We start from the raw sequence: 55,548 nt of genomic DNA, 5'->3' as shown, positions 1-55,548 counted from the left end.
TACGGCCTGGTGGCCCGCGCGGTGCTGCGCCAGTGTGGCGGGGGCGACCCCGCGCGCCTGAAGGCGCTGGACATTCGCTTCGCCGCACCGGTGTACCCGGGCGAGACCCTGGTGACCGAGATCTGGCGCGTGCCCGGTCAAGCAGGGCAATTCCAGTTGCGCGCCCGCGTGGCAGAGCGCGACAAGGTGGTGCTGAGCCACGGGTTTGCCGAATTGTCCTGAACTATCAAAAAGTGAGCTAGCAGCGCTTGCTGTGAAAGCGCTGCGGCCCATTTTCATCCATAACAATCCCAGGAGAACGCCATGAGCGCATCCCCCGTGTTGACCTCGGTGCTGGACGGCATCGGCACCATCACCCTGAACCGCCCCGAGGCGCGCAACGCGCTCAGCATGGACATGCGCCCAGCCCTGGCCGCCGCCATTGCGCAGATGCGTGACGACGCGCAGGTGCATGCCGTCATCCTGACCGGCGCGGGCGGCGCCTTTTGCTCGGGCGGCGACATCTCGGCCATGCTCGACACCAGCCGCACCGGCCTCACTTTCCGCACCGGCATGCGCGAGCTGCACCAGTGGTTCCCTGAGCTCGTGAACCTGGAAAAGCCCGTCATCGCCGCCGTGGACGGCCCGGCGTTTGGCGCCGGCCTGAGCCTGGCGCTGGCGGCAGACTTTGTGCTGGCCACGCGCCGCGCCGAGTTCTGTGCGGTGTTCGGACGCATCGGCCTGGTGCCCGATCTGGGCGCCCTGCACCTGCTGCCGCGCATCGTGGGCCAGCAAAAGGCCAAGGAGCTGGTCTTCACCGCGCGCACGGTGGATGCCCAAGAGGCCCAGCAGCTCGGCATGGTCTTCGACATCGTCGAAGACGGGGCCGAGCTGCTTGATGCCGCGCGGGCGCTGGCGCGGCGCTTTGGCGAGGCGTCCACGGCCGCCATCGGCATGGCCAAGACCATCATGAACCAGTCCTTCGAAAGCGACGCGCGCACCATCGCCGAGCTGGAGTCCTACGCCCAGGCCATGTGCCGCGGCTCGGCCTACCACCAGGACGCGGTGCAGCGCTTCAAAAACAAAGAGCCGCTGCGCTTCGACTGGGAAAAACTATGAGACATCCCCCTGAGGCGCTGCGCGCCTTCCCCCTTCTCTCGCATCGCTGCGCGCTACGGGAAGGGGGACGCCGCCCGTGCGGCGGGGCGGCCCTTGCACGGCGGCCCCCGCCTGGGTTGCGCCAGTTTCAGCGGATGCTGGCGGCGCGCAACGCCGTGGAGTATTGACATGAGCTTATTGGCAGAGCGGCTACAGGCCCTGATCCGCCCCGGCGACACCCTGTGGTGGGGCCAGGCCACGGCCGAGCCGCTGACGCTCACGCGGGCGCTGGTGGCGCACCGCCATGCGCTGGCGCAGGGCGGGCGGCTGCGGGTGTTCGTGGGCATTGGCGCATCAGACACGCTGCAGCCCGAGCAGGCCGACGCTATCGATTTTTTTGGCTACGCCGCGGGCGGGCCGCACCGCCGCCTGGCCGAAGCCGGCGTGCTCGACATCCTGCCCAGCCATTACTCGCACCTGCCCGGCCTGATCCGCGCCGGCGTGCTGCCCGTTGACGTGGTGCTGCTGGAGGTCTCGCCGCCCGACGAGGAGGGCCGCTACAGCCTGGGCCTGGCGCAGGAATACCTGCCCGCCGCGCTGGAGCAGGCACGCGTGGTGATCGGCGAGGTCAACCCCGCCATCCCCTGGACGCATGGCAGCGTGCACCTGCAGGCGGGCGACTTCGCGCTGCTCATCGACGCCGAGCACCCGCCGCTGGAACAAAGCCGCGCCGCTCCCGGCCCGGTAGAGCAGGCCATTGCGCGCCATGTCGCCGGGTTGATCGAGGACGGCGCCACGCTGCAGCTGGGCATTGGCAACCTGCCCGAGGCGGTGCTGGCCGCGCTGCACAAGCACCGCGACCTGGGCCTGCACAGCGGCGCGGTGGGCGACGGCATTGCCGCCCTGGCCGAGGCCGGCGTGCTGACCAACGCGCGCAAAAGCGTGGACACCGGCGTGGGCATTGGCGGCATCCTGATGGGCAGCGAAAAGCTGCGCCGCTGGGCGCACCGCAACCCCCAATTGGCATTGCGCGGCACCGACTACACGCACGACCCCGAGGTGCTGGCCGCCAGCCACAAGCTGGCCGCCATCAACGCGGCCATCGAGGTGGACCTGACCGGCCAGATCAACGCCGAAGTGGCCGCCGGCGTGTACGTGGGTGCCGTGGGCGGCGCGGTGGACTTTTTGCGCGGCGCGGCGCGCAGCCACGGCGGCCTGCCCATCGTGGCGCTGCCCGCCACGGCCAAGGGCAAGACCCGCATCGTGGCCCGGCTGTCGGGCCCGGTGAGCACGCCGCGCAGCGACGCCGGCCTGATCGTCACCGAGCATGGCGTGGCCGACCTGCGCGGCCAGACGCTGTCGCGCCGGGTGCGTCGCCTCATCGACATTGCCGCCCCCGAACACCGCGAGGACCTGGAGCGCCAGGCCCACGAAACACTGCGCCATTGCGGTGCAGCGTTTAATCAAAATTGATAGCTAATGGCGCTTATCTGATAAGCACCAGTGACCATTTTTATTCATATTTCAAGGAGACCCACCATGCGCAGAGCCGCCATCGTCACCCCTGTTCGTACCCCCGTCGGCACCTTCGGCGGCAGCCTGCGGCCCGTACCTGTTGAAGAGCTGGCAGCCACCACGGTGCGCGCCGTGGTCGAGCGCAGCGGCATCGACCCCGCGCGCATCGACGACGTGGTCATGGCCCAGTCCTATGCCAACAGCGAAGTGCCTTGCGTGGGCCGCTGGGCCGCGCTGCAGGCAGGGCTGCCGGTGTCGGTGCCGGGCATGCAGCTGGACCGGCGCTGCGGCGGCGGCCTGCAGGCCATCGTCACGGCCGCGATGATGGTGCAAAGCGGCGCCGCCGACGTGGTGATTGCCGGCGGCGTGGAAAGCATGAGCAACATCGAGTACTACAGCACCGACATGCGCTGGGGCGCGCGCTCGGGCAATGTGCGCTTTTTTGACCGACTGGAGCGCGGCCGCGAGCGCTCGCAGCCGGTGGAACGTTTCGGCAAGATCTCGGGAATGATCGAGACCGCCGAAAACCTGGCGCGCGACTACGGCATCACCCGCGAAGAGGCCGACGCCTACGCCGTGCGCAGCCACCAGCGCACGGCGGCCGCCTGGGCCGCCGGGCGCTTCAATGATGAAATCGTCCCCGTGCAGGTACCCCAGCGCAAGGGCGACCCGGTTGTTTTCAGCAAGGACGAAGGCTTTCGCGCTGATGTCACGGCCGAGAGCCTGGCCAAGCTGCGCGTGCTGATGCCCAACGGCACCGTGACAGCCGGCAACGCGAGCCAGCAAAACGATGCCAGCGCCGCCTGCCTGATCGTGGCCGAGGACAAGCTGGCCGAGCTGGGCCTGACCCCCATGGCCACGCTGGTGGGCTGGGCCGCGGCGGGCTGCGAGCCCTCGCACATGGGCATCGGCCCGGTGCCGGCCACGCAAAAGCTGCTGGCGCGCCTGGGCCTGAAGATCGACGACATGGACCTGGTGGAGCTCAACGAAGCTTTCGCCTGCCAAGTGCTGTCCGTGCTCAAGGGCTGGGAATGGCAGGACCAGGACGCCATCGCGCACAAGCTCAACGTCAACGGCTCGGGCATCTCGCTGGGCCACCCCATTGGCGCCACCGGCGTGCGCATTCTGGCCACGCTGCTGCATGAATTGCAGCGCCGCAAGGGGCGCTACGGGCTGGAAACCATGTGCATTGGCGGTGGCCAGGGCATTGCGGCGGTGTTTGAACGGGTGTAGGCCCGCCCGCTGCACGGCCTGCGGGAAAACCCTCTCAAAGCAGGCCTGAACCCCGGCTTCGGCAAAAGCAGATTCACACCGCGCCTGCCGGGACGCACCATCGCGGCCGTTGCTCACGCTCCGCCCATGGGCGCGTGGCCGTCCCGCCGGGGCTTTTTGCGCGCCCATTTTTGCGCGCTCAATGCAGCCCCGCTCACCCCAGACTGACAGGAGACATTCCCATGACCGCATCCCCCCGCCGCCGCGCCCTGGCCGCCCTGGCGTTGGCGCCCTTTGCCCTTGCCATGCCTGCCGCCGCGCAGGAGGGCCAGCCCGTGCGCCTCATCGTGGGCTATGCCGCGGGCGGCCCGGTGGACCAGGGTGCGCGTCTGTTTGGTCAGGCGCTGTCCAAGGAGCTGGGCGTGCCGGTCATGGTGGAAAACAAGACCGGCGCCAACGCCACCATCGCCGGCAGCGAGGTGGTGCGCGCCAAGCCCGATGGCCTCACGCTGTGGTTTGCCGCCAGCCCCACCATCACCATCAGCCCCAACGTGATGACCAAGATGCCGTTCGACCCGGCCAAGGACCTGGCGCCGGTGGCGCCCATCCTGAGCTACTACAACGTGCTGGTCGTCAACAACAACGAGCCCTACAAGAACGTGCGTGAACTCGTGGCCCATGCCAAGGCCAACCCCGGCAAGCTGGCCTACGGCTCGGCCGGCGTGGGCGGCTCCAACCACCTGGGCGCGCTGCTGTTCGCCAAGCGCAGCGGCATCGATCTGAACCACATCCCCTACAAGGGCAACGCCCCGGCGATGACCGACGTGATTGGCGGGCAGCTGAACATGATGCTGGACATCATCAGCACAGCCAGCGCCTACATCCACAGCGGCAAGGTGCGTGCTCTTGCCGTCACTTCGCCGCAGCGCAATGCCTCGCTGCCCGACGTGCCCACCTTCGCCGAGTCGGGCATCGAGGGCCTCAAGGGCTTTGACGTGGGCGGCTGGTACGGCATCTATGGTCCCAAGGGCATGGCGCCCGAACTGGTGGCCAAGCTCAACAAGGCCGTCAATGCGGCCCTGGCCCAGCCGGATCTGAACAAGCGCTACAAGGAACTGGGCTACGACGAATGGACGGGAAGCCCCCAGAAACTGGCCGATCGCGCCACCAAGGAGCGCGCCATGTGGGCCACGGTGACCCAGGGCATCGTGGTGGATTGAGTCCGGCTCCATGACCGAACGCATCCACCACCTGCTCGACCGCTGGCTGGCCGAGGCACCGCAGCGGCCATTCATTCACCTGCCCGATGGCCGCAGCCTGCGCTTTGCCGACCTGGGCGCACTCACCGACACGGCCGAGGCCGAGCTGCGTGCGCTGGACGTGCGCCCTGGCGATCGCGTGCTGGTCGTGGCCGAGAACTGCCCCGAGCACGCCGCGCTGATCCTGGCCTGCAGCCGCGTGGGCGCCTGGTCGTGCGGCGTGAATGCGCGCATGGCGCCCGCCGAGATCGACAGCTTCGTCACCAAGGCCGATGCGCGCGTGGTGTTTTTCACGGCCGCGGCGTCCCGCAGCGCCGCCGCGCATGCACAGCGCTTCGCAGCGGTGGACTCGGCCCTGCCCGGCATGCAGCACAGCCCCGTGCGGCCGGATGCGCAGCCCGAGGCGGGCGCGCTGCGCGACGCGGTGGCGGCGCTCATCTTCACCTCCGGCACCACGGGCCTGCCCAAGGGCGTGATGCTCACGCACGACGCGCTGATCCACTTTGCGCGCGTGTCCGGCGCCTCGCGCGCGCTGGGCCCGCAGGACCGCAGCTACGCCTTCGTGCCCATGACCCACATCTTCGGGCTGGGCACGGTGCTGATCAGCTCGCTGCTGGCCGGTGCCCAGCTCGTCATGCGTCCGCAATTCGACCCTGACGACCTGCTCGATGCGCTGGCTCGCCATGGCGTGTCGCAGCTGCAGGGCCCGCCCGCGCTGTTCTCGCGCCTGCTGGCCCATCTGCAGGAGCGCGGCATCCAGCGGCCCGATGCTCCGGCGCTGCGTTATCTCTACACCGGCGCTGGCCCCCTGGATCTGGCGTTGAAACAACGCGTGGAGGCGGCCTTCGGCCAAACGCTGCACCACGGCTACGGCCTGTCGGAATATGCGGGCTCGGTGCACCTGACGCGCCTGGGCGAGCAGCGCCCGGACACCAGCGCCGGCTACGCGGTGGCCGAGGCCGAGGTGCAGGTCACCGACCCCGCCACGGGCCAGCCGCTGCCGCTGGGTGAGCGCGGCGAGCTGTGGATCCGCGGCCGGGGCCTGATGCCCGGCTACTTTCGCGACCCGGCGGCGACAAACGCCGTGATGCGCGCAGGCGGCTGGTACGCCAGCGGCGACCTGGGCGAGATGCATGCCGACGGCGCGCTGTTCGTCGTGGGTCGCCTGAAGGAAATGATCATCCGCTCGGGCTTCAACGTGTATCCGGCCGAGGTGGAGACGGCGCTCAACACCCATCCGAGCGTCCAGCGCTCAGCCGTGGTGGGCCGCACCGTGGACGACGGCAACGAGGAAATCGTGGCCTTTGTCGAACTGCGCCCCGGCGCCGCACTGGATGCGGATGCCGTGCAGGCGCACCTGCGCGACCTGCTGGCGCCTTACAAGCGCCCTTCCCACATCGTTGCCCTGACCGAGTTGCCGACCAACACCAACGGCAAGGTCCTCAAACGCACTTTGAGAGATCAGGCCCTGACCCTGACAACCTGAACTACAGGAGACACACCATGCATTCCTCGACCTCGCGCCGCAGCTTCATTGCAGGCAGCCTGCTCGCCGCCGCCCATCCGCTGGCGGCGTTCGCTTCCGAGTCGTGGCCCAGCCGGCCCGTGCGCTTCATCGTGCCGTTTCCGCCTGGCGGCCCGGTGGATACCACGGCCCGCGTCTTCAGCCACAAGCTGTCCGAGATCTGGAAGACACCCACCGTGATCGACAACCGCGCCGGTGCTGGCGGGGTGGTGGGCGCAACAGCCGCCGCCAAGGAAGCGCCCGATGGCTACGGGCTGTTCGTGGGCGCCATCCACCATTCGGTCAACCCCTCGCTGATGGGCAAGCTGCCCTACGACATCGAAAAGGACTTCGCGCCGATCAGCTTCGCAGCCATGTTTCCGGTGTTCATCGTGGCGCATCCGTCGGTGCCGGCCAACACCATCCAGGAACTGATCGCCCTGGCCAAGAAGGGCACGCCGCTGGCCTATGGATCTTCGGGCAACGGCGGCGGCACGCACCTGGCGGGCGAGCTGTTCAACATGGAGGCTGGCACCAAGCTGCAGCACATTCCGTACAAGGGCAGCGCCCCTGCCATGAACGACCTGCTTGGCGGGCAGGTGCAGCTGATGTTCAGCGACGCGCCCACGGCGCTGCAGCACATCAAGTCCGGCCGCATCAAGGTGCTGGGCGTGGCCAGCCGCCAGCGCTCGGCCATGCTGCCCAACGTGCCCACCGGGGTGGAATCGGGCCTGCCCGGCTACGAGGCGTATTCCTGGGCTGCGCTGTTTGCGCCCGCCAAGACGCCGCAGGCCGTGCTGGACAAGATCAACGCCGACTTCAACACCGCCATGAAAGACCCCGACGTGCGCCGCCGCCTGCTGGAGGCCGGTGCCGAGGCCGACCCCGGCACGCAAGAGCAGATGCGCCAGCGCCTGCGCGGTGAACTGGACAAGTGGGCCAAGGTCATCAAGACGGCGGGGATCACGCCGGGCTGAGACCGCGGCGAAGACGCCCTTTCAGATTGTCGAATTGAAGTGAGGCCGTGACGAGTGCATGCTGTGACTCTTACTGCGAAGCCTTTCAAAAAACCATGCACCTGAGCGCACAAACCCATTACCAGGCCGAGCTAGATGCCGGCCGCTTTTGCCTGCAGCACTGCCCGCAGTGCCAGAACCATGTATTCACGCCGCGTGAGCTGTGCCCGCACTGCGGCGCCAGCCCGCTGCGCTGGGTGCGCGCCAGCGGCCTGGGCACGGTCTATTCCACCAGCACGATTGCGCGCAAGCAGGACGCCGGCGGGAACTACAACGTGGCCTTGATCGACCTCGACGAAGGTGTGCGCATGATGAGCCGCGTGGAGGGCGTGGCGCCCGAGGCGGTACACATCGGCCAGCGCGTGCAGGCCCATGTGGCGCAAAAAGACGGGCGCGGCCTGGTGCTGTTCCAGCCTGCAGCGCAAGGGGGTGCCGCATGAGCCGCGTTCCCCAATCCCATCTGGACGCCGCTGCTGTGAACCGCCCCCTGCGCGGCCGCGTGGCCATCGCCGGCGCTGCCACCTATGGCTGCGGCGAGGCACCCGGCATGGACGACATGACGCTGCTGGTGCGCGCCGCGCACGCGGCCGTGGCCGACGCGGGCCTGACCATGCAGGACATCGACGGCCTGGCCACCTGCAGCGTCAACGCCAGCATGTGGACCATGCCGGTCATCGAGCATCTGGGCATCAACCCGACCTATGTGGACGGCACCATGATCGGCGGCAGCAGCTTCATCGCCCACTTGCTGCCGGCGATCCGTGCGCTGGAGGCCGGCCAGTGCAAGGCCGTGCTGGTGTGTTACGGCAGCGCGCAGCGCTCGGCCACCTTCGGCCGCAAGGAAGGCGTGGCCGCGCGGCGCTTCCTGGACCCACAACCCTACGAGCACCCCTATGAGCCGGTGTTGCCCGTCGCCGCCTACGCGCTGGCCGCTGCGCGCCACATGCATGAATTTGGCACCACACGCACGCAGCTGGCCGAGGTGGCCGTGGCTGCGCGCGCCTGGGCGCAGATGAATCCCGAGGCCTTCATGCGCGATCCGCTCACCATCGAGGACGTGCTCTCGGCCCGGCCCATCGCCAGCCCGCTGTCTGTGCGCGACTGCTGCCTGGTGACGGACGGCGGCGGCGCCATCGTGCTCACCCGTGCCGACCGCGCGCGTGACCTGCCCAGGCCGCCGGTCTACGTGCTGGGCAATGCCACGGCGATCTGGAACCGCCAGATCTCGTGCATGCCCGACCTGACCACAACGGCCGCCGCGCAATCGGGCGCCCAGGCCTTCGCCATGGCGGGGCTGCGCGCGGCCGACATGGACATGGCCCAGGTGTACGACGCCTTCACCATCAACACCATCCTGTTCCTGGAAGACCTGGGCTTTTGCGCCAAGGGCGAAGGCGGCGCCTTCGTGCAGGGTGGCGGCATCGCGCCCGGCGGGCGCCTGGCCGTCAACACCAATGGCGGCGGCCTGTCGTGCGTGCACCCAGGCATGTATGGCATCTTTGCGCTGATCGAAGCCGTGCGCCAGCTGCGCGGCGAGGCCGGCGCACGCCAGCTCAGCCAACACCGCACGGCCGTGGTGCATGGCAACGGCGGCACGCTGTCGAGCCAGTCCACCGCCGTGCTCGGCACGGCCGAAGCCCTTTGAATATTGAAAGAAACCGATCATGATCCGCGACCCAGAAACCCTTGAAGCCCTGCTCGACAGCGTGCGCCGATTCGTGCGCGAGCGCCTGGTACCAGCCGAGAACGAAGTGTCCGAGACCGACGAGATTCCCGGTTCAATAGTGCAGGAGATGCGCAACCTCGGCCTGTTCGGAATGACCATTCCCGAGCAGTTCGGTGGTCTGGAGCTGACCATGGAGGAAGAGTGCCGCGTGCTGCTGGAGCTGTGCCAGACCGCGCCGGCCTTCCGCTCCATCATCGGCACCACGGTGGGCATTGGCTCGCAGGGCATCCTGATGGACGGCACACCCGAGCAGCAGGCCCAGTGGCTGCCCAAGCTGGCCACGGGCGAGGTGATTGCCTCGTTCGCACTGACCGAGCCCGAGGCCGGATCGGACGCGGCATCGCTGCGCACCACGGCCATCCGCGACGGCGACCACTACATCGTCAACGGCACCAAGCGCTACATCACAAACGCTCCGCACGCCGGCATGTTCACGCTGATGGCGCGTACCAATCCCGAGGACAAGGGCGCGGGCGGCGTGTCGTCTTTCATCGTGGACGCCAAGAGCCCTGGCATCAGCTTCGGCAAATACGACAAGAAAATGGGGCAGCGCGGCGCCCATACCTGCGACGTGATCTTCGATAACGTCAAGGTGCCCGCCGCGAACCTGATCGGCCTGAAGGAAGGTCAGGGCTTCAAGACCGCGATGAAGGTGCTGGAAAAAGGCCGCATCCACATTGCCGCGGTGGCCGTGGGCGTGGCCAAGCGCATGCTGCGCGATGCGCTGCAGTATGCGCTGGAGCGCAAGCAGTTCGGCCAGGCGATTTGCGACTTCCAGCTGGTGCAGGCCATGCTGGCCGACAGCCAGGCCGAGCTGTACGCGGCCGAGTGCATGACCATCGACGCCGCGCGTCGCCGCGACGACGGGCACAACGTCTCCACCGAGGCCTCGTGCGCGAAGATGTTCGCCACCGAGATGTGCGGCCGCGTGGCCGACCGGGCAGTGCAGATCCTGGGCGGCGCCGGTTACATGGCCGAGTACGGCATCGAGCGCTTCTACCGCGACGTGCGCCTGTTCCGCCTGTACGAGGGCACGACGCAGATCCAGCAGATCATCATCGCGCGCAACATGGTGCGCGAGGCACGCAACGCATGAGCGGCATGGGCGCAGCGCCAGGCGCGTTGCAAGACCTGGCGCGCGACGAGCCGCACGGCGGTGCATGGCACAACGGTGCGGCGCCGCCCGACCGCAGCGCATTCATGCGCCTGATCGGTGCCGCCCAGGTGCCTGCGCCGCCAGGCAAGGTGCATGTGCGCCTGCCGCACCTGCGCGAAGAGCTGCTCAACCAGCTGCCTGCCGCGCACGGCGGCGTGATCATGACGCTGCTGGATTCGGTGATGTCGCGCGCTGCCGGCCAGCTGCCGGATGCGCCCTCGCAAACCGCTGTGACGGTGGAGATGTCCAGCCGCTTTCATCGCCCGGCACGCGGCGCGCTGCTGGCTGAGGGCTGGGTGGTGCACGCCACGCGCAGCCTGTGCAGCTGTGCGGGCCAGCTGATCGACGAGCAGGGCCAGGTGGTGGCCACGGCCAGTGGCACTTTCAAGTACTGGCTGGCGCCGACAACCTGGAAGTCATTGGAGTAAAAATATAGCAAAAAGTGGCTCTAGCCCTTGTAAATCAAGCGCCACAAGCTATCAATTAAGAAGCGTCACTTCAACTGCAATTGCCCTTGGGCATCGGCCACCAGCAGCTCCACCAGCTCCTGCGCAAAGCTGGGCAGGGCCTCCAGGCTGCGCACGCAGATCTGCATCTCGCGCACCGACCAGGCATCCGACAGCGGCACGATGGCGATGTCCATGGCCTGCGCGTGGCGGCTGGCGGCGGACTCGGGCAGCACCCCAACGCCCACGCCAGACTCGATCATGCGGCAGGCGGTCTCGAAGTTGCCGACCTGGATGCGCAGCTTGATCGGGCGGTGCAGCTGGTCGCTGGCCTGGCGCAAAAAGGCATGGATGGCGCTGGACTCGTGCAGACCGACATAGTCGAGCTCCAGCGTGTCGGCAAAGTCGATCTGCATCTGACCGTCGAGCGCGTGGCCGCGCGGCACAACCAGCACCAGGCGGTCACGGTGGTAAGGAAGGGTCTCCAGGTTTTCTGTGCGTACCAGGCCGGCGACGATGCCAATGTCCGTCTGCCCCTCGGTCACGGCGCGCACGATGTCGTGGGACAAGCGTTCGCGCAGGTCGATGTTCACATCCGGATTGCGACGCAGGTAAAGGCGCAGCACCGGCGGCAGGAACTCGCCCAGCGAGGTGGTGTTGCCAAACACGCGCACATGGCCCTTGATGCCACGCACGTACTCCTGCATGTCTCCGCGCAAGTGTTCGATCTGGCCCAGCACCATGCGCGCATGGGTCACAAAGGCCTGGCCCGGGGGCGTCAGCGTCACGCCCTGGCTGGTGCGGTACAGCAGCTTGGTGCCAATGCTCTCCTCCAGGTTTTTGATGCGCGTGCTCGCGGCAGGCAAGGAAATAAAAGACAACTCCGCTCCGCGCGTCATGCTGTTTGCTTCAGCAATGCGCACCATCAAACGCAGATCCACAAGATCGAAATGCATGGCCATGCACGCATTGTAGGAAAGCCCGCCCCCTCCACGTCGCCCCAGCCATGGCGCGCACAAACGCCGTCTTCAAAAATAGCAAAGCCGCCCCAGGCGCAGCCGCCATAGGATGGCGACCTTGCCTGCCAGGTGCAGGCCCATCGATAGGCACCACTGAAAGACGCCATGACCGCCAGCGACCACGTCACCGCCCCTGCCTCCCCCGCCCCGCACGGTGCGGCCCCGCAACGCCCCGGCGCCCTGAGCCACCTGCGCGTACTCGACCTCTCGCGCGTGCTCGCAGGTCCCTGGTGCACCCAGAACCTGGCCGACATGGGCGCCGACGTGATCAAGATCGAAAAGCCCGGCGAGGGCGATGACACGCGCCACTGGGGCCCGCCCTTTTTTGCCGATGCAGCCGGCACGCCCACGGACAACGCCTGCTACTTTGCTGCCTGCAACCGCAACAAGCGCTCCGTCACGGTGGACATGGCCACGCCCGAGGGCCAGGAACTCATCCGCGAACTGGCCTGCCAAAGCGATGTGCTGGTGGAAAACTTCAAGACCGGCGGCCTGGCGCGCTACGGCCTGGATTACACGAGCCTGAGCCGTCTCAACCCGCGCCTGATCTACTGCTCGGTCACGGGCTTTGGCCAGACCGGGCCGTACGCTCCGCGCGCCGGCTACGACCTGCTCGTGCAGGCCATGAGCGGACTCATGAGCATCACCGGCCACGCCGACTCCGAGCCCGGCGGCGGCCCTTTGCGCGTGGGCGTGGCAGTCATCGACCTGTTCACCGGCATGTACGCCACCAGCGCCATTCTCAGCGCCGTGGAAGCGCGGCACCACACGGGCCGCGGCCAGCACATCGACATGGCACTGCTGGACGTGGCCATGGCCATCCTGGCCAACCAGGGCGCGGGTTACCTCAACACCGGCAACGTGCCCCAGCGCCAAGGCAACACGCACCCCAGCGTGGTGCCCTACCAGGACTTCCCCACGGCCGACGGCAACATGCTGCTGGCCATCGGCAACGACGGGCAATTCGCACGCTTTTGCGAAGCCGCTGGCGTGGACTGGGCCCACGATGCGCGCTTTGCCACCAATGCCGGTCGCGTCACGCACCGCACCACCCTCATACCCATGATGGCCGCACTCACGCGCACGCGGCCCATGGCCGAATGGGTTCGTCTGCTGGAAGACAAGGCCGTGCCCTGCGGCCCCATCAACCATATCGGCCAGGCCTTTGACGACCCCCAGGTGCAATCCCGGGGCCTGCGCGTGGAGCAGGAGCGTTACCCCGGCGCCCAGCCGCCAGCGGGCGAACATGTCAACCGCGTGGTGACGACGGCCAGCCCGATGCGCCTGTCCGACACACCACCCACCCTGCGCCATGCACCGCCGGCCCTGGGCCAACATACCGAGCAAGTGCTGCGCGAACAATTGGGCGTGGACGCACAGCGCCTGGCCGCCCTGCGCGCCAAGGGCGTGGTGTAGTTGTGTAGGGTTCTGGGATGCCGCAGCCCACAGGGCGCCAGCGCGGAATGCACAGCACGACCGCTGGCAAGATGGGCACTGGCCGTTTCGGCCCACCCCACCAATACGCTTCCAAATTCATAGCTGCCAGCGCTTGTATTGGTTAGGCCGGCGGCACCGGCCCCACGGGCTCGGGCGGCAGCACGCCGCGCTGGGCCATGCAAAACGGCTGCACGCACGCAGCCCGCGTGGCATACGGGCAGCCCACGGTTTCGCACAGGCCCGATGCGCCATTGCGCGCACGCTCGTCCTCACGCGGCACCTGGCCGCTGGCTTGCAGCACGGCCATCTGGGTCCATGGGTCCAGGCGCCCCGTGGCCTGCTGCAGCATGTCGCGGCCGTACACGGTGGCGGCCAGTTGCGGCTGCAGGTCCAGCACCAGCAGCGCGCTGGTGCGCGGCGCGGCGGCATCCATGCCCTGCAGCACCAAGGCCACCACGCCCGACTGCAGCGCCTGCCCGCCCCCGGCGAAAGGCGCCTGCAATGCGCCCGCTGCACTGGACTTCGCCACCACCGCGCCGGCCGCTGGCGGTGCCTGGGCTGCCAGCCAGGGCACCGGCGCGCGCAAGGTCATCGCCAAGCCGCGCTGCCCCTCGGGCGTCAACACCACGCCCTGGCGCACCAGCCAGGTCTGCAACGGCGGCTGGTCGGAATCCAGCGCGCCACTCTCCAAAGCCTGGGCCATTCCGATGGGCCACGGTTGCGCGGCTACGACGCGCTGCGGAACGCCTGCTTGCGCCGTCACCTGCGCCACCAGCGCGCTGACCAGGCGTAACAGCTGTGCGCCCAGCCCTGACGCGGGCCAGGCCGTGCCGCCCACGCCAGAAGAAGCCGCTGATGCTGTCGCGCTGCCAGGAGCCGCCGGGGCACCACTGGGCAGCGCCGTTGGCGCAGCGGGCAACGCACCATCACTCCGCGTGCCCTGCAAGCTGCCATTGGCCGAACCACCCCGCAGTTCAAACCCCGCCGCCAGTTGCTCACGCGCCTGGGGCGAGATGCTGGCCTTGTCGGCCGGTGCAGGCAGCGGCCCGGCGGGTGGACTGGGTGATGAAACCGAGGGCGGCGGCGCGCTAGGGTCGGCCCCTGGCAGCAGTGGGGGTGCAGCGACGGGCTTTTGCTTGTCGAGCCCGAGTAACGCCGTCTGCCGCTGCGACGCCGCCTCGGCGAGGAACTGGGCCACGGGAGGCAAGGCGGAGCGAGAGGGGTCGATGGGGAGGGCCATGCGGGATTCTGAAGCGAATCAACCGCAGTGAACAGACCGTTCAGGCCAACATCGCAGGCTCAGTATTCCCCACAACAGGCTGCGACTCCATCACCTTCGCCAACAACGCCCCGCTATACCGCCCAGCCAGCGGTATCCACACGCGCACCGGGCTGCCCTGCGCCACGGCCACGCTCTGGCCTTCCACGTTGCGCATCTCCTGCAGCCGCACAGTGACATTCCCACTCGGGTGCACCACCTCAATCAGGTCGCCCACGGCAAAGTGGTTTTTCGTCTCCACCTGCACCCAGTCGCCCTGCAAACCCACTTCAGCCTGGCCTTCGGCGCCCAGCACCTCACCCACATACTGGCTGCGCTGCGTGGCCGAGTGGCCGTTGAGGTAGTTCTGGTAGTCGTTGCTGGGGCGGCGCTCGAGCAGGCCGCCGGTGTAGCCGCGGTTAGAGAGGCCTTCCAGCTCAATCAGCAGCTCGGGGTTGAAGGGGCGGCCGGCCACGGCGTCGTCGATGGCGCGGCGGTACACCTGGGCGGTGCGGGCCACGTAGTACAGGCTCTTGGTGCGGCCTTCGATCTTGAGCGAATCGACCCCGATCTGCGCCAGGCGCGCCACATGCTCCACCGCACGCAGGTCCTTGCTGTTCATGATGTAGGTGCCGTGCTCGTCTTCCATGATGGGCATCATTTGCCCGGGGCGGCCCGCCTCTTCGATCAGGTAGACCTTGTCGGCCTTGGGGTGGCGCTGGCCGCTGCCGGTGGTCGATGCAAAGGCTTGTTCGGCCTTTTGCTGCGCGGCTTCGAAGTTGAAGTCGCCTTCCATCTTTTGCGCAATGGCTTCGCCCGTGGTGGGGTCGATGTCGGCGTCGTGCGTGGCGTAGTTCCAGCGGCAGGCGTTGGTGCAGGTGCCCTGGTTGGGGTCGCGGTGGTTGAAGTAGCCGCTGAGCAAACAGCGGCCCGAATACGCAATGCACAGCGCGCCGTGCACGAACACTTCCAGCTCCATGTCGGGGCATTCCTGGCGGATTTTCTCGATCTCGTCCAGGCTCAGTTCGCGCGAGAGGATGATGCGCTCCACGCCCATCTTCTGCCAGAACTTCACCGCCGCCCAGTTGGTGGTGTTGGCCTGCACCGAGAGGTGCACCACCTGCTCGGGCCACTTTTCCTTGACCATCATGATCAGGCCCGCGTCGGCCATGATGAGGGCGTCGGGCTGGCAGTCGATCACGGGTTCGATGTCGCGCAGGTAGGTGCGGATCTTGTCGTTGTGCGCGATCAGGTTGCTGGTGACAAAGAACTTCTTGCCGCGCGCGTGCGCCTCGTCAATGCCTTGCTTGATCTGCTCCAGGCGGAACTCGTTGTTGCGCGCGCGCAAGGAATAGCGCGGCTGGCCTGCGTACACCGCGTCGGCGCCAAAGTCGTAGGCGGCGCGCATCTTGTCGAGCGAGCCAGCGGGCAGGAGGAGTTCGGGGGCTTTGAGCGTGGTCATGGGGTGGCCCTGTCTAAAAATCGTGGTGGTCAGGTTCAGCGGGGCATCACCGACAGGCCCGCGAGGGTACCCACGGGCTGCGCGGGCAATTCTTCGGCATCGAATGCCTTGTCGCCATCGGCATCGGCCAAACCGTTCGGCACCAGCCCTTTGAAGTCAAACTGGCGCGGGTCCATGAAGTGCGAGGGCACCAGGTTGCGCAGCGCCACGGCCATGTTCTCGATGCGGCCGGGGTAGAGCTGCTGCCAGTCGCGCAGCATCTGCCCGATCTGCTTGCGCTGCAGGTTCTCCTGGCTGCCGCACAGCGTGCAGGGGATGATGGGGAAGTTGCGGTGCTCGGCCCAGCGGGTCAGGTCGTCTTCGGCCACATAGGCGAGCGGGCGGATGATGAGGTGATCGCCCCGGTCGCTTTGCACCTTGGGCGGCATGCCCTTGAGCTTGCCGCCGAAGAACATGTTGAGGAAGAACGTCTGCAGCATGTCGTCGCGGTGGTGGCCCAAAGCGATCTTGGTGGCCCCCAGCTCGTCGGCCACGCGGTACAGAATGCCCCGGCGCAGGCGGCTGCACAGGCTGCACATGGTTTTGCCCTCGGGGATGTGCTCTTTGACGACGCTGTAGGTGTCCTGCGTTTCGATGTGGAACGGCACGCCCACCTTCGCCAAATATTCAGGCAGCACATGGGCCGGAAAGCCGGGCTGCTTCTGGTCGAGGTTGACGGCGATCAGCTCGAAGCGGCTGCCATTGCGCTGCTGCAGCATGCGCAGCACGTCCAGCATGCCGTAGCTGTCTTTGCCGCCCGAGACGCACACCATCACCTTGTCGCCGTCTTCAATCAGGCCGAAGTCGGTGATCGCCTGGGCCACCTGGCGCACCAGGCGCTTTTCGAGCTTGAGCGCGGCGTGGCTGCGTCCCTCATCGGCTTGCGCCATGACTGGCTCTTTGTCGCCGCGCAGGGTGGAAGGTGGGTCTGTGGTCATGAGAAGCAGGGCAGGTGAAACCGCCTCGAAGCTACAAGCAGTGCGTAGCCCGACGCATCGCTCGCTTGCCTAAGGGGTCGTGCGAGCGGGTTGATATGACGGCTACTCGGGGAGGGGCACGATTTTCCTACATTTCGTTTTCGAGCTACCTCGCGCCGGACAGGCTCTCGCGTCAGATGGCCGGGACATCTTTCGCTCCGGACCGCTGATCTCTGCCTTTTGGGCACCCCCACTCGCAAAACGACATGCCCTGTCGCGGTGGATACCGACAATGGTTCCTCACCACCGGAGGAACACATGATTTGGATCTTCATCGCGCTCGTGCTAATCGCATTTGCTTTCAAGATTGCTTCGCTGATGGCTGCAGCGTCACTTTGGGCCTTGTGTGCCAAGGCAAGCTTTCTGGTCGCCCTTATCGCCTTCGGAATTTGGTCGGTGCGTCGGCTTAGTCGGAGGGGTGGCTGAAACAATTTGTGTCGCGATAATGCTCAGACTTTTCAAGGGAGGGACCGTCATGCTGTCTGTTTTGCGATTGAGCCCCATGGCCGCCGCGCTCGCAGGAATATATGGTGTGGTGAGCACCGTGGATCAGGTGAACTCGTTTTTCAACGAGCACATCGAACGTCTCAAGGCGTCCGACAACAAAATCATCGCCTCCACAGGACGCGTCTTGGAGGGCGCTAAATTCGGCTTCGGCTTGGGGTACGCGGGCTCGATAGCCATCCTGGCCGCCGGCCAGTTGCTGCTGGGCAATACGCTGGCTGCCGTGGCTGTTGTCGGAGGGGCCGTGGCCATGACCAATCCCATCGCCATGACCTGCGCCGCCGTGGGCGCTGTCTATTACGGCTGGGCTGCGCTGACGGAACACGAGCGTAGTGCCATCGTGGACCGGCTGGCCGAGGGGCTAGAGATGGGCACCGAGCTGATCCGCTCGCTGATCAGCTTCGCCATCCGCACGACCAACGAGCTGCTGAGTTCCAAGCAGCTGCAGGAATTTAAAACGTTCATTGCGAACCAGGCGGCGCAGTTTGGAAAATCGCTGTACGACGTTACCCATCAGATGGCGGATTTCGTCAAAAGTACGGCGATCAAAGCCGGAGATTTGACCGGCCAAGCTTTAACGAGCGCATCGTCGGCCGTGAAGGGTGCCGCGCGGTTGGCAGGCCAGGCTGCTGGAGACACGGCGACAAAGGTGGGGCAGTTGACGGGCAAAGCCGTAGAGAGCACGTCGTCTGCGGTGAAGACAGCCGCGTCATCGGTAAGTCAGGTCGCAGAGAAGACAGCGAGCACGGCAAAAGGCACCGCCAAAGCGGTGGGCCGAGCTGCAACGTTGGTGTCAAAGCGTTCTGGCCCCGCGCTCCCCGGTTTGCCGCTCATGTCCACGGTGGAGTTCAAGGATGTGGACGGCAGCCCAGAAAAGACGCCCTGACTACCGCTCAACCCGTGCTGGCACGCCAGCATGCTACTTGCCATGCCTACACACGAGACCCTCGCGAGCCGGCTCGCCTCCCTGCTGACGAAGCTAAACCAAGGGGAAGCGCTCCGGCCGGCAGAGCTGGCTGAAGAGTTCGGCGTGAGTCTTCGCACCATCCAGCGCGACATCCGTGTAAGACTTTCGCACCTCGCATTGGAGAAGAAGAACGGCGCCTACGTGGGCTCGCCCCAGCAGTTCGGAAAGCTGTCGCTGACCGATGTAATGCGCTTTGCCGAAAAGGTCGGCCTCGCGCAGCTCCACGCCGATCTCCCCAGGCTGATCCAGGATGCGGTGAATGAATCTGATACGGGAGCGGTCTGGCGCATCCAAGGCCCGGAGTATGAAGAGCCTAGGCTGGCGACACGCCACTTTGAAGCGCTGCAGTTGGCGATCAAAGAACAGCGGCTGGTGCAGCTGAGCTACGCCGGGCCCACGGCCGTGGGCAGCGCCGTTGTCGAACCGTATCGGCTGTTGAACAAGGGCGGCATTTGGTATTTGGCCGCTCGCTCTCGGAGCCGGCCGCGGACATTCAGCTTGGCCCGCATCGGCACGCTCAGTGTGCTGGACCAAACATTCCAGCCCGACGCTGACTTTGTGCAGCGACTGGATACCGACGAAGGCATCTGGATCACCGACGCCCCCATGGAGGTTATCCTGCTTGTGGACGCTGCAGCCGCGCCCTACTTTCGACGGCGCAAGCTGATTCCACACCAGCAGATTGAGCGGGAGATGCCGGATGGCACTCTCACCGTGCGCTCACGCGTCCATCATGTGAACGAGATCGTTCCCATCGTCCGGTACTGGATCCCACACGTGGCCATCGTCGAGCCTGCATCCCTGCAGGCGACCATGGTGCGTGAACTGAGTACCTACGCCAGCCGGTATCCGGAACCGGACGCTGTTACGCCTGCGCAGCCAACGCCGTGAACCGCCCTCCGCCAGCCACATAGCGCGCAGGGACGTCCCGCACCTTCGCACTGATGGCCCCAATGTGGTCCGGCGTGGTGCCGCAGCAGCCACCCAGGATGTTGACCAGCCCCTCGGCCGCGAACTCGTGCACCAGGCGGCTGGTGATTTCGGGCGTTTCGTCAAAACCGGTGTCGCTCATGGGGTTGGGCAGGCCGGCGTTGGGGTAGCAGCTGATGAAGGTGTCTTCGGCCACCCGGTTCAGCTCCTGGATGTAGGGGCGCATCAGCGTGGCGCCCAGCGCGCAGTTCAGGCCAATAGCCAAGGGACGCGCATGGCGCACGCTGTGCCAGAAGGCGGTGACGGTCTGGCCCGACAGGATGCGGCCCGAGGCGTCGGTGACGGTGCCGCTGATGATGAGCGGCAGACGCTCGCCGCTCTTTTCAAAGAACTCGTCGATGGCGAACAGCGCGGCCTTGGCGTTGAGCGTGTCGAAGATCGTCTCGACCAGCAACACATCGGCGCCACCCTCGACCAGCGCCTCGACCTGCTCGTAATAGGCCGCACGTAGCTGCTCGAAGTCGACATTGCGCGCTCCGGGATCGTTCACGTCGGGGCTGATGCTGGCCGTCTTGGGCGTGGGGCCCAGGGCGCCGGCCACAAAGCGCGGCTTGTCGGGCGTGCTGTATTTGTCGCAGGCGGCACGCGCCAGCTGGGCCGATTTGAGGTTCATCTCGCGCGCCAGGTGGGCCATCTTGTAGTCCTCCTGCGCGACGGTGGTGGCGCCGAAGGTGTTGGTCTCGATCAGGTCAGCGCCCGCAGCCAGATAGCGCTCATGGATGTCGCGGATCACGTCGGGCCGCGTGATGCTGAGCAGCTCGTTGTTGCCCTTCACATCGCGCGGAAAGTCCTTGAACCGGTCGCCCGCGCCATCGGGCCCGCCGTAGCCCTCGCCCCGATACTGCGCCTCGCCCAGCTTGAAGCGCTGGATCATGGTGCCCATGGCGCCGTCGAGGATGACGATGCGTTGGGCGAGGATGGCGGGCAGTTGCGCGGCGCGGGTGTAGTGGAGGGCTTGCATGGGCTCTATTGTAGAAAGCCAGCCCCTCGCCCTCTTGCAGCGCACAATATGCGCCTGCCGCGCGCGGGGCCAAGCCCTGGCGCACCAAAAAATACCGGTCTTATCGGCACCAAGCGCTTGATTTGCATGCGCTGGCAGCTATCAATTTCAGAGTATCCGCTTGTCCTCTCGCCTGTCTTCCGCGCTATCCCCTGCCCATTCTGTTTTGCAGGACGTTTTTGGCTACGAGCAGTTTCGCGGCCCCCAGCAGGACATCGTCGAGCATGTGATCGCCGGCAGCGATGCGCTGGTGCTCATGCCCACGGGCGGCGGCAAGAGCCTCTGCTACCAGGTGCCGGCCATCGTGCGCCAGCAGCAGGGGCGAGGTGTGACCATCGTGATCTCGCCGCTCATCGCGCTGATGCACGACCAGGTGGGCGCGCTGCACGAGGCGGGGGTGGATGCCGCCTTTTTGAACTCCACGCTGAGCTATGACGAGGCGCAGGATGTGGAACTGCGCCTGCAGACGGGCGACATCACGCTGCTGTATGCCGCGCCGGAGCGGCTGAACACGCCGCGCTTTTTGGGTCTGCTCGACAGCCTGTATCAGGGCGGACACCTGAGCCTCTTCGCCATCGACGAAGCGCACTGCGTGAGCCAGTGGGGCCACGACTTCCGCCCCGAATACCGCGCGCTCACGGTGCTGCACGAGCGTTATGCGGGTGTGCCGCGCATTGCGCTCACCGCCACGGCCGACGACCTCACGCGCGCCGACATCATCGAGCGGCTGCAGCTCGAAGACGCGCGGCTGTTCATCAGCAGCTTCGACCGGCCCAACATCCGCTACCGCATCGAGGAGAAGAAAGACGTCACCACCCAGCTGCTGCGCTTCATCGAGCGCGAACATGCGGGCGAGGCGGGCGTGGTGTATTGCCAGTCGCGCAAGCGTGTGGAAGAACTGGCCGCTACGCTGAGCGATGCCGGCATCAGCGCCCTGCCTTACCACGCGGGCCTCGATACCAAGGTGCGCCAGAAGAACCAGGACCGCTTCCTGCGCGAAGAGGGCATCGTGATGGTGGCGACCATCGCGTTCGGCATGGGCATCGACAAACCCGATGTGCGCTTTGTGGCCCATGTGGACATGCCCAAGAACATCGAGGGCTACTACCAGGAGACCGGCCGCGCGGGCCGCGACGGCCTGAACGCCGACGCCTGGATGGCTTACGGCCTGAATGACGTGGTGAACCAGCGCCGCATGATCGACGAAAGCCCGGCCGGCGAGGAGTTCAAGCAGGCGCTGCGCGGCAAGCTCGATGCGCTGCTGGCGCTGGCCGAGGCCACCGATTGCCGCCGCGTGCGGCTGCTGGCCTACTTTGGCGAGGCCTCCACGCCCTGCGGCAACTGCGACAACTGCCTGACGCCGCCCGCCATCTGGGATGCGACCGACGCGGCGCGCAAGCTGCTGTCCACCATCTACCGCGTGAACCAGGCCAGCGGCATCAGCTTTGGCACCGGGCACATCATGGATGTGTTGCGCGGCAAGAAGACCGAGAAGGTCGCGCAGTTCGGGCACGAAAAGATTTCCACCTTTGGCATTGGCGCGGACCTGACCGAGCCGCAGCTGCGCGGCGTGCTGCGCCAGCTGATCGCCACCGGTGCCGTGGGCCTGCAAAAGGTGCTGCTGGACAGCGGCCACAGCTTTGACACCCTGTGCCTCACCGAGGGCTCGCGCGCGGTGCTGCGTGGCGAGGTGCCGGTGCAGCTGCGTGAGTCGGTGTCGTCCGCCCCGGCCAAACGCACGCGCACCCGCAAGGACACCGGCAGCGCCCCACCCGCCGCCGCCGCCAACCTGGGCCCCGATGCACAGGTGCGCTTCATCAACCTCAAGGCCTGGCGCGCCGAGGTGGCGCGCGAGCACAACCTGCCGGCCTATGTGATCTTTCACGACGCCACGCTGGCAGCCATTGCCGAGCGCAACCCGGGCACGCTGGAAGACCTGCAGGGCATCAGCGGGATGGGGGCGAAGAAGCTGGAGGCGTACGGGGCCGAGGTGCTGCGGGTGTGCAGACAGTGAAGGCACGGAGTGCGCGTCACGATCCGCGATGTGCACTCAGCGCCCTGTGCCGCCGTTTTCAGGCAAACGTCAATACGCTTCCGCAGCGATGGCCTCTTTGATCCCCTCCTCGCGCAGCGGGAAGTCAGCGCCAGGCAGGTGCAAGGCAGCCTGGGCCGGAACCGGGGTGGCGCAATCCTTGTGGATGACGCCGTCCTTCATCACCAGGTTAATTTTGGCCGGGTCGAGCAGAAGCGCCAGGTTCTTTAGGGGGTCACCGTCCACTAAGACGATGTCGGCCAGGAAGCCCGCCTTGAGCTGCCCAAGTTCATCGGGCTTTTGCATGATCTGCCCGCCCAGGCTGGTCGCGGCGCGCAGCGCCTCGGTCGGCGTCATGCCGATGTAGTCCACAAAATACTGAAGGTCGTTGGCGTTAGTGCCGTGCGGCATCCACGCAAAGCCATAGTCGCCGCCCGGCAGTATGCGGATGCCGCGCTTGTGCATCTTGCGCAGCGACTCGGCCGCGACCTCCAGCTCTCGCTTGTAGCCCATCGTCTCAGCCACCGACTCGGTGATGCCGTACTCGGCGGCGTTGTAGTTGGTGCGAATCAGCCAGCCGATGCCGGGCGCCACAAAATGCCTGTCTTTGGCGGCTTCGAGCATGTCGAGTGCCTCCTCGTCGGCAAAGCTGGCGTGGTAGATCATCTCGATGCCGTGGCGCACGCATTGCTTGACCGATTCGCTGGAGCGGGCATGCGCGGCAATGCGCTTGCCGTAGCGCTTGGCCTCCTGCGCCAGCATAGCCACCTCTTCCTCGGCAAACGGCGACATCTCGGCGGGCAGTCCGGCGATGTACTCGCCCGACAGGTTGATCTTGAGGTGATCGACGCCGTATTTGATGAAGGTTCGGGCCGAGCGCCGGATTTCCTCCGGACCGCTGCAAACGCTTCCGAAGCTGAGCTCCTCAAAGGGCATGTGCGGCAAGGTGTTGTCTCCCAGCGCGCCGATGGTGGTGATTTCCTGGCTGCCCGCCAGATAGCGCGGGCCGGGGAACTCGCCCGCATTAATGGCATTGCGCAGCACCACATCTAGGCGCGGCTTGGCGGCCGCCGCGCCAATCGCCGAGGTCCAGCCCATGTCGAGGTAGCGCCTGGCCACGCGGATGCACCACAGCATGTGCTCCTCGGGGGGCATGAACTGGATGGCGGCCAGCGATGGCTGATCGTTCCAGGAGAAATGCGTGTGCGCCTCGGTCATGCCAGGCATCAGAAAGCGCCCCTTGCCGTCGATCACGCGGGCGCCTTCGGTATTGACGCGTTCTGGCGAGCGGGCCACCTCGATAATGCGCTGGCCCTCCACCAAGACTTCGCCCGTGAAGGTGGCAGCCCCGGTGCCGTCGAAGATAGTGACGTTGGTGAATGCTGTGCGGTTCATGTTTATCTCCTCCGGTCCTGTGGTGGCCGGTAATGGGTTGATGAAGGGTGAAACTCAGCGGATCGATGCGTAGAACTGTTCGAGTTCCTGCACGCAGCGTTGCGGCTGCTCGTAGGTGGCCCAGTGGCCGCAGCCTTCCAAAACAACCTGGCGACAGCCCGCGATGCGTGCGGCCATGGCCGCCACGGTCGCCGGCAGGGCCACGCCGTCTTGGTCGCCTGTCAAAAGCAACACAGGGACAGCAATGCGCTCAATCTCGGCCGCCTGGGCACCCGCGAGCGCTTCGCAGCTTTGCGCATAACCTTCCGGTGACTGGCGCATCACGCTTTCGCGCACCAGCGCCAACACGGCCGGTTGCAACTCCTTGGTTTCCCGGCTCGTCGCACCCTTGACGATGGCGTCGGCGATCTCCTGCAGGCTGGCCACACCACCCCGCGCCAGTTCTGCACGGGCAAGGACGCCGGGACGGCCGGCCTCGGGCGGCGCGACCAGAGGACCGAACAGTGCCAGCGACCTGACCTTGCCGGGATTGCGCACCGCCAGGTGCTGCGCCACGATAGTTCCCATGGAATGGGCCACGACATGCACCGACTCCACGCCCAGGCTGGCCAGCAAGGCTTCGAGCGAATCTACATACCGCTCGATGGAAAGCGGCTGCGATGGCAGGCTGGAACGGGCGCTGCCCGGCAAGTCAGGCCGAATCACCTTGAAGCCGGTGAGTGCGGGCAGCAGCGGCGTCCAGGTGTTCGACGAGCCGCCCAGGCCGTGAATGCACAGCAGGGCTTCGCCCTCGCCTTCGATCTCGACCGCCAGGCCGTTCAGTAGTTGGGTCGTCATTTTCAAACCCTCAGACGAAACGGTTTTCAATCGCGCCGAGGCCATCGATCTCGATGCGCACCACGTCGCCGGCCGCCAGATAGCGGGGCGGCTTCATGCCCATGCCCACGCCGGCGGGCGTGCCCGTGGCAATAACGTCGCCCGGATACAGCGTGATGCCCCGCGAGATGGTTTCGATCAGCGTCGGGATGTCGAAAATCATGTTGTCCGTCGGGCCGTCCTGGCGCAACTCGCCATTGACCCAGCAGCGCACGGTCGTCTTCGTGCCGTCAAACTCGTCGGCAGTCACGATCCACGGCCCCATCGGGCAGAAGGTGTCGAAGGACTTTCCCATGTCCCATTGCCCGTGGCGCATCTGCACGTCGCGCGCCGTCACATCGTTGATGACCGTGTAGCCAAATACATGGTCAAGCGCAGCTGCGCGCGTGATGTTCTTGCCGCCCTTGCTGATGACCACGGCCAGCTCGGCCTCGTAGTCAATCTGCGTGGAAATCTCGCTCGGCACCGACACGTCGTCGTGCGGGCCAACCACGCACTCGGGCACCTTTGTAAAAACGATGGGCCATTCGTCAGTTTTTGCGTTGTTGTCCTTGAAAACCGATGCCGACAGCTCCTTGGCGTGGGCGTGGTAGTTGCGACCGACACACCAGATGTTGCGCCGAGGCTTGGGCAGCGGCGCTTCCAGTTCGACGTCGGCAAGTTTGACTGGCTCGCCCAGTGAAGCTGGCATCTTGCCGCCTTGGGCCAGCGTCTCAATGATGCTCAGGGCACCTTTTTCGCTCTGATCTGCTGTCAGATCGAGTCGGGTGACGTGCAAGCCGTCGGCGGACACGAGGCCCACCTGGCGCTGGCCAGCGTGGAGATATGTTGCGATTCGCATGAAGGGGCTCCGGTAAGTTGCAATCTGCTCTTGTCTCGCGGTGCAAAAGCGTCGCGCTGCGCAGTGGAATTGACTGTATGCACGCTGCCCCGCTGGCGCTTATCGGTTCATCGGGCGGCGTATCAAACAGTCTGGCGATGAACTAGGGACTTTCCCGGACCGAGGTATTTCCAAGCCCTGACGACAGCAACAATTGCCCTCGTTCGACAGTCAGGAGTTCACAACATGGCAGAGGCCTACGCACTGCATGAAGGCGCCTTCGGTACCGCCATCGTTCTGGAAGTGCGCGCCAATCTGGTCGCGCATGCACACTCTGAAACGCAGATGGCGTTCTGGCTGGGTGGTGCGCGCGCCAACGCCCGCGTGGGAGCGCAAGTGGTGGAATACAGCGAGAACGTGGCGCTGGGGGTGAACACGTTTGAATCGCACGACATGACGGTGCTGGACGACAGCGGCTCGTGCCTTTTCCTGGCCTTCATGCTCTCGAGGCAATGGCTGGAGGACCGTGAACAAGCCCGAGGTCGGACCTTGCGGTTTCCTTCGCCCCGCATCCCCATCGATGCGGCGCTGCGCCAGTCGTGCTGGCGCATCCTCGATCTCATCCTGTCAGCACACGAAGCGCAGACGGCCATTGATGACGAAGTTGAGCGGCTGCTGGAGGCCGCCATTGATGCGTCCAGCGGGCAATCCACCAACGCACGGGCCAGTGTGGGCCTGTCGCTGGACCATCGCGTGCGCAACGCGATCGCGTACATGCGTGCTCATGTCGCCGAAAAAATCGCGGTGGACGACATCGCGGCCAAGGTCGGCTTGTCGCGCGCCCATTTTTTCACCCTGTTTCGCGATCAGCTGAACACTACCCCGCAAGTGTTCTGGAGCGCAGTCAGGGTTGAAGAAGCCATGCGACAGGTCGCCGAGGGACGCGCGTTGACCGAAGTTGCCCTGGACCTGGGGTTTTCAGCGCCAGGTAATTTTTCGAGATTTTTCAAGGAACATACCGGCGTTTCTCCCTCCGTCTTCCGGCGGGCTGCGCGCGAGCCGCTACCGACCACGGTGACGGGCGTGCGGCGTTGAGTCCGCATCGTCCGCGCGGAGGCGCGCTGGAGACTTCAAAGTGCTTTGATCTTCTCGCGTTCACTCCTTCTCATACCAAACTGCCGCCGCCATTCACGTGCAGCACTTCCCCTGTGAGGTAAGGGTTGGTCAACGCGAACAACGCCGCATCCGCTATATCATCCGGCGCCCCGACCCGACCTGCCGGCAGCTTGGTCGCCAAATCGGCGAAGAACGCCTTGCGGCTGGCTTCATCCATGAAGGCCCACCCTTCGGTTTCCACCACGCCCGGCGATATGCCATTGACGCGCACCGGCGCAAGTTCGACAGCAAGCGCGCGAACCAGGCCTTCGACGCCGGCATTCAGTGCGGACACCATGGCGGTGCCAGCCCCAGGTCGATCCGCCGCCAGGCCAGAAAACAGCAGGATCGAGCCGCCTGGCTGCAGGTTCGACAAGCCGAACTGCACCAAGTGGATCGGCCCCCAGAACTTGCCAGACAGCATGCGGTCGATGGCATCGCGCGGCATGGTGGCCAGGGGGCCATAGGTCAGGTCGGCAGCGGTGGAGACAAAGTAGTCGTAAAGGCCCACTTGCTTGAAACCCGCTTCGGCGGAAGCGGCATCGCCCATGTCCATCTGGACGAAATTCACCTGACCGGCGAGGCGCTTGCCGGCCTTCGCGAGCTTTTCTTGCGACCGGCCCAGCACGGTGACCCGGGCGCCCCGCGCCAACGCGAGGTGGGCAATCGCAAAGCCAATGCCGGAACTGCCGCCAGCGATAACAATGTGTTTATCTTGGATGTTCATTTTTCATACTCCTGGTTTGCTAAAAACGGGCTGGGCTGCATTCAGTGACGCGGGTTTGACGCCGAGCCGGAATGCCAGAACGGCAGCGAAAATAAGGGGTGCGAAGCCAACGGCCATAGGCATCAGCGCACCATGATGGCTGGCCCAGCCGCCCAGGAGTGAACCGCCCGCGATACCCAGGTTGAAGGCGGCGATGTTCATGCCCGAAGCCAATTCGGGGCTCCCCCGCGGGTTGTGTTGGGCGGCCACCAGCACGGTCTTTTGCAGTACTGGAACAGCTCCGAAAGACGCGAGGCCCCAGATGACCATCACCACAGCCATGGCCGCGGCCGAGGTCGCGCCAGCATAGGCGCCAGCCAGTGCGACGAATATGCCGATGACCACACTCAAGGACGCAGCCCGGCTGCCCACCCGGTCCACGAATCGCCCCCCGAACGCATTGCCCGCGGCAGCACTGACGCCATACAGGAAAAACATGCCAGTCACCCCGCCGGAACCAAGTCCTGTCGCCTTTTCCAGCAGGACGGAGATGTAGGTGAATCCCGTAAAGGAGCCACAGTAGACCAGGGCAGTCAGAGAGACGGGATGCAAAGTGCCGCGATCTCCCAGCGTGGCCCCTACCGAGGCGGTCGTAGACGCAGGATCGTGCCCCGATTGGACGACCGGCGTGAACCGCAACAATGCCGCTGCGCTCAATGCACCGATCACGGCGATGCCGATGAACACGTCTTGCCAACGGAAGTAGCCGCCTGCTAGCGTGCCCAAGGGAACGCCCAATATCAGCGCCAGGGTAAGGCCGCCAAACACCATCGCAATGGCGTTGCCACTGCGCTCGGGCCCTGCGGTGACAGCCGCGGTGGATGCAGCCAGCGCAATCACAACACCATGCATCAGACCCGCCAAAAACCGGCTGCCCCACAGCAGCGGCAATGACGACGTGAGCGCTGTGGTTGCGTTGCCTGCAGCAAATAGCAGCATGCTGATGGCCAGCACCCTGGGACGCGGTGCACGGGCCAAGAGAGCGCTCAACGTGGGTGCGCCGATGCTCACACCGATGGCGTAGATACCGATCATCATGCCGACCGATCCGACAGAGATACCCGTGCTGGCCGTGATGGATGGCACGAGGCTGACGGCAACGAATTCGGCAAAACCCAAGGCGAAGGTGCACGCACTGAGTGCGAGTAATGCAGGGGACATGAGGCTCTTTCTGAATGCGAGCCTGCATGGTATTTGTCAGCCATAGCATTGATAATCCACGAATTCAATCAAACACTATTGCAGTTTTGCAAAAATGCACTCTCTCGAAGGTCTGCTGGAATTCGTTGCGGTCGTCGATTGCGGAACCTTTACCGCGGCGGCGCGCCAGCTCGGGGTATCGGTTTCGCACATCAGCCGGCAGATCGCCGGCCTCGAAAGTCGACTTGCGACACAACTGTTTATCCGCACCACCCGGCAGATGCAGTTGACGCAGCCCGGTCGTCGGCTGTTCGATATCAGCCAACCGCTGATCCAGGAATTGCTGGGTGCACAGGACACCTTGCTGGCAACGCACGAAGCCATCGAAGGCAACCTTCGCATCAGCCTTGCTGGAAAGTTTGCGGAAGACGAGCTGGTGCCTTTGCTCACCCGTTTTTGCGTGGAGCATCCTCAGGTGCAACTGGATATCGATGTTTCGGCACGCAATGTCGATCTGCTGGCGGAAGGTTTCCACCTCGCGGTGCGCATGGGGCCTCTGCAAAGTAGCAGTTCACTCGTTGCCACACGCCTGCTCTCGCTGCCTATGCATGTACTGGCAAGTCCGAAAATGTTGCAGTCGTTGCCGGACATTGATTCTCCGGCCGACCTGCCCCCCGAGCAGTGTTTGTCGCTGGGCAGCAGGCCGTGGGAATTCAGCAAGGGCAAGCGCCGCAGCGGCGTCAAGCCGGCCGGGCGCTTTTCGAGTAACAGCGGCGCCGCGGCCATACAGGCGGCACTGGATGGCCTGGGGATTGTCAGCGTGCCGGCGTATTACGCAGCGGGCCACGTTGAAAGCGGCCGTCTGGTGCGAGTCCTGCCCGACTGGACGTCCACCGATGAGAGCATTTTTTATCTGGTCTTTCCGGCCACACGCCACATGCCGCTGCGCGTGCGCCGCCTGATTGAATACTTGCAGGAGCAACAGAACAGGGCAGTATGACTTGCGTCTCCACATGTGCTTTAGCTCACCTCCAGATTTCTCATTTTCACCTCTGAAGCAGGCCGCTTTGCGGCGGCGAGCCACAGCCAAGCCCACCAGTGAAAGGCCGATCAAGGCGATGGACCCTGGCTCGGATACTGCGTTGGGTGGGTCTCTCAAAACCAGCGATGTCGTGATCAGCAAATTGGACTGCGTGGTGTGCCGTTCAGCGAAAAAGAAAGCGAAGCTGTGATCGCCAGTTGGCTTGCCGGCCCTCAGCGTATCCAGATTCACGGTTTGACTTAGAGCGTCATGCACGCCGCCAAAATCGATCCCGAGTTGCGGCGCTGGTACATTCTTCCTCCTGGAAACGGCCTATGGATGCGCCCACCCACCGCGCTAACCTGGCGTTCCAATACGACATGACCACCACACGCCGCCCCCGCACCACGACCGCCATCGCCGCCGCGATGGGCCTCGGCCGGGGCGGCAAGCACGCCCTGCAAGCGCTGCCGCAACGGCTGTGCGCCGGCCTGATCGCCCTGGTGCTCGCAGGCTGCGCCGCGCACGGCCCAGACCTGCCGGCGCAACTGGCGCCCGACGACACTGCCAGCGCTCGCTACAGCGCCGACCTGGCCACTTGCCGCCAGCACGCTACCCAGGTGGGCGTAGTGGCCGAAACGCTGGACGGCCTGGTGCAAGGTGCGCTCGTGACAGCTGCGCTGGTGTGGGGCTTGGGCTACGGGCACGACACGGTGCGCGACTGGGCCGCCGTGGGTGGCGTGCTGGGTGCCACGCAGGGGCTGCAGGCGCTGGAGCGGCGCCAGCGCACCGAAGCAGCCTGCATGGTGGCCAGGGGCTACGGCCCGGTGGCTGCCATGCCCCGGCCGATGCCATGGCGCCCCGCGCCCACCGCAGCGCCGGCACCGCCCCGCCTGATCGGCACCGACGCCTTCAGCGCCGAGCGCCTGGCGCGCAGCCAGTCGTGCAGCGAGCAGCCCGTGGCCTCGCTGGCGGCCAAGGGGCCTGGGTTCGAGACCTACAGCGTGGCCTGCGCCAACGGCGATGCGCTGGCGATCCGCTGCGAATTCGGCAACTGCAGGGTGTTGCGCTAAGGCCGGCAGTGATCGACGGTGCCCGGCAGATTCACTATCAAAATGTGAGCTTCCAACGCTTGCTGCACAAGCGCTAGAAGCCATTTTTACCTGAAACGCGACATATCTCAAACCCCGTTCGCCCTGAGCTGTCGAAGGGCTGTTTGCAAGGGGCGCCCTGGCTTGGACAGCTCAGCGCGTACGGGGTTGGTCTAAGGTATGTCGCCAATCAGGCTCAATCGACCGCAAGCGCTTTATCCATAAGCGCATGCAGCTATCAATAGAGTAGTTTTTTAGCGTTGTGCGCTGCTGCCCCACAATCACGGTCATGCTTTCCATTCAAGACATTCGCGATGCGGCCACCCGGCTGCAGGGCCAGGTGCTCGATACGCCATGCGTCGAATCGCGCACGCTGTCGGACATCGTCGGCGCCCAGGTTTTTCTGAAATTCGAGAACCTGCAGTTCACTGCCTCCTTCAAGGAGCGCGGCGCCTGCAACAAGCTCACCCTGCTCACGCCGGCCGAGCGCGCCCGGGGCGTGGTGGCCATGAGCGCCGGCAACCATGCGCAGGGCGTGGCCTACCACGCGCAGCGCCTGGGGCTGCGCGCCGTGATCGTGATGCCGCGCTTCACGCCCGGCGTGAAGGTGGAGCGCACGCGCGGCTTTGGCGCCGAGGTGGTGCTGCATGGCGACACGCTGGAAGAGGCGCGCGCCCATGCCTACCACCTGGCAGATGCCGAGGGGCTGGTGTTCGTCCACCCCTACGATGACGCAGCCGTGGCCGCCGGCCAGGGCACGCTGGCGCTGGAGATGCTGCAGGCCGTGCCCGACCTGGACACCCTCGTCATCGCCGTGGGCGGGGGCGGGCTGATTGCCGGCGTGGCCACGGCGGCCAAGGCGCTGCGCCCGGGCATCGAGATCATTGGCGTGCAGACTTCGCGCTTTCCGGCGATGGTGAATGCCATCCAGGGCACGCACCACCCGCAGGGCACGTCCACCATCGCCGAGGGCATTGCCGTGGGCACGCCCGGCACCCTGACGCAGGAAATCGTCAAGCGCCTGGTGGACGACCTGGTGCTGGTGGACGAGGGCGACATCGAGCAGGCCGTGCTGATGCTGCTGGAGATCGAAAAAACCCTGGTCGAAGGCGCGGGCGCCGCAGGCCTGGCCGCGCTGCTGCGCTACCCCGAGCGCTTTGCCGGCAAGAAGGTGGGGCTGGTGCTGTGCGGCGGCAACATCGACCCGCTGCTGCTGGCCGCCATCATCGAGCGCGGCATGGTGCGCTCGGGCCGGCTGGCGCGCATCAAGGTCAGCGCACGCGATATCCCGGGTGTGCTGGCGCGCATCACCGCCACCGTGGCCGACGCGGGGGCCAACATCGAAGAAGTGCACCACCAGCGCGCCTTCACCATGCTGGCCGCGCAGAATGTGGAGATCGAACTGGTGCTGCAAACGCGCGGCCAGCCCCATGTGGCCCAGGTGCTGGAGGCATTGCGTGGCGCCGGCATGGAGGCGGCGCTGATGTAAGCCCCCGGTGCGTGCACCACCCTGCAGTGCAGCAGCTAGAATTGCGCCAGTTTCACGCCCTTTGGAGCCCTTGCCATGTCTGACCACACCACCTCGCACGCCCCCGAAGCGCACACCGCCGACGCCGTGGAAAACGTTGTCCCGCTGATTCCCGTGGTGCTGCCTGTGGTGGGTGCCATCATGATTTTTCTGCTGGCTTTCATTGCCGTGAACATGGCTTAAGGCGCGCACAGCCCACTGCACGAACCCCGCAGCGCGGGGTTTTTTTACGCCCACCCTTTCTGAAAGAAGCCGCCCATGCGATCCGGACACGCCCTCGTACTTTTCTCTGGCGGACAAGACTCCACCACCTGCCTGGCCTGGGCGCTGGAGCATTTCGAACATGTCGAGACCATCGGTTTCGACTATGGCCAGCGCCACCAGGTGGAGCTGCAGGCGCGCCAGGAAGTGCTGGCCGCCTTGCGCGCGGGCTTTGCGCAGTGGCGCGAACGGCTCGGCGAGGACCACATGATCGACCTGGCCGTGCTGGGCCAGATCAGCGACACGGCGCTGACGCGCGACACAGCCATTGTGATGACCGCCGCCGGCCTGCCTAACACCTTCGTGCCAGGGCGCAACCTGTTGTTCTTTCAGCTGGCGGCAGCCGTAGGCTACCGGCGCGGCTTGCACACGCTGGTGGGCGGCATGTGCGAGACCGATTTTTCGGGCTACCCCGATTGCCGCGATGACACCCTGAAGGCCCTGCAGGTGGCCGTGTCGCTGGGCATGGGGCAGCGTTTCACCTTCGAGACACCACTGATGTGGCTGGACAAGGCCGACACCTGGCAGCTGGCGCACACCCTGGGTGGCCAGGCCCTGGTGGACATCGTTCTGGAGCAATCCCACACCTGCTACAACGGCGTGCGCGATGCGCGCCACGCCTGGGGCTATGGCTGCGGCACCTGCCCGGCCTGCGCGCTGCGCAAGGCCGGGTATGAACGCTGGCAGGCGCCACAGGCCTGAATTCTTGGCCCGGGCGGGCATTCCGCCGGCATAACCCCATGCATCTTTTGCATGATTCTGACCCGTGACTGACAGACAAATCGGCGGCAGATTCATAAAATCGACATCCCAGCCGACCCGCGGAACTCGTGGCACCGCCTCCAGCGCGTGGGGCTGCACTGCGTGCCCGCCCGCCGACTGAGCACGAAAGCCGTTTTTTCAAAGGCAGCGCTCAGCATCCGCACCTGCGCCAGGCCTTGCCGTGACCCGCCCGGTCCGCTTCTTTTGAAAAAACTGTTTTTCAACTTAGGAAGCTTCCCGATGAACGCACCCACGATGCAGGGCCTGAATCTCAACGCCCCCGCTTACGTCAAAAACGCCCGCCTGCTGGCCTGGGTGGCCGACATGGCCGCCCTGTGCAAGCCCGACAGCATCTACTGGTGCGATGGCACGAAGGAAGAGTACGACCGCCTGTGCCAGCAGCTGGTGGATGCCGGCACCTTCAAGAAGCTCAACCCCGCCAAGCGGCCCGGCAGCTTCCTGGCCTGGTCCGACCCGTCGGACGTGGCGCGCGTGGAAGACCGCACCTACATCTGCTCGGAAAAGAAAGAAGACGCCGGCCCCACCAACAACTGGATGGCACCCGCCGACATGCGCGCCACCTTGCAACCCCTGTTTGACGGCTGCATGAAGGGCCGCACCATGTACGTGGTGCCGTTCAGCATGGGCCCGCTGGGCAGCCACATCGCCCACATCGGCGTGGAACTGACCGACAGCGCCTATGTGGCCGTGAACCAGCGCCTGATGACCCGCATGGGCAAGGCCGTGTACGACGTGCTGGGTGTGGAAGGCGAGTTCGTGCCTTGCATGCACACCGTGGGTGCGCCCCTGGCTGCTGGCGAAAAAGACACCACCAGCTGGCCCTGCAACCCCAAGGTCAAGTACATCGTGCACTACCCCGAAACGCGCGAAATCTGGTCGTATGGCTCGGGCTACGGCGGTAACGCGCTGCTGGGCAAGAAGTGCCTGGCGCTGCGCATTGCCTCGACCATGGGCCGCGCGGCCGCGCAGGGGCCCTCCGGTAGCCCGGGTTGGCTGGCCGAGCACATGCTGATCCTGGGCGTGACCAACCCGCAGGGCAAGAAGTACCACGTCGCGGCTGCCTTCCCCAGCGCCTGCGGCAAGACCAATTTCTCGATGCTGGTGCCACCCGAGGCCGGTTTTGCCGGCTGGAAGGTCACCACGATTGGCGACGACATCGCCTGGATCAAGCCGCATGCCGACGGCAAGATGTACGCCATCAACCCCGAGGCGGGTTACTTTGGCGTGGCCCCCGGCACCAACATGCACACCAACCCCAACTGCATGCGCAGCCTGGACAAGAACGTCATCTTCACCAACGTGGCCCTGACGGACGACGGCGACGTGTGGTGGGAAGGCATGGAGAAAGACGGCGGCGGCATCCCCGCCCACCTGATCGACTGGCAGGGCAAGGACTGGACCCCCGAAATCGCCAAACAGACCGGCGCCAAGGCCGCCCACCCCAATTCGCGGTTCACAGTGGCCGCCACCAACAACCCGGCACTCGACCCCCAGTGGGACGATGCCAATGGAGTGGCGATTGATGCCTTCATCTTCGGCGGCCGCCGCTCGACCACCGTGCCGCTGGTGACCGAAGCCCGCACCTGGACCGAAGGCGTGTACATGGCCGCCACCATGGGCTCCGAGACCACTGCCGCCGCCTTTGGCGCCCAGGGCGTGGTGCGCCGCGACCCGTTCGCCATGCTGCCGTTTTGCGGCTACAACATGAGCGACTACTTCCAGCACTGGCTCAACATGGAGGGCAAGATTGCCGCCACCGGCAAGGCGCTGCCCAAGGTCTTCTGCGTGAACTGGTTCCGCAAGGATGAAGCGGGCAAGTTCGTCTGGCCCGGCTATGGCGACAATATGCGCGTGCTCAAGTGGATGATCGACCGCATCGAAGGCCAGGCCCAGGGCCAGGACACGATGTTCGGCATCGCGCCGCAATACGCCGAGATCAACTGGACGGGCCTCGACTTCACCGCCCAGCAGTTCCAGACCGTGACCCACATCGACAAGGCAGCCTGGGTGGAAGAGCTCAAGCTGCACGATGCCCATTTCGAGCAGCTGGCTTATCACCTGCCCAAGGAACTGCTGGAAACCCGCGCCGCGATTGAAAAGCGCCTCGCAGCGATCTGACGCCAGCGCACCAGACCTCGGACCTGATTACGGCACAGGAGCGCTCGGGCTCCTGGTAGCCACTCTTGGGGATTCGAGAAATGCGCTTGAGCCGCCCCGCCCCACCCCGGGCCAGGCGGCTTTTGCATGCGCCTACGGCTTCGGCGCAGGCGGAACGCCCATGAAAAAAGCCGTGGGCAATGCCACGGCTTTTATGGTTGCGCGACCCGGCAATACCGGGCGCATTCAGACCAAAGGCAGTGCTTGATTTACTTGCGCAAGTCCTGCGTGGCGGCGGCGCTCATGGCGCGACTCAGGTCAGCCATCATGCGGGCGTCTTCCAAGGCGACTTTCCAGGTGCGCTGGTCTTCAGTGGCTTGGCGGCGGCTTTGCGCCCAGGCCTTGTAGCCGGTGCGCATCGCCACGGATGCGCGGCGGGCTGGCGTGGCGAGCAAGGCGATGGCCGCAAATGCCACCACCCACAACATCATCCAAGCGGCCAGCAGGTGGCCATCACCCCAGGTGTCGATCACCTGGTTGGCCACCACGAGCAGCGCAGCAACCACCGCGGCCAGCATCAAGGAGGCAGCGCCCCGCGCACCATCAAAACCTGCGGCAATATTCTGCAGCGCCGCGATGGCGTTTTCAGCCCGGACCACGCCGGGGTGTTCCGTGGGGTAGTTCACGTGTGCGTAACTGGTCATTTTGAGATCCTTTTTCCAGCGCTCTGGTCAGAATAGCCAGGCGATGAGTGATATTAGGGTTTACCCTTTATCGATTCAAGTTTATATTATGAATTCCAATCATTCATATTGGTGATATATCGATTCCATGGCCCCCGTGAACTTCCGCTCTCTCGACCTGAATCTGTTGCGCGTCTTTGACGAGGTGATGGCCGAGCGCAGCCTGACGCGAGCGGCGCACAAGCTGTCACTCACGCAACCGGCTGTCAGCAATGCGCTGCGGCGCCTGCGCGATGTGCTTGGCGACGACCTGGTGGTGCGCAGCGGCCACGGGGTCGAGCCCACCCACCGTGCGCTAGCGCTGTGGCCCCCGGTGCGCGAAGCGCTGGCGCAATTGCAGGAGTCGCTAGCGCCCGGCGTGTTCGAGCCGGCCACGGCCACATCCACTTTTGTGCTGGCCATGGCCGATGCCACTGCCGCTACGCTGGTGCCCGGGCTGGTCGAAATCATGGAGCGCGAGGCGCCCGGCATTTCGGTGCGGGTACTGCCACTCACCACTCGCGACCCCCGCCGTCTTCTCGAAGAAGAATCCGCCGACATGGCCGTGGGCTACTTTCCTGCCGTGCTGGCCGACCTGACGGCACGGGCGCAGTCGGGGAGCGTGATCGCCTTTGACAGCCGCCGCATCTACGACGGCGAATATGTTTGCGTGATGCGCCAGGGCCATCCTCTGGCGGGGGAACCGCTGACGCTGGACCAGTTTTGCCTCGCCCGCCATATGCTGGTGAGCTTTTCGGGGCGCCCGTTTGGTTTCATCGACGAAGCTCTGGCGTCTCTGGGGCGCGAGCGGCGCGTGGTGCTCACGGTCAACCAGTTTTTCACTGCGGGGCGGGTGGTGGCCAGTTCCGATCTGCTCACCGTGCTGCCGCGCCACTTTGTGCCTGTCACCGGCATCGCCGAAGCCCTGGTGCTGCGCACCTTGCCCCTGGATGTGCCGGCGGTGCATGTGGATGCGCTGTGGCGCCGGCGCGGCCCGCAGCAGGCAGCCATCAACTGGTTGCTGCTGGCGCTGGCACGCGCCGCGCGGCGCACCTTTCCCCAAGAACGCGCCACGACTCAATAGTTGGACGCCCCGTAGACTGCCCCGCCATGAAGATACAGCTGCTGTCCGACCTGCACCTTGAGGCGCATCCCCATTTCACGCCCGAGCCTGCCGCGGCAGCGAATGTGCTGGTGCTGGCCGGCGACATCGGCTCGTACCAGGCGGGCGGGCAACTCACCGACCAGGCCTTTGGCCTGGAACGCTTTTCCCCCTTGCCGCAGTTTGCCGGCTGGCCCATGCCCGTGCTGTTCGTACCCGGAAACCACGAATACGACGCGCAGGATTTCGACGCGGCCCACCACCGGCTGCGCACGGTCTGTGACCAACTGGGCATCGCCTGGCTGGAACGCGAGAGCCTGGTGCTCGACGGCGTGCGCTTTGTCGGCACCACGCTGTGGAGCGACTTTGATGCCCTGGCCGACCACGAAGGCAGCACCGACCTCACGCGGCGCCTCAAGTTGCGTGACAAGGCATTCCGGGCCGCCAACTTCTACCTGCGCAAGACGGGCGGAACGCGCCACGGCGAGCCCTTTCTGGCAGAGCCTGTGCGCGCGCAGGCCTTGCTGTGCCAGCAATGGTTGCGTGACGCACTGGCCAGGCCCCACAGCGGGCCCACGGTAGCCGTCACCCATTTCGCGCCCAGCTTGCGCAGTGCCGATCCGCGTTATGGACTGGTGCCCGGCACGGCCGGTTTTTGCAACGTCCTGGACGATCTGCTGCCGCTGGCCCAGCTGTGGCTGCACGGCCACCTGCATGCACCCAGCGACTACATGGCGTCGGGCACCGACGGGCAGGGCGCGCCCTGGCAATGCCGCGTGGTGGCCAATCCGCTCGGCTATGCACGCAAGGGGGAACAGGCAATGTTCCAGGCGCAGTACTGCATTTCCGTATGATGGGCACAGGTCTGACAACCTATCCGAGCGCACGAGAAAGCCTGTCATAGGTCAAGACAACAACAACGCGCGCAGATTAGCCTGATCCACTCATTCTGGAGAACACACCATGAACATCCTGCTTGCTGTCGATGGCAGCGCCTACACCAAGAAAATGCTCGCCTACCTTGCCACCCATGAAGAGTTGCTGGGTGGCACCCACGAATACACCGTGCTCACCGTGCAAATGCCCCTGCCGGCACGCGCACGCGCTGCGCTGGGCAAGGAAATGGTGGACACCTACCACGCCGAAGAATCCGAGAAGATTCTCGCGCCGGTATGCAAATTCCTGGCGCGCCATGGCGTGCAGCCCAAGCGCAATGTCAAGGTGGGCCCAGTGGGTGAAACCATTGCCAAGGTGGCCGACACGGGCAAGTTTGACCTGCTGGTGATGGGCTCGCATGGCCACGGCGCCATCGCCACGCTGGTCATGGGATCGGTCACCACCCAGGTGCTGGCCCACAGCAAGGTGCCGCTGCTGATCGTGCGCTGAGGCGGCAGCGCAAGCACCCAAGCCCTGCCCTGGCAGGGTTTTTTTCGTGGAAAGGCTGCGGGCTGCGCGCCGCTAGCTAGCGCGCCGCCAGTCCGTCAAAACAGGTGCGCACCACCAAGTCCACGATTTCTGCGTCCGAATACTGGCCGCCCTCCTTGAGGAAGCCCACCACGGGATCGCAGGCGCGAGCAAACAGGGTGTACAGCACCACCAGCGGCGGCAATGCGGGGTTGATGACGCCTTGCGCCTGCGCTTCGGTGATCCATTGGCCGATCTGGTCGCTGACCGTGACCAGCCCGTCCAGGTAGTGCTTGTTGGCCATGAGCACCGCCCGCAGGCTCGAATTGCGGCTGGGCAGCAGCGGCATTTCGTTGGAGATCAGCTTCTCCAGCGACCAGCGCACCAGATCGCGCAGCTTGTCCTGCGGCGGCATGTCGGCGGGCAGGGTGTCCAGATAGGCGCGCACACGGCCCAGGATCTGGACCATGGCAGCACAGCACAGATCTTCCTTGCTGGCGAAGTGCTTGTAAAGGCTGGCCTTGGCGATACCCACGGCGTTGGCGACATCGTCCATCGTCATCGCGTCGAAGGACTTTTCGCCCAGCAGGCGGCAGGTGGACTGCAGGATGGCGTCTTCGCGCGCCAGGTGCATTTGTTCCTTGAAGGAAACCTTGGGTTTCGGCATTTGCATGGCGGCATCTTATACGCCATGGTTCCAAAACAACTTTATCAGTTGCGCTGCAGCCATGCCGTTCATTTTTCGATCAACACTGGCCGGCAAACGATGCCCCGCGCGGGCAAAGCGCCCCGCCAAGGCTCAGGGAACCAGTGCTTCGGCTGCGGCGCCTTTCAGGGCCGCCGTCAAGGCGTCGAGCAGCTCCGACTCCAGGTTCCAGCAATGCCAATACAGCTGGATGGGCAAGGCCCGGCCCGGGGCCACGTCCACCATCGAGCCATCTGCCAGCGCGCCGCGTGCCAGCAACTCAGGCACCACGCCCACTGCCCAGCCCGCAGCCACGGCCCGCATCTGCCCTTCGGCGCTGGGCACGAAAAGGTGGTTGAGCGCCACCCGCTGGAGGCCGAACGCGCGCGCCACGAACTCGGCCGCCATGTCGTCCTTGCGGTTGAACGACAGAAAGGAGACGTCGCGAAAATTGTGCGGCGTCAGCCCCTGCGGCAAATGCTGCTGCGCAAACGCAGCCGAGGCCACCGCCACATAGGGCATTGCCCCCAGCGGCACCATCTTGCAGCCGCGCAACGCCTGCTTGAGCGTGGTGACACAGCCCAGCACCTGGCCTGAGCGCAGCCATTCCTGGGTGAAGTCCTGATCGTCCACGATGATTTCCAGCGGCAGGCGCTGGCGCACCAGATCGTGCAGCGCCCCCATCACCCAAGTGGCAATGCTGTCGGCGTTGATGGCAATCGAAATGCGCTCGTCGTCGCGCGTGCCGCCCGGTGCGCTGGGGGCCAGCTCCTGCAGGTCCCGCTCCAGGTCGGCCCGCAGCAGGCGCATCTGTTTGGTGTGTTTGAGCAGCAACTGCCCCGCCGAGGTAGGCCGCAACGGCCGGCTGCGCACGATGAGCACCGAGCCCACCTGCGCCTCCAGCGCCCGCAGGCGCTGCGACACCGCCGACTGCGTGACATTCAGGCGCTGGGCGGCGCGCTCGAAACCGCCCTCTTCCACAATGGCGGCAAGGCATTCCAGGGCGGCCGGATCGTAGGTGCTCATGGTCTTCATCTCAGGCAAAAAAATGGGAGAAAATCCGCAGCGCGCATCTATTAGATGCGCTGATGTTTTTGGAGCAAGCTTAAGTTTGCTTTTAGAGTAAGGCAATGTCGCGCACACTGCATGAGAGTGGCCTGCCACAAGGTGGCCAGGCTGTTGCCCGGCTTGCGCAGGCACGTAAAAATTCACAACACGCTCCGTCTATGAAAACCATTGTTCTGGGCGCCGGCATCATTGGCATCAGCACCGCCTGGCATCTGCTGGAGCGCGGACATGACGTGGTCGTGGTCGACCGCCAGCCCGATGCGGCGCTGGAGACCAGTTTCGCCAACGCGGCGCAGATCTCGGTGAGCTACTGCGAGCCCTGGGCCAACCGTGCAGCGCCGTGGAAGGCGCTCAAGTGGATGTTCGACAAAGAGGCACCGCTGCTGCTGCGCCCCCAGCTGGACTGGGAGCAATGGCGCTGGTGCCTGAAGTTTCTGGCGCAGTGCAACGACACCGCGTTCGAGCGCAACGTGCAACAGATCGTGGCGCTGGGTGCCTACAGCCATGCGGCCCTGAAAGACGTGGTGCGCACCACCGGCATCGAATACCACCGCATTGAACGCGGCATTGCGCATTTCTACACCGACCAGAAATCACTGGACGACGCGGGCCACGCGGTCGCGCTGATGCGCAAGCACGGTGTGCAGCGCCGTCTGGTCAGCCGCGACGAGCTGCTGCAGATCGAGCCGGCCTTCAAGGCCTATGGCGACCACATCACCGGCGGCACCTACACCAGCACCGACGAAAGCGGCGACGCCCGCGTTTTCACGCAACAGCTGGCCCGCCGCTGCGCCGAGCGCGGCGCGCAGTTTCTCTATGGCCACGATGTGCTGCGCCTGAACAAGATTGGCAATGCTATTGATTCAGTAGCTGTCATCGCACGCCAATCGGGCGCTGGTGGCAAAAAAGACTTCATATTGAAGGGCGACGCCATCGTGGTGGCTTGCGGCTCCTACAGCGCGCCGCTGCTGCGCACCGTGGGCGTGGATCTGCCCATCTACCCTGGCAAGGGCTACAGCGCCACCTTCCCGCTGCTGCGGCCCGAGGGCGCGCCCATGGTCTCGACCATCGACGACGGCAAGAAAATCGCCATGAGCCGACTGGGCGATGTGTTGCGCGTGGCCGGCACCATCGAGCTGGGCGGGTTCGATCTGTCGCTGGACAGCCCCCTGGCCAGGGCGCGCTGCCACATGCTGTCGCGCCGCATCGAGGAAACCCTGCCCGGCGTGTGCGACACCCGCACGCCCGAGCAAGGTGGCGACCCGCAATACTGGACCGGCCTGCGCCCGGCCACGCCCACCAACATCCCGTTCATCGGCCGCACGCGCGTGGGCAAACTGTGGGTGAATGCCGGCCATGGCACGCTGGGCTGGACCCATGGCGCCGGCTCGGGCAAAGCCCTGGCCGAGCTGATCAGTGGCACACAACCCGCAATGCACTTCGGCTTTCTGGGCGCCGAATCGGTGCCGACCCGGCGCACCATCGCCGCCGCCTGAGCGCGTGTTCCCGGCCTGAAGCCGCCCCGCTCAGTGCAGCTGGCGCTGCTGGGCCAGAAAGGCCAGCAACGCAGCGTCAAATCCGTCCGGGTCTTCCAGTTGCGGCCAGTGGCCGACATGCGCCAGGCTCTGGTGGCGCGCATCGGGCAGCACCTCGGCCAGGGCCTGCAGCGCGGCCGGTGGCGTGCAGGGGTCCATGGCGCCGCCCAGCAGCAAGGTGGGCATGGCAAGGCGCCTGAACGCCGTAGCGTCGCGGTCGAACACTGCCAGCAGCTCCAATGCCCGCCGGTAGGTCGCCGGATAGACCTGCGACAAGGCATGGCCCGCCAGCCGCACGCCTTCGGGCAAGGCGCCGCTGCCGATGAAGCGGGGCACGAGGGCCTGGGCCAGCCGGTCCATGGACTGGCCGCCCTCCACCGCCTGCAGCGCCTGCAGGCGGGGGCTGACCCAGTCCTGGCTGGCCTGGGCATCGAGCCCCGGGCCGCCCGCACACAGCACCAGCCGCCGCACCAGCGCGGGCTGGCGCAACGCCACCTCTGCCGCCAGCATGGCACCCAGCCCATGGCCCACCAGCGTGACCGGCCCGCATCGCAGCGCAGCCACCAACGCCAGGCAGCTTTGCGCCAGGCCCTTGAAGGTGTAGGGTTCGATGGGTGCGCTGTGGCCATAACCCGGCATGTTCCACGCCACGGCGCGGTAGCCAGCGCTGGCCAGCCGCTCGACCTGGGGCGCAAACGTGAGGTGGCCGCCATCGGCATCGTGCAGCATGAGCACGGTGGGGCCTGCGCCCAGGGTGATGTAGGTGGGTAAGAGTGCCATGCAGTGTTCCGAGGAAGGGGCCCATACCGGCTGGATACGCCCCACGCCTGTGCGGTTACGGGCGCCACACCATAATAGCCTTCCCCATTCCCACGGCTTTGCGCCCCGCTTTTGTGAACAGCTCCCTGCACCGACCCGCCCTGGCCCGCCCGCCGAGTTTTTCCGCGCGCGAGTTTCGCGATGCGCTGGGCATGTTCGCCACGGGGGTGACCATCGTGACGGCCTGCAATGCAGCGGGCGAGCTCATCGGGCTCACCGCCAACTCGTTCAATTCGGTGTCGCTGGAGCCACCGCTGGTGCTGTGGAGCCTGTCGCGCGCGGCCGCCTCGATGCCGGCCTTTGCCAACGGCTCCCACTACGCCATCAACGTGCTGGCCGCCGACCAGAAGGCCCTGGCCGAGCGCTTTGCCGCCCGCGGGATCGACCGCTTTGCCGGCGTGGAGCACCACCCCGGCATCAGCGGCGCGCCGTTGCTGGCGGGCGCTGCGGCCACGTTCGAGTGCTTCAACCGCAGCCGCTACGACGAAGGCGACCATGTGATCTTTGTCGGCGAGGTCGAGCGCTGCCAGCACCAGGACGGCATGTCGCCCCTGCTGTACCACGGCGGGCGCTTCTACACCGAGCACCCGCTCTAATCGAACCCGTGCAATTCATGGCCGCGAAATTGCAACTGCACAGCGTGAATGTAGGAACGGCCCAGCCCGTGCGCATCGGCGAGCGCAAGATCCTCACCGCCATCGGCAAATCATCCACACTCGGCCCCGTTGCCGTGGGCCGGCTGGGCCTGGCTGGCGACGAGCAGGCCGACCTGAGCGTGCACGGCGGCCTCGACAAGGCGGTGTATGCCTACCCGGCGGTGCACTACGCCTTCTGGCAGACCCAGCGGCGCGAGCGCGGGGTGAGTTTGTTCGACGAACCCCTGCCGCCCGGCTTCCTGGGCGAAAACCTCACGGTCGAGGGCCTGCTGGAACACGAGGTCTATGTGGGCGACCGCCTGCACTTTCCCGACTGCGTGCTGCGCGTGACCGCGCCCCGCGAGCCTTGCTACAAATTCAATGCCGTGATGGGTTTTGCGCAGGCGGGGCGCGCCATGGCGATCGCCGGGTGCTGCGGCTACTACCTGGCGGTGGAGCAGCCGGGCAGCATTGCCGCAGGCCAGACAGCCACCCTGGTGCCGGGGCAGCGTGGCCTGAGTATCGCCCAGGCGTTCGCCGGGAAGTTTGCGAAGCACGCGCGCTGAGATGCGCGGTTACTTCACTTTTGATAGCTGCAAGCGCTTATTCACAGGGCGCTAGCGCCCTGTTTCATCTAAAAATCAGCGTGCCGCCTCGGGCAGCTCGATCTTGACTTCCAGCACTTCCAGGTTGTCCTGGCGCTCCAGGTGCACCTTGAGGTCGTCCGGGTTGATCTTGACGTATTTCGAGATCACTGCCACCAGCTCGCGCTGCAGCGCAGGCAAGTAGTCGGGCTCGGCGGCGTTGCGGCCGCTGCGTTCGTGCGCCAGGATGATCTGCAGGCGCTCCTTGGCGACGCTGGCGGTCTTCTTTTTTTCGCCCAGCAGGAAGGACAGGAATGACGCCATGGCTTATTTGCTCCCGAACAGGCGTTTGAAGAAGCCGGGCTTCTCGGCTTCGATGAAGCGCAGGGGCTTGTCCTCGCCCAGGAAGCGGTCGATCACGTCCTTGTAGGCCTCGGACACATCGCTGCCCTGGGCGTGGATGGCGGGGGAACCCTGGTTGGAGGACTGCAGCACCACTTCCGACTCCGGAATCACGCCGATCAGCTTGATGCGCAGGATGTCCTGGATGTCCTCCAGGCTCAGCATCTGGCCGTCCTGTACGCGGCTGGGGTTGTAGCGCGTGATGAGCAGATGCTCCTTGATGGGCTCGCCGCCTTCAATCGCGCGGCGGGTCTTGCTGCCCAGCATGCCCAGGATGCGGTCGGAGTCGCGCACCGAAGAAACCTCGGGGTTGGTCACCAGCAGCGCCTCGTCGGCAAAGTGCATGGCCATCAGCGCGCCGCTTTCGATGCCGGCAGGCGAGTCGCAAATGATGTATTCAAAGCCCATGCCGGCAAGGTCGGTCAGGATCTTCTCGACGCCGTCCTGCGTGAGCGCATCCTTGTCGCGCGTCTGGCTGGCGGCCAGCACGAACAGGTTGTCGCACTGCTTGTCCTTGATGAGGGCCTGGTTCAGGTTGGCCTCGCCCTGGATCACGTTGATGAGGTCATACACCACGCGGCGCTCGCAGCCCATGATGAGGTCGAGGTTGCGCAGGCCGACGTCAAAGTCGATCACGGCAGTCTTGTGGCCGCGCAGGGCGAGGCCGGTGGCAAAGCTGGCACTGGTGGTGGTCTTGCCCACGCCACCCTTGCCTGAGGTCACGACGACGATTTTGGCCATGTGTGCTGATTCTCTGTGGGAGTTGATACGAATGAAAACGGGGCTCAGGCAAGCGGCTCGATGATGAGCTTCTCGCCTTCGAGCCGCACCTGGGCCGGCTTGCCGCGCACGTCGGCGGGCAATTCGGTTTCGGTGGTGCGGTAGATGCCCGCGATGGAAACCAGTTGCGGCTCCAGGCAGGTGGAAAAGATGCGCGCCTCGGTGTTGCCGCGTGCGCCAGCAATGGCACGGCCGCGCAGCGGTGCATAGACGTGGATGTTGCCGTCGGCAATCACCTCGGCGCCAAAGCTCACCACGGCCATCACCACCAGGTCGGCACCGCGCGCATAGACCTGCTGGCCCGAGCGCAGGGGTTTGTCGACCACCACGGTGCCGGGGCCGGGCGTGGGCACCTGCACCGGGACTTCGCGCACCACCTCGACCTCGTGCACCACCTCGCGGACGACCTCGCGCACCTCGCGGGTGGGCGCTTCGGCGCGGGCGGGCGGGGCATCGGGTGCTGCGGCCAGGCCCAGGGCGCGCGCCGCCGCCATCTGGGTGGCACTGCCGCCGCGCACGGCCACCGGCAGGGTGCTGTGGCGGCGCAGCGCGCCCGTGATGGCGGCAAAGTCGATGGGCTCGGGCGCCTCGCGCACGGGGGCCAGGTCGATCAGCACGGGGTCGTTGTCGAAAAAGCCCGGGTCGTCGGCCACGCGCTCGGCCAGGTCGGCGGCAAACTGCGCGGCGTCGGTGGTCTTGAGCACCACCGCCACCACCGGCAGCGAGGCGCTTTTGAGATCAAAGCTGGTGCGGGCTTGCGCCGCCGTGTCAAAGGCCATGGATGGATTGCAGGGATGAAGAGCACGCCACCCGGCGCCGGGCAGGCGCGCCGCTGGTGGGGCCAAAAGGGCAAAGTGTACTGTGCAGCACCCCGCGAAAGCGTAACGCTCCGTGCCTGAACGGATCAATGGCGGGGTTCGTGCTGCCAGTGCGGCAGGCGGGCGCCGCAGTGCATGCAGAACAGCGCCTCGGGCAGGTGGCCTTCGGTCAGGCATTCGTGGCAAGTGCGGGTGGTGGGCGCAGGGGTTGCAGACAGGCGCTGCGAAGTCATCTCGGCCGTCACGATGCCCGTGGGTACGGCCAGGGTGCCCCAGCCCAGCAGCATCATGACCGAAGCGATGAAGCGCCCCAGGTCGGTTTTGGGGGTGATGTCGCCAAAGCCCACCGTGGTCATGGTGGTGATGGCCCAGTACACCGCGGTGGGAATGGTGGAAAACCCGTTGGCCGGCCCCTCGACCACGTACATCAGCGTGCCCATGACCAGCACGATCATCAGCACGCCGGTGATGAACACGATGATCTTTCGGGCGCTGGCCTGCAGGGCCCGGCCCAGGCCCCGGTATTCGGCCAGATACGAAGTGAGCTTGAACACCCGGAAGACGCGCAGCAGGCGCAACACGCGCACATCGATCAGCGCGTGCGCGCCCGGGAACAGCAGGGCCAGGTAGGTGGGCAGCATGGCCAGCAGGTCCACCACGCCGAAAAAGCTGGTGGCATAGCGCAGCGGCCGCCGGGTGCAGGCCAGGCGGGCGATGTATTCGAGCGTGAACAGCGCAGTGAAGCCCCACTCGGCCCAGGTGAACTGCCGCTGCCAGCGCTGGTGCAGCGCGGGCACGCTGTCGGCCACCACCACGGCAATGCTCAGCAGGATCGCGACGATCAGCGTGACATCAAACAGGCGACCGGCGCGGGTGTCGGCCTCGAAGATGGTGGTGTACAGGCGCAGACGCCAGCCCTGCAGCGGGATATCGGGATTGGGGGAGACCTGGGGCATGGGAATGCGGTGCATCGGTTGGGTAATAAGCGGGCGTGACGGCTGCCACTGTAGTGCGTTGCCTGTGAGGGGCCTATGCCCCCCAACCGCGTTCCAGGCCTTTCCGAAAGCAGAGTGCAGCCATCGCATCCACCCGTGCATCGGCGCCCAGGCGCTCTTGTGTGTCAAACAGTTACCATCGTGTTACAAACCTCCGTCGAACACCATTTGCAGCCACGATTCCTGAGGTTTCGCCGAAGGTGCTGACGAGAGTTCGCGTTATTTGTAGACAAACGAATCATTCGCCCCATCCAATGCACGACGGCTTGCGCTTTGCCGGACCCATGTACACGCCCACCGCCCACTTGCCGATACCCAGCCCCATCCGTCTGGGCCAACCATGACCGCCCTCTCCACAGATGCGAAAGTTGCCGCCGCGCTGGCGCCCCGTCACTGTCGGCACTGCTCAACGCAGCAGTCGTGCCCGGTGGCCCGCATCCGGTGCGATCAACTGGCCGAACTTCCGATCAGGGAACACAGCTTTCGCGCGGGCGATGTGCTGGAAACACAAGGATCGACCTCCACCGCCATCCGCATCATCAAATCGGGCGCCACCATGCTGCGCCGGGAGTCACGCTACGGCGAAAGCCAGGCGATCGGCATGTTCGGGCGCGGCACGGTGATAAGCAGCTTTGGGCTTCTGGGCAGGGCGAATCCGGTCACGCAAATCGGCATCCTCGAAGGTCGCTATTGCGAGCTGTCTGCCGCTGCATTGCAGCGCAGTGGGCTGCTGGACGACCCGGCTTTTCTGGGCCACATGTCCGATGCAATGGCGCATGCGATCGAGAGCCATTGCAACTGGTACCAACTGACCCGTGGCGACGGCGTGGCGCGCCAACTGATGGGGGCCCTGCTGCATCTGAGCGAGCTGCAGGGCAGCCTGCGTGTGCGCCTGCCGACCCAGACCACCCTGGCCGAACTGCTGGGCACCACACGCGAGTCGATCACCCGGGCCTTTGCCCGGCTTGAGCGGGATGGAGACCTGGGCCGCTGCGGCCGCTATTACTGCGAGCTCAATGTGCCCAAACTGCTGCTGCGCACCAAGACTCCGGGTTCCCCACCGCTGCAATAAGCCACCGGGCACATTCCGCCACGCGGGCGCCTTGCGCGCCAGCCTGGCTCATGTCGCTTTTTCCGCACAGCACAGACGTTGCGCAGTGACATTGATCACATCAGATGCGGGTTCCGGGCAAACCAGGTGAATGCCCGCTATCGCTCGACATGGAAACTTCCCAGAATAAATTTTCCACTGCACCGGGTTGAAGGCCGGTGGTTTTTCCAATCGCCCCGAACGTTCACCCCAGCTCTCCCCCATGAAAAACAACGGCCCCGTCACGCAGCGCGAATACCCGGTAGGCGAGCACGAGACTTTGCTGTCTGCCACCGATCTCAAGGGGCGCATCACCTATGCCAACGATGCCTTCATCGCCTGCAGCGGCTTTGAGCGCGACGAGTTGTATGGCAAGGCCCACAACCTGGTGCGGCACCCCGACATGCCGCCCGCAGCGTTCGATGACATGTGGTGCACCATCCAGAGCGGTCGCACCTGGACGGCATTGGTCAAAAACCGCCGCAAGGATGGCGACCACTACTGGGTGCGCGCCAACGCCGCACCCATCCGCCAACAGGGTGAAGTGACAGGCTACCTGTCGGTGCGCATCCGGCCCGAAAGCAACAGCGTGGCCGCGCACGAAGAGGTCTACCGCGAAATCCGCACAGGCAGCCAAAAGCTCGGCCTGCTGCGCGGGCAGGTGGTGCGCAAGAGCCTGATGGGCTGGTATTCGCGCTGGCGCTTCGTGTCGCTGGCCACGCGCATGCGCCTGGGGCTGGTGGCCTTGTGGCTGGCGGGCGCTGCCGGCATGGGGTCGGCGGGTGGCCCGCAGACATCGCAATGGCCTGCGCTGGCCAGCTGGACGCTGGCCATGCTGCTCAGCGGCTGGTGGCTGCGCACAGCGGTGCACGGGCCGCTGCAACAGCTCATGGTGCAAGCGCAGGCGGTGGCCAGCGGCCAGCGCGCCGCGCCCTTGTTCCTGAACCGCTGCGACGAGATCGGCATATTGATGCGCGGCATCGAGCAGGCATCGCTCAACTTGGTCTCGCTGGTGGGTGACATCCAGGGCAAGGTGGAGCGTGTGCGCAGCAGTGCATACGACCTGCAGCAAGGCAATGAAAAACTGGCCCAGCGCACCCACGAGGCCGCCGCCAGTGTCGAAGAAACCGCCGCCGCCAACGAACAGCTGGCCACCACCATCGGCAGCAACAGCGAGACCGCCGCACAGGCCGCGCAGATGGCTGCGCAGGCGGTGCGGGTGGCGTCGCAAAGCGCAGCCATGGTGGCGCAGGCCCAGGAGAACATGCGCGGCGTCTCGGCATCAAGCCAGAAGGTGGCCGACATCACCAGCGTGATCGACTCCATTGCGTTCCAGACCAACATCCTCGCGCTCAACGCTGCGGTCGAGGCGGCCCGCGCGGGCGAGCACGGCAAGGGCTTTGCGGTAGTGGCCTCGGAAGTGCGCGCACTGTCGATCAAGAGCGCGAACGCCGCCAAGGAGATCAAGCACCTCATCGACGCATCGACCGCGCAGGTGGATGCGGGCAACCGCACCGTGGCCTCGGCCGGCAAAACGCTGACCGAAGCCGTTCAGGTCGTTGAGCGCGTGGCCACCATGATGGAAGACATTCGCCTGGCCAGCCAGGAGCAGGCACATGGCGTGGCCCAGATCAACCAGGCGCTTGCGCAACTGGAACAGATGACCCAGCTCAATGCGGTGCAGGTGCAGCACAACACCGAACTGAACCAGGTGCTGGGCGAGCAGGCGCAGCGCCTTGACGAGGCCGCGTCGGTGTTCCGGCAAGGGGCGTGAGATGGAACAGACATCCAACGAAGAAGCCCTTGCCATGGCTGCGCTGGACGCCGCGCCGGATGGCATCCTCATCGTGGATGACACCGGCACCATTCTCAAGGTCAACCCGGCCACCGAGCTGCTGACCGGCTACAGCCCCGAGGAGCTGACAGGCCAATCGATCAGCGTGTTCCTGCCCCAGCACATGCGCAGCAAGCACAACCATCTGGTCAAGAGCTTTTTTTTGCACCCGGTTTCGCGGCCCATGGGCATGGTCAGCCAGCTGCAACTGCTGCGCAAGGACGGCCAGTCGGTGCCCGTCGACATCTCCCTGGGGCACTGCACCATGGACGACCGCTCGGCGGCGGTGGTGTACATGCGCGACATGACCGAGATGAAACGCCTGCAGGAAGACATGCACTACCAGGCCACGCACGACGGGCTCACGGGACTGTCGAACCGGTGGATGTTCATGCAGCATTTCGAACAGGCCATCCAGCGCGCACGGCGCAGTGGTCGGATGATGGCACTCTTGCTGCTCGACCTCGACGAATTCAAGGACGTCAACGATTCCCACGGTCATGCGGCGGGCGACCAGGTGCTGATCGAGGTGGCGCGCAGGCTGCGCAGTAGTTTGCGCACGGGCGATGTGATTGCCCGGCTGGGTGGTGACGAGTTCACAGTGCTGCTGCCCGATGTGCCATCGATGGACCATGCGCTCCAGGTCGCACAGAAGCTGCAGCGCAGCCTGTCGGCGCGCTGCCAGCTCAAGATGGGTGAAGTCAGCCTGAGTGCCAGCATCGGCATTGCCGCGTTCCCTGACGATGCGCACGACTCGGGCACGCTGATGCGCTTTGCCGACATGGCCATGTATGCGGCCAAGGCCCAAGGGCGAGGCACGCACGCCGTGTACCGGCACGAAATGAGCGAAGCACTGAGCCAACGCAGCCAGATGCACGAGCGGCTCAAACGCGCCGTCGAAACACAGGCCCTCGAACTGCACTACCAGCCCCAGGTGGATGTGAGCACGGGAAGCATTGTGGGCGTAGAGGCGCTGCTGCGCTGGCACGATGCCGAGCTGGGGAACGTGCCGCCGGATCGCTTCATTCCGGTCGCCGTGTCCACCGGCCTGATTCACCCGCTGGGCGACTGGGTGCTGGAGACCGCTTGCCGCCAGGCGGCCGAATGGGCAGACAACGGAACACCGGTGCGCGTTTCGATCAACCTGTCGGCGCAGCAATTTCGCCAGACGCAGTTGCCGACGCGGCTGCAGCAATTGCTCGCCCAATACGGCACGCGCGCCGAGTTGATCGAACTGGAGATCACCGAGACCGAAGCCATGGCCGACCCCGATACGGCGCACCAGGTATTCACCAGGCTTTGCGCTTTGGGCTTCAGCATTGCGCTGGACGATTTTGGCACCGGCTACTCATCGCTGTCTTACCTGCGCCTGCTGCCGGTGTCGCGCCTGAAGATCGACCGCGAGTTCATCCGCCAGGTCCTGCACAAAGACCACGATGCCGTGCTGGTGCGCGCCGTGATCGCTATGGCCCACACCCTGGGCCTGCCCGTCGTGGCGGAAGGCGTGGAAGACGCCGCGCAATTGGCGTTCCTGCACAGCAACGGATGCGAAAGCTACCAGGGCTGGCACTTCGCCAAGGCACTGCCTGCGGTCGACATCTCTCGCATGCTCGGTGGCACCAGCCGCATGACCGCGTTGGAACAGCGCTACTTTGCCTAGCGATTGGCACATTCAAAATCAACTGCAGCGCTTTCTGCATCAGCACCTAGCGCTTATTTTTTGATAGCCGCCACATACGCACGCTGCCACCAGCCATAGCAAGCCCAATGTGCCGCAGGTGGCTTTGAATCTGGCCTCAGAGCTTCGGAATGCGAATCCGGCTGATCATCAGCGAGCCCGACAGCGCAAACAGCAGCACCAGCGGGTGCAGCGTGAAGCCGCCGATCAGCAGCTTGCCGAACCACAGGTGTTCGCGCACCGCGCCCAGGTAGCCCGCCAGCGCCAGCAGCCCCACCAGCACGATAGAGGTGGGGATGGGCGTGCCTTCGAAGTATTTGACCTTGCCGTCGTCGCCCGCCAGCGACTCGGCCGTGACGTTGTAGCGCGCCAGGCGCGACACACCACAGGCCACAAAGTAGGCCAGCACGATGCGGTCGTAAAGCCCCTGCATGCCGCAGCCATAGGCAATGATGGCCGGGGCCACGCCGAACGAAATCACGTCGGCCAGCGAGTCGAGCTCGCGGCCCATGGCCGAGCTTTTCTGACGCCAGCGCGCGATGCGGCCATCGAACACGTCAAAGATCAGCGCGGCCAGCACCAGGGCGCAGGCAAAGTAGATGTGCACCACATCGCTGGTCTCCAGGTACGACATCACCGAAAACAAGGCCCCCACGCCGCAGATTGCGTTACCCAGCGTGAACCAGTCGGCGAGGTGGAACTCGCGAATCATCGAAAAGCGCTTGGGGTGGGAAGGGGTGGTCATGGGCAAATCTCTCCTGCGGGGTCGCGCATTATGGCGGCGCGCTTGGGGCGTAGCACCTCACAGTGTGCCCCTCCCGGGGCCCCTTGTGTATAAGACATGGCCGCCTCTTGGGATCACACCGCCCGGCCCTTGCGCTCCGCCGCGAACGCCACATACCAATCGAGGCACTGAGGGTTGGCCATCGCGTCCTTGTTCACCACCTTCTCGATAGGCTGGCCCAGCAGCAGTTTCTTGATGGGCAGCTCCTGCTTTTTGCCGCTCAGGGTGCGCGGCACCTCGGCCACGGCAAAGATGTCGTCGGGCACAAAACGCGGGCTCAGTGCGGTGCGGATGGCCGCGTTGATGCGCTCGCGCAGGGCATCATGGAGCGCGTGGCCGGGGCGCAGCACCACGAACAGCGGCATGTAGCTCTCGCGGCCCAGGTATTCCAGGTCCACCACCAGGCTGTCGATCACTTCGGGCAGCGCCTCCACCGCGCTGTAGATCTCGCTCGTGCCCATGCGCAGGCCGTGGCGGTTGATGGTGGCATCAGAGCGGCCGTAGATCACGCAGCCGCCGTTGGCGCCGATCTTGAGCCAGTCGCCATGCCGCCACACCGCGCCCATGCTCGCGGGGCCGTCGCCACCGCCGGGCTGGCGACCGTGGCCTGCGGGGTACATGTCGAAGTAGCTCGACAGGTAGCGGCTGCCGTCCTGGTCGCCCCACAGGTAGAGCGGCATCGACGGGATCGGCTGCGTGCACACCAGCTCGCCCACCGCGTTCATCACCGGCTGGCCCTCGGCGTCCCACGATTCCACGGCGGCGCCCAGCATGCGGCATTGCATCTCACCGGGCACCTGCGGCAGCTCGCGGTGGCCGCCGAGGAAGGCGCCGCAAAAATCGGTGCCCCCGGAGATGTTGTTCCACCAAATGTCGGGGTGCGGCTCTGCGCCTGCCTGCGCCGGCGCGGACAGCCCGGCGGTGGCGGGCGTGTTGCCTGCCACGCCACGAATCAACCTGAACTGCGCCGTGCCCCAGGCCTGGACTTCGGGCGAGAGCGGCGAGCCGGTGGTGCCCAGCGCACGGATGCGCGAGAGGTCGCCGCAATCTGTCAGCACCAGCCCGGCCTTCATGCAGTTGGCATAAAAGGCCGCGCCGGCGCCGAAGTAGGTCACACCGGTCTCACAGGCAAAGCGCCAGAGCACGCCCCAGTCGGGGTGTTCCTTGCTGCCGCCGGGGTTGCCGTCGAAGATCACGCAGGTGGAGCCCGCCAGTAGCCCGCCGACCTGGGCGTTCCACATCACCCAGCCGGTGGAGCTGTACCAGTGGTAGCGCTCGCCCAGGCTGTTGGGCGCGTAGCTGCAGCCAATGTCGTTGTGCAGCGCGCCCAGTTGCATCTGCACCAGCACCATGCCGCCGTGGCCGTGCACGATGGGCTTGGGCAGCCCCGTGGTGCCACTCGAATAGACCACCCAGAGCGGGTGGTCGAACGGCAGCCACAGCGGTTCGAAAGCCGCGGTTTCTGCATCATTTTGGGCTGTAGCGCTTGTCCAGCAAGCGCAATCAGCTACTGAAACAGTAGCATCCAGATTACCCAGCAGCAGCGTGTGCTGCACGCTGGGCAGGGCCGCGCGCAGCTCGGCCAGCACGGCCAGGCGGTCGTGGTCGCGGCCGCCGTAGGTCACGCCGTCCACGGCGATCAGCACCTTGGGCTCGATCTGGCGGAAGCGGTCGAGCACGGCATGCGTGCCCATGTCGGGGGCGCAGATGCTCCACACGCCGCCAATGCTGACGGTGGCCAGAAAGGCCACCACGGCCTCGGGCACGTTGGGCAAATAGGCGGCCACACGGTCGCCGGGCTGCACGCCCTGGGCCTTGAGGTGCAGCGCCAGCGATGCCACCTGGCGGCGCAGTTCGGGCCAGCTCAACTCGCGGTGCTGGTGCTTTTCGTTGCCGCTGACGATGGCCGGCAGGCCGGCCGCGTCGGCCGCATCGGCATGGCGCAGCACCTGCCGCGCGTAGTTGACCTGTGCGCCAGGAAACCACTGCGCACCGGGCATGGTGTTTTTGGCCAGCACGGCGCTGTGCGGCGTGGGCGACTGCAGGTCGAAATAGTCCCACATGCTTTGCCAGAAGGCATCGAGGTCGGTCACGGACCAGCGCCACAGGGCGTCATAGTCGGCAAATTGCAGGCCGCGCTGCTCGCGCAGCCAGTTTTGGTAGAGGCGAATCTGGGGAACGTAGGGAATAGTCATGCCGGCAAGCGTAGAACGCCCTGCTCGCTTGGCGCCACGGGGTTTTACCGCGTGCCCAGTCGCTGGCGTGACAGCCCAACTGCCGCGCCGGCAACGCCGGCCAGGCGCGCAAATCCCCTACCATGCACGACCTCAATTCACAACGGAGAAATATCCATGGGCTTCATGACCTGGAGGGAGAAAAGCGCCGACGCGCTGCAGCAGGGCGGCGTGATCGCGCCCGACGAACGCCTGCCTTGGCCGCAAACGGCCGTGATGGGCGTGCAGCACGTGATTGCGATGTTTGGCGCCACGGTGCTGGCGCCCATCCTGATGGGGTTCGACCCCAATCTGGCCATTTTGATGAGCGGCATCGGCACGCTGATCTTCTTTCTCATCACCGGCGGCAAGGTGCCCAGCTACCTGGGTTCGAGCTTTGCCTTCATCGGCGTGGTGATTGCGGCCACGTCCTATGCCGGCAAGGGGCCCAACGCCAACATCGGGCTGGCGCTGGGCGGCATCATCGCCTGCGGCGCGTTGTACACGCTGGTGGGCTTCATCGTGCAGGTGGTGGGCACGGGCTGGATCGAGCGCTTCATGCCTCCCGTGGTCACCGGCTCGGTGGTGGCGGTGATCGGCCTGAACCTGGCGGGCATCCCCATCAAGAACATGGCGGCCAGCAACTTTGACAGCTGGATGCAGGTGGTCACCTTCGTCAGCGTGGGCCTGGTGGCCGTGCTCACGCGCGGCATGGTGCAGCGCCTTTTAATTCTGGTGGGCCTGATCGTGGCCAGCGTGATCTATGCCGTGCTGACCAACGGCATGGGCCTGGGCAAGCCGCTCGACCTCTCAGCCGTGCTGGCCGCGCCCTGGGTGGGCATGCCCGGCTTTTCGGCGCCGGTGTTCAGCG

Annotated in this window: 53 protein-coding genes and 2 pseudogenes (2 of these 55 cut by a window edge); 34 read left to right on the top strand and 21 right to left on the bottom strand. The window is 65.6% G+C overall.

The genetic code is table 11. The features are described from left to right. From CCX87_RS00500 to CCX87_RS00450, 11 genes are all read left to right on the top strand, one after another. Positions 1-222, top strand: the 3' portion of a protein-coding gene (locus CCX87_RS00500) for a MaoC family dehydratase (RefSeq protein ID WP_087742961.1). Its footprint begins 672 nt before the window's first position; the window shows 222 of its 894 coding nt (coding positions 673-894); the start codon falls outside the window, past its left edge; the stop codon is at positions 220-222. 81 nt (positions 223-303) lie between these two features. Further along, positions 304-1,098 (top strand): enoyl-CoA hydratase/isomerase family protein, encoded by a 795-nt coding sequence (locus CCX87_RS00495; protein ID WP_087742960.1) that lies wholly within the window; start codon positions 304-306, stop codon positions 1,096-1,098. A gap of 168 nt (positions 1,099-1,266) precedes the next feature. Next, positions 1,267-2,550 (top strand): acetyl-CoA hydrolase/transferase family protein, encoded by a 1,284-nt coding sequence (locus tag CCX87_RS00490; RefSeq protein WP_087742959.1) that lies wholly within the window; start codon positions 1,267-1,269, stop codon positions 2,548-2,550. Positions 2,551-2,616: 66 nt separating this feature from the next. Next, positions 2,617-3,825, top strand: coding sequence for an acetyl-CoA C-acetyltransferase (locus tag CCX87_RS00485; RefSeq protein ID WP_087742958.1), 1,209 nt, complete (start codon positions 2,617-2,619; stop codon positions 3,823-3,825). Positions 3,826-4,046: 221 nt separating this feature from the next. After that, entirely contained in the window at positions 4,047-5,024 is a 978-nt protein-coding gene (locus tag CCX87_RS00480) for a Bug family tripartite tricarboxylate transporter substrate binding protein (protein WP_087742957.1), read from the top strand. Between the two features lie 10 nt (positions 5,025-5,034). Further along, positions 5,035-6,549, top strand: a complete 1,515-nt coding sequence (locus CCX87_RS00475; RefSeq protein ID WP_087742956.1) for a class I adenylate-forming enzyme family protein — start codon at positions 5,035-5,037, stop codon at positions 6,547-6,549. 17 nt (positions 6,550-6,566) lie between these two features. Next, positions 6,567-7,544 (top strand): tripartite tricarboxylate transporter substrate binding protein, encoded by a 978-nt coding sequence (locus CCX87_RS00470; RefSeq protein WP_087742955.1) that lies wholly within the window; start codon positions 6,567-6,569, stop codon positions 7,542-7,544. A 95-nt stretch (positions 7,545-7,639) separates the two neighbouring features. After that, complete coding sequence (locus CCX87_RS00465; protein WP_087742954.1) at positions 7,640-8,023, top strand: Zn-ribbon domain-containing OB-fold protein; 384 nt, start codon at positions 7,640-7,642, stop codon at positions 8,021-8,023. Then, positions 8,020-9,228: a thiolase gene (locus CCX87_RS00460; protein ID WP_087742953.1), complete on the top strand. Its 1,209-nt coding sequence runs from the start codon at positions 8,020-8,022 to the stop codon at positions 9,226-9,228. Before CCX87_RS00465 ends, CCX87_RS00460 begins: the two co-directional genes overlap by 4 nt. A gap of 19 nt (positions 9,229-9,247) precedes the next feature. After that, a complete protein-coding gene (locus tag CCX87_RS00455; RefSeq protein ID WP_087742952.1) occupies positions 9,248-10,405 on the top strand; it encodes an acyl-CoA dehydrogenase family protein in 1,158 nt (385 codons plus the stop codon). A gap of 104 nt (positions 10,406-10,509) precedes the next feature. Continuing rightward, positions 10,510-10,893, top strand: coding sequence for a PaaI family thioesterase (locus tag CCX87_RS00450; protein WP_232476619.1), 384 nt, complete (start codon positions 10,510-10,512; stop codon positions 10,891-10,893). A gap of 65 nt (positions 10,894-10,958) precedes the next feature. Here the strand turns inward: CCX87_RS00450 and CCX87_RS00445 are convergent, their stop codons facing one another. Continuing rightward, positions 10,959-11,873 carry a LysR family transcriptional regulator gene (locus CCX87_RS00445; RefSeq protein WP_087742951.1) on the bottom strand — a complete coding sequence of 305 codons (915 nt, stop codon included), beginning with the start codon at positions 11,871-11,873 and terminating at the stop codon, positions 10,959-10,961. Positions 11,874-12,035: 162 nt separating this feature from the next. On the opposite strand from CCX87_RS00445, the gene CCX87_RS00440 reads away from it, so the two are divergent. Further along, positions 12,036-13,346, top strand: a complete 1,311-nt coding sequence (locus CCX87_RS00440; protein WP_087742950.1) for a CaiB/BaiF CoA transferase family protein — start codon at positions 12,036-12,038, stop codon at positions 13,344-13,346. Positions 13,347-13,488: 142 nt separating this feature from the next. On the opposite strand, the gene CCX87_RS00435 is transcribed toward CCX87_RS00440, so the two are convergent. From CCX87_RS00435 to ttcA, 3 genes are read right to left on the bottom strand one after another with little or no spacing between them, the layout of a single operon-like run. Then, complete coding sequence (locus CCX87_RS00435; RefSeq protein WP_087742949.1) at positions 13,489-14,607, bottom strand: hypothetical protein; 1,119 nt, start codon at positions 14,605-14,607, stop codon at positions 13,489-13,491. A gap of 40 nt (positions 14,608-14,647) precedes the next feature. Then, on the bottom strand, positions 14,648-16,087 hold the full coding sequence (gene trhP / locus CCX87_RS00430) for a prephenate-dependent tRNA uridine(34) hydroxylase TrhP (RefSeq protein ID WP_087742948.1): 1,440 nt from the start codon (positions 16,085-16,087) through the stop codon (positions 14,648-14,650). A 35-nt stretch (positions 16,088-16,122) separates the two neighbouring features. Beyond that, on the bottom strand, positions 16,123-17,064 hold the full coding sequence (gene ttcA, locus CCX87_RS00425) for a tRNA 2-thiocytidine(32) synthetase TtcA (protein ID WP_369825280.1): 942 nt from the start codon (positions 17,062-17,064) through the stop codon (positions 16,123-16,125). Between the two features lie 297 nt (positions 17,065-17,361). Here ttcA and CCX87_RS20605 point away from each other — a divergent pair, with 297 nt between their 5' ends. From CCX87_RS20605 to CCX87_RS00415, 3 genes are read left to right on the top strand one after another with little or no spacing between them, the layout of a single operon-like run. Continuing rightward, complete coding sequence (locus CCX87_RS20605) at positions 17,362-17,529, top strand: hypothetical protein (RefSeq protein ID WP_157667088.1); 168 nt, start codon at positions 17,362-17,364, stop codon at positions 17,527-17,529. A 49-nt stretch (positions 17,530-17,578) separates the two neighbouring features. Then, positions 17,579-18,493 (top strand): hypothetical protein, encoded by a 915-nt coding sequence (locus CCX87_RS00420; protein ID WP_143218361.1) that lies wholly within the window; start codon positions 17,579-17,581, stop codon positions 18,491-18,493. A 42-nt stretch (positions 18,494-18,535) separates the two neighbouring features. Further along, entirely contained in the window at positions 18,536-19,465 is a 930-nt protein-coding gene (locus CCX87_RS00415) for a helix-turn-helix transcriptional regulator (RefSeq protein WP_158211988.1), read from the top strand. Here CCX87_RS00415 and CCX87_RS00410 read toward each other — a convergent pair. Continuing rightward, positions 19,440-20,525, bottom strand: coding sequence for a homocysteine S-methyltransferase family protein (locus CCX87_RS00410; protein WP_087742945.1), 1,086 nt, complete (start codon positions 20,523-20,525; stop codon positions 19,440-19,442). The two genes, CCX87_RS00415 and CCX87_RS00410, sit on opposite strands and share 26 nt — an antisense overlap. A 205-nt stretch (positions 20,526-20,730) precedes the next feature. On the opposite strand from CCX87_RS00410, the gene recQ reads away from it, so the two are divergent. Then, positions 20,731-22,578, top strand: coding sequence for a DNA helicase RecQ (gene recQ, locus CCX87_RS00405; protein ID WP_232476448.1), 1,848 nt, complete (start codon positions 20,731-20,733; stop codon positions 22,576-22,578). A gap of 69 nt (positions 22,579-22,647) precedes the next feature. Here recQ and CCX87_RS00400 read toward each other — a convergent pair whose 3' ends face one another. The 3 genes from CCX87_RS00400 to CCX87_RS00390 are packed head-to-tail and all read right to left on the bottom strand — an operon-like array spanning position 22,648 to position 25,708. Next, positions 22,648-23,991, bottom strand: coding sequence for a metal-dependent hydrolase family protein (locus tag CCX87_RS00400; RefSeq protein WP_087742944.1), 1,344 nt, complete (start codon positions 23,989-23,991; stop codon positions 22,648-22,650). Positions 23,992-24,045: 54 nt separating this feature from the next. After that, on the bottom strand, positions 24,046-24,828 hold the full coding sequence (locus tag CCX87_RS00395; RefSeq protein ID WP_087742943.1) for an alpha/beta fold hydrolase: 783 nt from the start codon (positions 24,826-24,828) through the stop codon (positions 24,046-24,048). Positions 24,829-24,838: 10 nt separating this feature from the next. Next, on the bottom strand, positions 24,839-25,708 hold the full coding sequence (locus CCX87_RS00390) for a fumarylacetoacetate hydrolase family protein (RefSeq protein WP_087742942.1): 870 nt from the start codon (positions 25,706-25,708) through the stop codon (positions 24,839-24,841). A gap of 225 nt (positions 25,709-25,933) precedes the next feature. Here CCX87_RS00390 and CCX87_RS00385 point away from each other — a divergent pair, with 225 nt between their 5' ends. Beyond that, positions 25,934-26,782 (top strand): helix-turn-helix domain-containing protein, encoded by an 849-nt coding sequence (locus tag CCX87_RS00385; RefSeq protein ID WP_087742941.1) that lies wholly within the window; start codon positions 25,934-25,936, stop codon positions 26,780-26,782. 70 nt (positions 26,783-26,852) lie between these two features. Here CCX87_RS00385 and CCX87_RS00380 read toward each other — a convergent pair whose 3' ends face one another. Together CCX87_RS00380 and CCX87_RS00375 are read right to left on the bottom strand one after the other, a co-directional pair. Beyond that, the gene (locus CCX87_RS00380; RefSeq protein WP_087742940.1) at positions 26,853-27,569 is read right to left on the bottom strand and encodes an SDR family oxidoreductase; all 717 of its coding nucleotides are present in this window, start codon (positions 27,567-27,569) and stop codon (positions 26,853-26,855) included. A gap of 3 nt (positions 27,570-27,572) precedes the next feature. Next, a complete protein-coding gene (locus CCX87_RS00375) occupies positions 27,573-28,769 on the bottom strand; it encodes an MFS transporter (RefSeq protein WP_087742939.1) in 1,197 nt (398 codons plus the stop codon). Positions 28,770-28,863: 94 nt separating this feature from the next. Here CCX87_RS00375 and CCX87_RS00370 point away from each other — a divergent pair, with 94 nt between their 5' ends. Next, entirely contained in the window at positions 28,864-29,748 is an 885-nt protein-coding gene (locus CCX87_RS00370; protein ID WP_087742938.1) for a LysR family transcriptional regulator, read from the top strand. Positions 29,749-29,820: 72 nt separating this feature from the next. Here the strand turns inward: CCX87_RS00370 and CCX87_RS21605 are convergent. Next, a pseudogene (locus tag CCX87_RS21605) lies at positions 29,821-30,021 on the bottom strand (PEP-CTERM sorting domain-containing protein); the annotation flags it as partial. Between the two features lie 83 nt (positions 30,022-30,104). Here CCX87_RS21605 and CCX87_RS00360 point away from each other — a divergent pair. The 5 genes from CCX87_RS00360 to CCX87_RS00345 all read left to right on the top strand — a co-directional run bounded on the left by CCX87_RS00360 (position 30,105) and on the right by CCX87_RS00345 (position 35,550). Continuing rightward, positions 30,105-30,842, top strand: a complete 738-nt coding sequence (locus CCX87_RS00360) for a glycine zipper family protein (protein ID WP_232476447.1) — start codon at positions 30,105-30,107, stop codon at positions 30,840-30,842. A gap of 307 nt (positions 30,843-31,149) precedes the next feature. Beyond that, positions 31,150-32,349 carry a threonine ammonia-lyase gene (locus CCX87_RS00355; RefSeq protein ID WP_087742937.1) on the top strand — a complete coding sequence of 400 codons (1,200 nt, stop codon included), beginning with the start codon at positions 31,150-31,152 and terminating at the stop codon, positions 32,347-32,349. A 75-nt stretch (positions 32,350-32,424) separates the two neighbouring features. Then, complete coding sequence (locus CCX87_RS21030; protein WP_198314739.1) at positions 32,425-32,571, top strand: hypothetical protein; 147 nt, start codon at positions 32,425-32,427, stop codon at positions 32,569-32,571. A 75-nt stretch (positions 32,572-32,646) separates the two neighbouring features. Continuing rightward, positions 32,647-33,351, top strand: a complete 705-nt coding sequence (gene queC / locus CCX87_RS00350) for a 7-cyano-7-deazaguanine synthase QueC (RefSeq protein ID WP_087742936.1) — start codon at positions 32,647-32,649, stop codon at positions 33,349-33,351. A gap of 300 nt (positions 33,352-33,651) precedes the next feature. Next, on the top strand, positions 33,652-35,550 hold the full coding sequence (locus CCX87_RS00345; protein ID WP_087742935.1) for a phosphoenolpyruvate carboxykinase (GTP): 1,899 nt from the start codon (positions 33,652-33,654) through the stop codon (positions 35,548-35,550). Positions 35,551-35,798: 248 nt separating this feature from the next. On the opposite strand, the gene CCX87_RS00340 is transcribed toward CCX87_RS00345, so the two are convergent. Next, on the bottom strand, positions 35,799-36,233 hold the full coding sequence (locus CCX87_RS00340) for a hypothetical protein (protein WP_087742934.1): 435 nt from the start codon (positions 36,231-36,233) through the stop codon (positions 35,799-35,801). A gap of 127 nt (positions 36,234-36,360) precedes the next feature. On the opposite strand from CCX87_RS00340, the gene CCX87_RS00335 reads away from it, so the two are divergent. The 3 genes from CCX87_RS00335 to CCX87_RS00325 all read left to right on the top strand — a co-directional run bounded on the left by CCX87_RS00335 (position 36,361) and on the right by CCX87_RS00325 (position 38,739). Continuing rightward, positions 36,361-37,335: a LysR family transcriptional regulator gene (locus CCX87_RS00335; protein WP_087742933.1), complete on the top strand. Its 975-nt coding sequence runs from the start codon at positions 36,361-36,363 to the stop codon at positions 37,333-37,335. Between the two features lie 26 nt (positions 37,336-37,361). Beyond that, positions 37,362-38,207, top strand: coding sequence for a metallophosphoesterase (locus CCX87_RS00330; protein WP_087742932.1), 846 nt, complete (start codon positions 37,362-37,364; stop codon positions 38,205-38,207). 109 nt (positions 38,208-38,316) lie between these two features. After that, a complete protein-coding gene (locus CCX87_RS00325; RefSeq protein WP_087742931.1) occupies positions 38,317-38,739 on the top strand; it encodes a universal stress protein in 423 nt (140 codons plus the stop codon). 76 nt (positions 38,740-38,815) lie between these two features. Here CCX87_RS00325 and CCX87_RS00320 read toward each other — a convergent pair whose 3' ends face one another. Together CCX87_RS00320 and CCX87_RS00315 are read right to left on the bottom strand one after the other, a co-directional pair. Further along, positions 38,816-39,430 carry a TetR/AcrR family transcriptional regulator gene (locus CCX87_RS00320; protein WP_087742930.1) on the bottom strand — a complete coding sequence of 205 codons (615 nt, stop codon included), beginning with the start codon at positions 39,428-39,430 and terminating at the stop codon, positions 38,816-38,818. 126 nt (positions 39,431-39,556) lie between these two features. Continuing rightward, the gene (locus CCX87_RS00315; protein ID WP_087748092.1) at positions 39,557-40,468 is read right to left on the bottom strand and encodes a LysR family transcriptional regulator ArgP; all 912 of its coding nucleotides are present in this window, start codon (positions 40,466-40,468) and stop codon (positions 39,557-39,559) included. Between the two features lie 200 nt (positions 40,469-40,668). On the opposite strand from CCX87_RS00315, the gene CCX87_RS00310 reads away from it, so the two are divergent. Continuing rightward, positions 40,669-42,006 carry a D-amino acid dehydrogenase gene (locus CCX87_RS00310; protein WP_087742929.1) on the top strand — a complete coding sequence of 446 codons (1,338 nt, stop codon included), beginning with the start codon at positions 40,669-40,671 and terminating at the stop codon, positions 42,004-42,006. A gap of 30 nt (positions 42,007-42,036) precedes the next feature. Here the strand turns inward: CCX87_RS00310 and CCX87_RS00305 are convergent, their stop codons facing one another. Next, positions 42,037-42,825, bottom strand: coding sequence for an alpha/beta fold hydrolase (locus CCX87_RS00305; RefSeq protein ID WP_087742928.1), 789 nt, complete (start codon positions 42,823-42,825; stop codon positions 42,037-42,039). 113 nt (positions 42,826-42,938) lie between these two features. Here CCX87_RS00305 and CCX87_RS00300 point away from each other — a divergent pair, with 113 nt between their 5' ends. Both CCX87_RS00300 and CCX87_RS00295 read left to right on the top strand, forming a co-directional pair. Next, positions 42,939-43,460 carry a flavin reductase family protein gene (locus CCX87_RS00300; protein ID WP_087748091.1) on the top strand — a complete coding sequence of 174 codons (522 nt, stop codon included), beginning with the start codon at positions 42,939-42,941 and terminating at the stop codon, positions 43,458-43,460. Positions 43,461-43,477: 17 nt separating this feature from the next. Continuing rightward, on the top strand, positions 43,478-44,065 hold the full coding sequence (locus tag CCX87_RS00295; protein WP_086928537.1) for an MOSC domain-containing protein: 588 nt from the start codon (positions 43,478-43,480) through the stop codon (positions 44,063-44,065). 75 nt (positions 44,066-44,140) lie between these two features. Here the strand turns inward: CCX87_RS00295 and minE are convergent, their stop codons facing one another. From minE to CCX87_RS00275, 4 genes are all read right to left on the bottom strand, one after another. Beyond that, the gene (minE, locus tag CCX87_RS00290) at positions 44,141-44,407 is read right to left on the bottom strand and encodes a cell division topological specificity factor MinE (RefSeq protein WP_086926180.1); all 267 of its coding nucleotides are present in this window, start codon (positions 44,405-44,407) and stop codon (positions 44,141-44,143) included. A 3-nt stretch (positions 44,408-44,410) separates the two neighbouring features. Next, complete coding sequence (minD, locus tag CCX87_RS00285) at positions 44,411-45,226, bottom strand: septum site-determining protein MinD (protein WP_087742927.1); 816 nt, start codon at positions 45,224-45,226, stop codon at positions 44,411-44,413. Between the two features lie 44 nt (positions 45,227-45,270). Continuing rightward, entirely contained in the window at positions 45,271-46,044 is a 774-nt protein-coding gene (gene minC / locus CCX87_RS00280) for a septum site-determining protein MinC (RefSeq protein WP_087742926.1), read from the bottom strand. 125 nt (positions 46,045-46,169) lie between these two features. Next, positions 46,170-47,039, bottom strand: coding sequence for an ion transporter (locus tag CCX87_RS00275; protein ID WP_087748090.1), 870 nt, complete (start codon positions 47,037-47,039; stop codon positions 46,170-46,172). Positions 47,040-47,418: 379 nt separating this feature from the next. Here CCX87_RS00275 and CCX87_RS00270 point away from each other — a divergent pair, with 379 nt between their 5' ends. The 4 genes and pseudogenes from CCX87_RS00270 to CCX87_RS00260 all read left to right on the top strand — a co-directional run bounded on the left by CCX87_RS00270 (position 47,419) and on the right by CCX87_RS00260 (position 51,662). Continuing rightward, on the top strand, positions 47,419-48,150 hold the full coding sequence (locus tag CCX87_RS00270; protein ID WP_087742925.1) for a Crp/Fnr family transcriptional regulator: 732 nt from the start codon (positions 47,419-47,421) through the stop codon (positions 48,148-48,150). A 241-nt stretch (positions 48,151-48,391) separates the two neighbouring features. Further along, positions 48,392-49,159 (top strand): annotated as a pseudogene (locus CCX87_RS21600) (PAS domain S-box protein); the annotation flags it as partial. After that, positions 49,139-49,942, top strand: a complete 804-nt coding sequence (locus CCX87_RS21595; RefSeq protein WP_442857487.1) for a methyl-accepting chemotaxis protein — start codon at positions 49,139-49,141, stop codon at positions 49,940-49,942. The pseudogene CCX87_RS21600 and the gene CCX87_RS21595, both read left to right, overlap by 21 nt. A 1-nt stretch (position 49,943) precedes the next feature. Next, positions 49,944-51,662, top strand: a complete 1,719-nt coding sequence (locus tag CCX87_RS00260) for a putative bifunctional diguanylate cyclase/phosphodiesterase (RefSeq protein ID WP_087742923.1) — start codon at positions 49,944-49,946, stop codon at positions 51,660-51,662. Positions 51,663-51,798: 136 nt separating this feature from the next. On the opposite strand, the gene pssA is transcribed toward CCX87_RS00260, so the two are convergent. Then, positions 51,799-52,425, bottom strand: a complete 627-nt coding sequence (pssA, locus tag CCX87_RS00255; RefSeq protein WP_087742922.1) for a CDP-diacylglycerol--serine O-phosphatidyltransferase — start codon at positions 52,423-52,425, stop codon at positions 51,799-51,801. Between the two features lie 113 nt (positions 52,426-52,538). Continuing rightward, complete coding sequence (locus CCX87_RS00250) at positions 52,539-54,659, bottom strand: acetoacetate--CoA ligase (protein WP_087742921.1); 2,121 nt, start codon at positions 54,657-54,659, stop codon at positions 52,539-52,541. Positions 54,660-54,815: 156 nt separating this feature from the next. Between CCX87_RS00250 and CCX87_RS00245 the strand changes: the two genes are divergently transcribed. Then, positions 54,816-55,548, top strand: partial view of a solute carrier family 23 protein gene (locus CCX87_RS00245; protein WP_087742920.1) — the 5' portion only. The gene runs 554 nt beyond the window's last position; only the first 733 of its 1,287 coding nucleotides appear in the window; it begins with the start codon at positions 54,816-54,818; the stop codon falls past the right edge of the window.

The organism is Acidovorax sp. T1, from assembly GCF_002176815.1.
Classification (GTDB): domain Bacteria; phylum Pseudomonadota; class Gammaproteobacteria; order Burkholderiales; family Burkholderiaceae_C; genus Acidovorax.
This window is presented reverse-complemented; position numbering and strand designations above follow the sequence as displayed.

Excerpts from the sequence above, each read along its gene's own strand:
- CCX87_RS00495 (WP_087742960.1), top strand. The coding sequence starts at position 304 with ATGAGCGCATCCCCCGTGTTGACCTCGGTGCTGGACGGCATCGGCACC.
- CCX87_RS00490 (WP_087742959.1), top strand. The coding sequence starts at position 1,267 with ATGAGCTTATTGGCAGAGCGGCTACAGGCCCTGATCCGCCCCGGCGAC.
- CCX87_RS00485 (WP_087742958.1), top strand. The coding sequence starts at position 2,617 with ATGCGCAGAGCCGCCATCGTCACCCCTGTTCGTACCCCCGTCGGCACC.
- CCX87_RS00480 (WP_087742957.1), top strand. The coding sequence starts at position 4,047 with ATGACCGCATCCCCCCGCCGCCGCGCCCTGGCCGCCCTGGCGTTGGCG.
- CCX87_RS00475 (WP_087742956.1), top strand. The coding sequence starts at position 5,035 with ATGACCGAACGCATCCACCACCTGCTCGACCGCTGGCTGGCCGAGGCA.
- CCX87_RS00470 (WP_087742955.1), top strand. The coding sequence starts at position 6,567 with ATGCATTCCTCGACCTCGCGCCGCAGCTTCATTGCAGGCAGCCTGCTC.
- CCX87_RS00465 (WP_087742954.1), top strand. The coding sequence starts at position 7,640 with ATGCACCTGAGCGCACAAACCCATTACCAGGCCGAGCTAGATGCCGGC.
- CCX87_RS00460 (WP_087742953.1), top strand. The coding sequence starts at position 8,020 with ATGAGCCGCGTTCCCCAATCCCATCTGGACGCCGCTGCTGTGAACCGC.
- CCX87_RS00455 (WP_087742952.1), top strand. The coding sequence starts at position 9,248 with ATGATCCGCGACCCAGAAACCCTTGAAGCCCTGCTCGACAGCGTGCGC.
- CCX87_RS00450 (WP_232476619.1), top strand. The coding sequence starts at position 10,510 with ATGCGCCTGATCGGTGCCGCCCAGGTGCCTGCGCCGCCAGGCAAGGTG.
- CCX87_RS00445 (WP_087742951.1), bottom strand. The coding sequence starts at position 11,873 with ATGGCCATGCATTTCGATCTTGTGGATCTGCGTTTGATGGTGCGCATT.
- CCX87_RS00440 (WP_087742950.1), top strand. The coding sequence starts at position 12,036 with ATGACCGCCAGCGACCACGTCACCGCCCCTGCCTCCCCCGCCCCGCAC.
- CCX87_RS00435 (WP_087742949.1), bottom strand. The coding sequence starts at position 14,607 with ATGGCCCTCCCCATCGACCCCTCTCGCTCCGCCTTGCCTCCCGTGGCC.
- trhP (WP_087742948.1), bottom strand. The coding sequence starts at position 16,087 with ATGACCACGCTCAAAGCCCCCGAACTCCTCCTGCCCGCTGGCTCGCTC.
- ttcA (WP_369825280.1), bottom strand. The coding sequence starts at position 17,064 with ATGACCACAGACCCACCTTCCACCCTGCGCGGCGACAAAGAGCCAGTC.
- CCX87_RS20605 (WP_157667088.1), top strand. The coding sequence starts at position 17,362 with ATGATTTGGATCTTCATCGCGCTCGTGCTAATCGCATTTGCTTTCAAG.
- CCX87_RS00420 (WP_143218361.1), top strand. The coding sequence starts at position 17,579 with ATGCTGTCTGTTTTGCGATTGAGCCCCATGGCCGCCGCGCTCGCAGGA.
- CCX87_RS00415 (WP_158211988.1), top strand. The coding sequence starts at position 18,536 with ATGCCTACACACGAGACCCTCGCGAGCCGGCTCGCCTCCCTGCTGACG.
- CCX87_RS00410 (WP_087742945.1), bottom strand. The coding sequence starts at position 20,525 with ATGCAAGCCCTCCACTACACCCGCGCCGCGCAACTGCCCGCCATCCTC.
- CCX87_RS00400 (WP_087742944.1), bottom strand. The coding sequence starts at position 23,991 with ATGAACCGCACAGCATTCACCAACGTCACTATCTTCGACGGCACCGGG.
- CCX87_RS00395 (WP_087742943.1), bottom strand. The coding sequence starts at position 24,828 with ATGACGACCCAACTACTGAACGGCCTGGCGGTCGAGATCGAAGGCGAG.
- CCX87_RS00390 (WP_087742942.1), bottom strand. The coding sequence starts at position 25,708 with ATGCGAATCGCAACATATCTCCACGCTGGCCAGCGCCAGGTGGGCCTC.
- CCX87_RS00385 (WP_087742941.1), top strand. The coding sequence starts at position 25,934 with ATGGCAGAGGCCTACGCACTGCATGAAGGCGCCTTCGGTACCGCCATC.
- CCX87_RS00380 (WP_087742940.1), bottom strand. The coding sequence starts at position 27,569 with ATGAACATCCAAGATAAACACATTGTTATCGCTGGCGGCAGTTCCGGC.
- CCX87_RS00375 (WP_087742939.1), bottom strand. The coding sequence starts at position 28,769 with ATGTCCCCTGCATTACTCGCACTCAGTGCGTGCACCTTCGCCTTGGGT.
- CCX87_RS00370 (WP_087742938.1), top strand. The coding sequence starts at position 28,864 with ATGCACTCTCTCGAAGGTCTGCTGGAATTCGTTGCGGTCGTCGATTGC.
- CCX87_RS00360 (WP_232476447.1), top strand. The coding sequence starts at position 30,105 with ATGGATGCGCCCACCCACCGCGCTAACCTGGCGTTCCAATACGACATG.
- CCX87_RS00355 (WP_087742937.1), top strand. The coding sequence starts at position 31,150 with ATGCTTTCCATTCAAGACATTCGCGATGCGGCCACCCGGCTGCAGGGC.
- CCX87_RS21030 (WP_198314739.1), top strand. The coding sequence starts at position 32,425 with ATGTCTGACCACACCACCTCGCACGCCCCCGAAGCGCACACCGCCGAC.
- queC (WP_087742936.1), top strand. The coding sequence starts at position 32,647 with ATGCGATCCGGACACGCCCTCGTACTTTTCTCTGGCGGACAAGACTCC.
- CCX87_RS00345 (WP_087742935.1), top strand. The coding sequence starts at position 33,652 with ATGAACGCACCCACGATGCAGGGCCTGAATCTCAACGCCCCCGCTTAC.
- CCX87_RS00340 (WP_087742934.1), bottom strand. The coding sequence starts at position 36,233 with ATGACCAGTTACGCACACGTGAACTACCCCACGGAACACCCCGGCGTG.
- CCX87_RS00335 (WP_087742933.1), top strand. The coding sequence starts at position 36,361 with ATGGCCCCCGTGAACTTCCGCTCTCTCGACCTGAATCTGTTGCGCGTC.
- CCX87_RS00330 (WP_087742932.1), top strand. The coding sequence starts at position 37,362 with ATGAAGATACAGCTGCTGTCCGACCTGCACCTTGAGGCGCATCCCCAT.
- CCX87_RS00325 (WP_087742931.1), top strand. The coding sequence starts at position 38,317 with ATGAACATCCTGCTTGCTGTCGATGGCAGCGCCTACACCAAGAAAATG.
- CCX87_RS00320 (WP_087742930.1), bottom strand. The coding sequence starts at position 39,430 with ATGCAAATGCCGAAACCCAAGGTTTCCTTCAAGGAACAAATGCACCTG.
- CCX87_RS00315 (WP_087748092.1), bottom strand. The coding sequence starts at position 40,468 with ATGAGCACCTACGATCCGGCCGCCCTGGAATGCCTTGCCGCCATTGTG.
- CCX87_RS00310 (WP_087742929.1), top strand. The coding sequence starts at position 40,669 with ATGAAAACCATTGTTCTGGGCGCCGGCATCATTGGCATCAGCACCGCC.
- CCX87_RS00305 (WP_087742928.1), bottom strand. The coding sequence starts at position 42,825 with ATGGCACTCTTACCCACCTACATCACCCTGGGCGCAGGCCCCACCGTG.
- CCX87_RS00295 (WP_086928537.1), top strand. The coding sequence starts at position 43,478 with ATGGCCGCGAAATTGCAACTGCACAGCGTGAATGTAGGAACGGCCCAG.
- minE (WP_086926180.1), bottom strand. The coding sequence starts at position 44,407 with ATGGCGTCATTCCTGTCCTTCCTGCTGGGCGAAAAAAAGAAGACCGCC.
- minD (WP_087742927.1), bottom strand. The coding sequence starts at position 45,226 with ATGGCCAAAATCGTCGTCGTGACCTCAGGCAAGGGTGGCGTGGGCAAG.
- minC (WP_087742926.1), bottom strand. The coding sequence starts at position 46,044 with ATGGCCTTTGACACGGCGGCGCAAGCCCGCACCAGCTTTGATCTCAAA.
- CCX87_RS00275 (WP_087748090.1), bottom strand. The coding sequence starts at position 47,039 with ATGCCCCAGGTCTCCCCCAATCCCGATATCCCGCTGCAGGGCTGGCGT.
- CCX87_RS00270 (WP_087742925.1), top strand. The coding sequence starts at position 47,419 with ATGACCGCCCTCTCCACAGATGCGAAAGTTGCCGCCGCGCTGGCGCCC.
- CCX87_RS21595 (WP_442857487.1), top strand. The coding sequence starts at position 49,139 with ATGCGCGGCATCGAGCAGGCATCGCTCAACTTGGTCTCGCTGGTGGGT.
- CCX87_RS00260 (WP_087742923.1), top strand. The coding sequence starts at position 49,944 with ATGGAACAGACATCCAACGAAGAAGCCCTTGCCATGGCTGCGCTGGAC.
- pssA (WP_087742922.1), bottom strand. The coding sequence starts at position 52,425 with ATGACCACCCCTTCCCACCCCAAGCGCTTTTCGATGATTCGCGAGTTC.
- CCX87_RS00250 (WP_087742921.1), bottom strand. The coding sequence starts at position 54,659 with ATGACTATTCCCTACGTTCCCCAGATTCGCCTCTACCAAAACTGGCTG.